Source organism: Winogradskyella sp. (genome assembly GCF_013213975.1).
Taxonomy (GTDB): Bacteria; Bacteroidota; Bacteroidia; order Flavobacteriales; family Flavobacteriaceae; genus Winogradskyella.
Map to the genome: position 1 here is coordinate 1 of NZ_JABSST010000018.1, position 40943 is coordinate 40943.

Annotated in this window: 44 protein-coding genes; 12 read left to right on the forward strand and 32 right to left on the reverse strand. The window is 33.5% G+C overall.

Annotated elements, in window-relative coordinates:
• A partial coding sequence (locus tag HRU49_RS03810; RefSeq protein ID WP_296354332.1) for a hypothetical protein occupies positions 1 to 307 on the reverse strand: 307 nt, incomplete at its 3' end.
• A gap of 506 nt (positions 308 to 813) precedes the next feature.
• Positions 814 to 1356, reverse strand: a complete 543-nt coding sequence (locus HRU49_RS03815; protein ID WP_296354334.1) for a pyridoxamine 5'-phosphate oxidase family protein — start codon at positions 1354 to 1356, stop codon at positions 814 to 816.
• A gap of 99 nt (positions 1357 to 1455) precedes the next feature.
• On the opposite strand from HRU49_RS03815, the gene HRU49_RS03820 reads away from it, so the two are divergent.
• On the forward strand, positions 1456 to 1821 hold the full coding sequence (locus HRU49_RS03820; protein WP_296354336.1) for a DUF2237 domain-containing protein: 366 nt from the start codon (positions 1456 to 1458) through the stop codon (positions 1819 to 1821).
• Positions 1822 to 1982: 161 nt separating this feature from the next.
• Here the strand turns inward: HRU49_RS03820 and nagB are convergent, their stop codons facing one another.
• From nagB to HRU49_RS03835, 3 genes are all read right to left on the reverse strand, one after another.
• Positions 1983 to 2777, reverse strand: coding sequence for a glucosamine-6-phosphate deaminase (gene nagB, locus HRU49_RS03825; protein WP_296354338.1), 795 nt, complete (start codon positions 2775 to 2777; stop codon positions 1983 to 1985).
• 381 nt (positions 2778 to 3158) lie between these two features.
• Complete coding sequence (locus HRU49_RS03830) at positions 3159 to 6443, reverse strand: M1 family aminopeptidase (RefSeq protein WP_296354340.1); 3285 nt, start codon at positions 6441 to 6443, stop codon at positions 3159 to 3161.
• Between the two features lie 2 nt (positions 6444 to 6445).
• Positions 6446 to 7333 (reverse strand): ABC transporter ATP-binding protein, encoded by an 888-nt coding sequence (locus HRU49_RS03835; RefSeq protein WP_296354342.1) that lies wholly within the window; start codon positions 7331 to 7333, stop codon positions 6446 to 6448.
• Positions 7334 to 7542: 209 nt separating this feature from the next.
• Between HRU49_RS03835 and HRU49_RS03840 the strand changes: the two genes are divergently transcribed.
• Together HRU49_RS03840 and HRU49_RS03845 are read left to right on the forward strand one after the other, a co-directional pair.
• Complete coding sequence (locus HRU49_RS03840) at positions 7543 to 8334, forward strand: histidine kinase (RefSeq protein ID WP_296354344.1); 792 nt, start codon at positions 7543 to 7545, stop codon at positions 8332 to 8334.
• The gene (locus HRU49_RS03845) at positions 8331 to 9032 is read left to right on the forward strand and encodes a response regulator transcription factor (RefSeq protein WP_296354346.1); all 702 of its coding nucleotides are present in this window, start codon (positions 8331 to 8333) and stop codon (positions 9030 to 9032) included. Before HRU49_RS03840 ends, HRU49_RS03845 begins: the two co-directional genes overlap by 4 nt.
• 324 nt (positions 9033 to 9356) lie before the next feature.
• Here HRU49_RS03845 and HRU49_RS03850 read toward each other — a convergent pair whose 3' ends face one another.
• From HRU49_RS03850 to HRU49_RS03860, 3 genes are all read right to left on the reverse strand, one after another.
• Positions 9357 to 10013: a hypothetical protein gene (locus HRU49_RS03850; RefSeq protein WP_296354347.1), complete on the reverse strand. Its 657-nt coding sequence runs from the start codon at positions 10011 to 10013 to the stop codon at positions 9357 to 9359.
• 106 nt (positions 10014 to 10119) lie between these two features.
• Entirely contained in the window at positions 10120 to 10569 is a 450-nt protein-coding gene (locus HRU49_RS03855) for a DUF2452 domain-containing protein (RefSeq protein WP_296354348.1), read from the reverse strand.
• A gap of 218 nt (positions 10570 to 10787) precedes the next feature.
• A complete protein-coding gene (locus HRU49_RS03860; protein ID WP_296354351.1) occupies positions 10788 to 12341 on the reverse strand; it encodes a DEAD/DEAH box helicase family protein in 1554 nt (517 codons plus the stop codon).
• A gap of 120 nt (positions 12342 to 12461) precedes the next feature.
• Here HRU49_RS03860 and HRU49_RS03865 point away from each other — a divergent pair, with 120 nt between their 5' ends.
• Complete coding sequence (locus tag HRU49_RS03865) at positions 12462 to 13394, forward strand: peptidoglycan DD-metalloendopeptidase family protein (protein WP_296354353.1); 933 nt, start codon at positions 12462 to 12464, stop codon at positions 13392 to 13394.
• On the opposite strand, the gene HRU49_RS03870 is transcribed toward HRU49_RS03865, so the two are convergent.
• The 4 genes from HRU49_RS03870 to HRU49_RS03885 form a co-directional block, all read right to left on the reverse strand.
• Positions 13389 to 13568 (reverse strand): GyrI-like domain-containing protein, encoded by a 180-nt coding sequence (locus HRU49_RS03870; RefSeq protein WP_296354413.1) that lies wholly within the window; start codon positions 13566 to 13568, stop codon positions 13389 to 13391. The two genes, HRU49_RS03865 and HRU49_RS03870, sit on opposite strands and share 6 nt — an antisense overlap.
• Positions 13569 to 13909: 341 nt before the next feature.
• A complete protein-coding gene (locus HRU49_RS03875; protein WP_296354414.1) occupies positions 13910 to 14347 on the reverse strand; it encodes a cold shock domain-containing protein in 438 nt (145 codons plus the stop codon).
• Positions 14348 to 14642: 295 nt separating this feature from the next.
• Positions 14643 to 15923 (reverse strand): FAD-dependent oxidoreductase, encoded by a 1281-nt coding sequence (locus tag HRU49_RS03880; protein ID WP_296354355.1) that lies wholly within the window; start codon positions 15921 to 15923, stop codon positions 14643 to 14645.
• Between the two features lie 187 nt (positions 15924 to 16110).
• Entirely contained in the window at positions 16111 to 16569 is a 459-nt protein-coding gene (locus HRU49_RS03885) for a hypothetical protein (protein WP_296354357.1), read from the reverse strand.
• Between the two features lie 150 nt (positions 16570 to 16719).
• Between HRU49_RS03885 and HRU49_RS03890 the strand changes: the two genes are divergently transcribed.
• Positions 16720 to 17004 (forward strand): DUF3817 domain-containing protein, encoded by a 285-nt coding sequence (locus tag HRU49_RS03890; protein WP_296354415.1) that lies wholly within the window; start codon positions 16720 to 16722, stop codon positions 17002 to 17004.
• Complete coding sequence (locus tag HRU49_RS03895; RefSeq protein WP_296354358.1) at positions 16997 to 18235, forward strand: mechanosensitive ion channel domain-containing protein; 1239 nt, start codon at positions 16997 to 16999, stop codon at positions 18233 to 18235. The genes HRU49_RS03890 and HRU49_RS03895 overlap by 8 nt, the downstream gene beginning before the upstream one ends.
• Here HRU49_RS03895 and HRU49_RS03900 read toward each other — a convergent pair.
• On the reverse strand, positions 18232 to 18627 hold the full coding sequence (locus tag HRU49_RS03900; protein ID WP_296354361.1) for a hotdog domain-containing protein: 396 nt from the start codon (positions 18625 to 18627) through the stop codon (positions 18232 to 18234). The two genes, HRU49_RS03895 and HRU49_RS03900, sit on opposite strands and share 4 nt — an antisense overlap.
• Positions 18628 to 18807: 180 nt before the next feature.
• Here HRU49_RS03900 and HRU49_RS03905 point away from each other — a divergent pair, with 180 nt between their 5' ends.
• Both HRU49_RS03905 and HRU49_RS03910 read left to right on the forward strand, forming a co-directional pair.
• Positions 18808 to 19224 carry a glyoxalase gene (locus tag HRU49_RS03905; protein WP_296354363.1) on the forward strand — a complete coding sequence of 139 codons (417 nt, stop codon included), beginning with the start codon at positions 18808 to 18810 and terminating at the stop codon, positions 19222 to 19224.
• A gap of 590 nt (positions 19225 to 19814) precedes the next feature.
• Positions 19815 to 19946, forward strand: coding sequence for a hypothetical protein (locus HRU49_RS03910; RefSeq protein ID WP_296354365.1), 132 nt, complete (start codon positions 19815 to 19817; stop codon positions 19944 to 19946).
• 196 nt (positions 19947 to 20142) lie between these two features.
• On the opposite strand, the gene HRU49_RS03915 is transcribed toward HRU49_RS03910, so the two are convergent.
• Positions 20143 to 20811, reverse strand: coding sequence for a DUF2461 domain-containing protein (locus HRU49_RS03915; protein WP_296354367.1), 669 nt, complete (start codon positions 20809 to 20811; stop codon positions 20143 to 20145).
• Positions 20812 to 20986: 175 nt separating this feature from the next.
• Between HRU49_RS03915 and HRU49_RS03920 the strand changes: the two genes are divergently transcribed.
• Together HRU49_RS03920 and HRU49_RS03925 are read left to right on the forward strand one after the other, a co-directional pair.
• Positions 20987 to 21208 (forward strand): hypothetical protein, encoded by a 222-nt coding sequence (locus tag HRU49_RS03920; RefSeq protein ID WP_296354369.1) that lies wholly within the window; start codon positions 20987 to 20989, stop codon positions 21206 to 21208.
• A gap of 164 nt (positions 21209 to 21372) precedes the next feature.
• Positions 21373 to 21807 carry a hypothetical protein gene (locus HRU49_RS03925; protein WP_296354371.1) on the forward strand — a complete coding sequence of 145 codons (435 nt, stop codon included), beginning with the start codon at positions 21373 to 21375 and terminating at the stop codon, positions 21805 to 21807.
• A gap of 54 nt (positions 21808 to 21861) precedes the next feature.
• Here the strand turns inward: HRU49_RS03925 and truA are convergent, their stop codons facing one another.
• A complete protein-coding gene (gene truA / locus HRU49_RS03930; protein ID WP_296354373.1) occupies positions 21862 to 22647 on the reverse strand; it encodes a tRNA pseudouridine(38-40) synthase TruA in 786 nt (261 codons plus the stop codon).
• Between the two features lie 72 nt (positions 22648 to 22719).
• Between truA and HRU49_RS03935 the strand changes: the two genes are divergently transcribed.
• Entirely contained in the window at positions 22720 to 23517 is a 798-nt protein-coding gene (locus HRU49_RS03935) for a LytTR family DNA-binding domain-containing protein (protein ID WP_296354375.1), read from the forward strand.
• A 95-nt stretch (positions 23518 to 23612) separates the two neighbouring features.
• Complete coding sequence (locus HRU49_RS03940; RefSeq protein WP_296354377.1) at positions 23613 to 24842, forward strand: S41 family peptidase; 1230 nt, start codon at positions 23613 to 23615, stop codon at positions 24840 to 24842.
• 99 nt (positions 24843 to 24941) lie between these two features.
• Here the strand turns inward: HRU49_RS03940 and hisIE are convergent, their stop codons facing one another.
• The 17 genes from hisIE to HRU49_RS04025 all read right to left on the reverse strand — a co-directional run.
• A complete protein-coding gene (gene hisIE / locus HRU49_RS03945; protein WP_296354379.1) occupies positions 24942 to 25544 on the reverse strand; it encodes a bifunctional phosphoribosyl-AMP cyclohydrolase/phosphoribosyl-ATP diphosphatase HisIE in 603 nt (200 codons plus the stop codon).
• Positions 25541 to 26296 carry an imidazole glycerol phosphate synthase subunit HisF gene (gene hisF, locus HRU49_RS03950; protein WP_296354381.1) on the reverse strand — a complete coding sequence of 252 codons (756 nt, stop codon included), beginning with the start codon at positions 26294 to 26296 and terminating at the stop codon, positions 25541 to 25543. The genes hisIE and hisF overlap by 4 nt, the downstream gene beginning before the upstream one ends.
• A 2-nt stretch (positions 26297 to 26298) precedes the next feature.
• Entirely contained in the window at positions 26299 to 27024 is a 726-nt protein-coding gene (hisA, locus tag HRU49_RS03955) for a 1-(5-phosphoribosyl)-5-[(5-phosphoribosylamino)methylideneamino]imidazole-4-carboxamide isomerase (protein WP_296354382.1), read from the reverse strand.
• Between the two features lies 1 nt (position 27025).
• Positions 27026 to 27607 (reverse strand): imidazole glycerol phosphate synthase subunit HisH, encoded by a 582-nt coding sequence (hisH, locus tag HRU49_RS03960; protein ID WP_296354383.1) that lies wholly within the window; start codon positions 27605 to 27607, stop codon positions 27026 to 27028.
• Positions 27607 to 28740 carry a bifunctional histidinol-phosphatase/imidazoleglycerol-phosphate dehydratase HisB gene (gene hisB, locus HRU49_RS03965; RefSeq protein ID WP_296354385.1) on the reverse strand — a complete coding sequence of 378 codons (1134 nt, stop codon included), beginning with the start codon at positions 28738 to 28740 and terminating at the stop codon, positions 27607 to 27609. The genes hisH and hisB overlap by 1 nt, the downstream gene beginning before the upstream one ends.
• Positions 28737 to 29774, reverse strand: coding sequence for a histidinol-phosphate transaminase (hisC, locus tag HRU49_RS03970; protein ID WP_296354387.1), 1038 nt, complete (start codon positions 29772 to 29774; stop codon positions 28737 to 28739). Before hisC ends, hisB begins: the two co-directional genes overlap by 4 nt.
• Positions 29771 to 31057, reverse strand: coding sequence for a histidinol dehydrogenase (gene hisD, locus HRU49_RS03975; protein WP_296354389.1), 1287 nt, complete (start codon positions 31055 to 31057; stop codon positions 29771 to 29773). The genes hisC and hisD overlap by 4 nt, the downstream gene beginning before the upstream one ends.
• 1 nt (position 31058) lies before the next feature.
• Entirely contained in the window at positions 31059 to 31916 is an 858-nt protein-coding gene (hisG, locus tag HRU49_RS03980) for an ATP phosphoribosyltransferase (protein ID WP_296354391.1), read from the reverse strand.
• 220 nt (positions 31917 to 32136) lie between these two features.
• Positions 32137 to 32952, reverse strand: a complete 816-nt coding sequence (locus HRU49_RS03985) for a prohibitin family protein (protein WP_296354393.1) — start codon at positions 32950 to 32952, stop codon at positions 32137 to 32139.
• Between the two features lie 10 nt (positions 32953 to 32962).
• Positions 32963 to 34996: a VWA domain-containing protein gene (locus HRU49_RS03990; protein ID WP_296354395.1), complete on the reverse strand. Its 2034-nt coding sequence runs from the start codon at positions 34994 to 34996 to the stop codon at positions 32963 to 32965.
• Positions 34997 to 35004: 8 nt separating this feature from the next.
• Entirely contained in the window at positions 35005 to 35751 is a 747-nt protein-coding gene (gene fabG, locus HRU49_RS03995) for a 3-oxoacyl-[acyl-carrier-protein] reductase (RefSeq protein WP_296354397.1), read from the reverse strand.
• A gap of 133 nt (positions 35752 to 35884) precedes the next feature.
• Positions 35885 to 36757 (reverse strand): succinate--CoA ligase subunit alpha, encoded by an 873-nt coding sequence (gene sucD / locus HRU49_RS04000; RefSeq protein WP_296354399.1) that lies wholly within the window; start codon positions 36755 to 36757, stop codon positions 35885 to 35887.
• 92 nt (positions 36758 to 36849) lie between these two features.
• Positions 36850 to 37248: a nuclear transport factor 2 family protein gene (locus tag HRU49_RS04005; protein ID WP_296354402.1), complete on the reverse strand. Its 399-nt coding sequence runs from the start codon at positions 37246 to 37248 to the stop codon at positions 36850 to 36852.
• Positions 37249 to 38184: a UDP-3-O-(3-hydroxymyristoyl)glucosamine N-acyltransferase gene (locus tag HRU49_RS04010; protein WP_296354405.1), complete on the reverse strand. Its 936-nt coding sequence runs from the start codon at positions 38182 to 38184 to the stop codon at positions 37249 to 37251.
• Positions 38185 to 38751, reverse strand: coding sequence for an elongation factor P (gene efp, locus HRU49_RS04015; RefSeq protein ID WP_296354407.1), 567 nt, complete (start codon positions 38749 to 38751; stop codon positions 38185 to 38187). It lies immediately after the preceding gene.
• 18 nt (positions 38752 to 38769) lie between these two features.
• Positions 38770 to 39555: an acyl-ACP--UDP-N-acetylglucosamine O-acyltransferase gene (gene lpxA, locus HRU49_RS04020; RefSeq protein ID WP_296354409.1), complete on the reverse strand. Its 786-nt coding sequence runs from the start codon at positions 39553 to 39555 to the stop codon at positions 38770 to 38772.
• A 2-nt stretch (positions 39556 to 39557) separates the two neighbouring features.
• Positions 39558 to 40943 (reverse strand): bifunctional UDP-3-O-[3-hydroxymyristoyl] N-acetylglucosamine deacetylase/3-hydroxyacyl-ACP dehydratase (locus HRU49_RS04025; RefSeq protein WP_296354411.1); only part of this gene is annotated, 1386 nt, incomplete at its 5' end.

A 40943-nucleotide genomic window follows, 5' to 3' on the forward strand; every position in this document is an offset into this window, starting at 1 on the left:
CTGGCGCTTCTAATCTATCTTGAAAATCAAAATATAATTTAGCTAATTCCAGTTTTTCATTTGAAGCCTTAACTAATTGTGGCCAGTTAACGAAACCTACCATTTTTGCAATCATGTGTTGTGAATTTCCTAATTTAAAGTTAGTTTCATCTACATTAAATACATCAAAAACCATTGATACTTTAAAGTACTTTTCACGTTCTATTTCGTACTCTAGTTCCCCTCGGTTTTCGAAGAAAGTTTGATTCTCCTTAAAATCTTTCAATAAATTTTTTGCTTGTAATTTGAAATATTTGATAATATCCATAATATATTCTTTTGCTCAAAAATTATTATTCTGAAGAAAGCGTTCGTAATCTATTAGTGAATAATAATTCTTGAAAGTTATATTATAATTATCAAATTGGTAGATGAAATCTTTGCACGAACGAACAGGCTTACCAATTAAGTACCTAATCCAAAAATATATAATATAGTTGTTAATTCAAAGACAATTCTCTAATTTAGATAAACCATGTTCCATTCAAAATGCCGATTTAAGCATTAAATGCGGTTATCAAAACCATTCCACACACATTATGCTTCCCTCCTGCGTCGTCGCATAAAAAGTGTTCCATTAACATTGTAAAGAAACTTTTGAAAAAAAAATTTTTTGAAGAAACTTTAGTAAGAACTTTTCGCTTTTATCCAAAGCTCAAGTTACATAACGCAAGTACATTATAGGACAGTTGTATCATAAAGACAATCTAAGCGTATTAGCGCTGAAAGTGATATTTGACATAATCTTAGCCATAAGTTAAAACCATTAATTTCTCAAGGCACCAAAAATTCACCCTTCCAACCGTCTGCGTTGTACTCAAATTTTATCCGTAAATGGTTTGGACGCTTTAGTTGTAGGTATTCTAAAGTTTTTGGAATAATACGTATGGCCGTAAAATAGCTGTTTTCAAGATCGTAATGTACTTGATCTGAATTGCTAATAGTAGTACCTGGACTATCAACTGTAATGTAATCTTTTCTTGAATTTTCAGGAATATTCTGCCAATAACGTTTTAACTGATCAGCATCTGTAATAATTTCTGCTTTGGCATCAATACGTATTTGTAATAATTGCTTTGGATGATAAAACAACGCGTTAACGTTTGGGTTATTAGCTATATCAGCAACCTTTTGCGAGCGTTCATCTGTATACACCAAAAGTACAAAATCATCTACAATTTTGCGTAATACGACAGTCCGCTGCCTTGGTTTACCATCTTCTATCGTAGCTAATGTAAAATACCGAAACGGATGACGCTTTTTAACATAGCCATTAATAAGTTCGCGTCTCGCTTTCTCTAAAAATTCTAATTCCAAGATTTTTTTTAATCAATATAATCATTCAATCTAAGTATAATTCTTAAGGATTTTGTAAATTTCACTTAGCGTAATAAACACTATTTTAAAAACATATAAATGGCCAATAATGTCTATGGCAAACCTTTAATCGCTTGTTGTACAAATCCTATGACTGGCTATTTTAGAGACGGATTTTGTAGAACGATGCCGCAAGATTATGGCACGCACGTGGTTTGCGCAGAAGTCACTAAGGAATTTTTAGAGTTCAGTAAACGTCGTGGTAATGATTTAACAAGACCAATACCACAATGGCAATTTCCGGGTTTACAACATGGTGATAAATGGTGTTTGTGCATATCACGTTGGTTAGAAGCTTATAAAGCGGGTGTAGCACCTAAAATTGATCTAAATGCCACCCATGAAAAAGCACTAGAATTTACTACACTGGATGTCTTAGAGGAATTTTCGATAAAAATCTCATAGTTATAAATGCTTTAAAGCAACGTATCTAAGCGCTCAACAAGCGAATGAGGTTTGCTCCAAAAATTGATCGTTCCAAGCATATGGATTGTCCATACATTATTCCTGAGCGGGCTTGATCTCATTTACATGCTATCGCATCTCAAATAATGAATCTAATTATATCAAATTTCCTGTACGCTGTTTAGTTCTTCTAATTCTTTAAAATAGCGTACGGTACCAACTCGTAATTCGTGAGTTGCATCATCGTCACAAACAATTATGGCTTTCTTATGAAGTTGTAAGGCACTGCCTGTCCACATATGGTTGATCGGTTCCTCAATAATATGCCGTAATGCTAGGGCCTTAGAATGGCCACTAACTAACAACAGTACCTCGTTAGCATCCAAAATGGTCCCAACACCAACAGTTAAGGCAACCGTTGGCACTTGAGAGGTATCCTCATCAAAAAAACGTGCATTATCCATCACGGTCTTATTATTTAAAGTTTTAAGGCGTGTACGCGATGATAATGACGACCCTGGCTCGTTAAACGCAATATGCCCATCAGAACCTATACCACCAAGAAAAAGGTCAATACCACCATACGCATTGATTTTATGTTCATAATCCTCACATTCTTTTACCAGATCTGGTGCATTACCATCTAGAATATTAACGTTTTCAGGCTCAATATCTATTTTACTAAATAGATTATCCCACATAAACGTATGATAGCTTTGTGAATGGTTCTTAGGTATACCAACATACTCATCCATATTAAATGTAATGACATTATTAAATGACACATTGCCAGAATTACAATACCTTATTAGCGCTTTATAAGTGCCTAATGGTGTACTTCCTGTTGGTAATCCAAGAACAAAGGGTTTATCGGTTTCTGCCTTATGATTGTTTATCTTCTGAACAACATAATGAGCAACCCATTCTGACATTCCAGAATAATCTGTTTTAATCATTAATCTCATTTGTGATAAAATTTAGATGAGACTTAAAATTACTAAATTTTTAGCTAGTTAATTCTTAGATATTTGAGAATCTTATCTACTAGGTTTAGGCGCGTTAAGCTTTCCGCATGTGCCATTTCAAAAAAATAAATTACTGGCATTACACTTACATTAAAAATAAGTGCTTGTGAATTCTTAGAATGGATTTGGCTTACCCCCTAATCTCATTCCTCGATTTTATTAATAGTGTATAAAGACAATTGTCACTAATAAAATATAGAAAACAAAGTATTAAACTTTCGCTTTCGTCCCAAAGCACAAAATATTTAAAGCAGTTCATTATCACTATAAGACACTTTTAATATGTAATTATATCATACAAAATTTTATTTGTTACATTTTTACAGGAATAACTTTTTCAAACAAATCAGAAATTACATATTGAAGTGAATCTGAGGTGACCTCTCTAAAATAACCTAATAAATCTTGCGTTGTTGCATATCTATCTGTTGCCATTTTTAGTTTACCATTTTTGGTATTCCAATCTTGGAGAAAGCGCCTCAACGCCTTATTAACGTTCTCCTCTCCTATTGCTTTTTGAAACTCATACATGTTAATCGCTCCTTTAGCATAATAAATGTGGTCTTGATCTTCTACCAATGCCAATGATGGTTCTTTAACATCTTCTCTATCTTTTCCCTTTATGTAATCCTCTTTTTGAGTTTCTAAAAATTGCAATACTTTTTCTTCGGAATAATATTTTTTCAATACCATAATTGCTGCATATTGCGACAAGGTTTCTAATATGGTTAGTCGTCCTTTAACATTTGCTGCTTCTACTTGCATGCCAAACCATTGATGTGCAATTTCGTGTGCAGTGACGTAAAATACCATATCAACATCTTTTTGATCATCGATATCTAAAACAAAGCCAATAGCCTCTGAAAATGGAATGGTTCCTGGAAATGATTGTGCAAATTTTGCATAACGCGGAAACTCCATAATGCGTAATTGTTCGTTTTGATAAGGGCTAAAATTATTACTGAAATACTCTAACGACGCTTTCATAGATGTCATCATTCTATCTATATTGTAATGATGTGCTTTATGATAGTAAATTTCAAGATCAATAGGTTTTGCTGTAGAATCCTTACGCGCTATCCATACATCTTTTTTTATTTCATATTCGGCTGAAGTGATGGCATAAAAATTAATCATTGATTGCTTCATTTTATAATGAAAATAGTTACGGCCATTTTCTGTCCATTCTCTCATTAAATTCCCAGGTGCTAAAGCAATTTGATCTTTTGAAGTTCCAATTATCATTTCAAAGGTAATACCATCAGAATCACCACCATTTCTTGCATTGTTAAGCTCATTTAGATTATTTCTATTTGCCATACGAATTCTTTTCGGTAAGCCATATTTTTCGCGTTCATGAGCATCATTTAGTTCATATTTTTTGTTATAGCCCATTGTTGGTAAATCCGTATTATTAAAAAATGTTCCGTTAGAATTTATTTTAACATTAGAATTTCCAGATTCAAATCCTTTCGTGGTGAAACTTTGTTTGAAATACATTTTTACGGTATCTCGTGGCTTCAAAGCCTTTTTTAGATTAAAAATGGAATAATCAAACTTTTTATATTGTTTATCGATTGTAAACTCGCCTTCAAAAACAACTGAATCCAACCTAACATTATCTTCAAGAAGCTTTTGAATGTGAATAGATTTAATATCTTCTGTAGTGGTGTTTTTAAGTATGTAATACCCTTCTATGGTATAATCTCTTGTTTTAGGATACAGTTCTACACGCAAGTTAACATCTACTATTTTAGGTTGTGGTATATATTCATATACTTTGAGTTCTTTTTCATAAGTAACTCTAAATTCTGTTGCTTCAGAATTTGTCCAATAGGTATTTAAAATATTAGTGCTATAAAAGATAAAACTCCCGGTAGTTATAAATAATATACACACCGTAATTGCTAGGGTAAAAAGTGGCTTACTTAATCTATACTTAATGGCCTTTACTCGCTTCCACATATTGGTCTCAGCACCTCTTACGTTTACTAAAGAACTCATAATTAGCAATAACAACCCGAAAAGAGACCAGTACAATTTTATAATGAGATATGGTTTTAAAAAATGACCGTAACCACTCATATCTGAATAGGCGCCTAAAGCACTGCCTCCAAAAAAATATAAATCGTGGTCGAAACCAAATAAGCCTAAAGCGATATTGGCAATAAAGAATATAATCACCAACATAATACCTAAAAACTTGTGATTTACAATAGACTGAATAAAAAATGCAATGCATGTATATAAAGCTAAAAATGGTAAAATCTCTAAAAAGAAACCAGATAAATACACCTGATATTCATATTTATAATAGCCATTTAAGGTTTGAAATATAATTCCTGAGCCAATTAAAGCTAACATTAAAACGACATAAATTAGATTCAATCCAATATACTTACCCAATAGTTTTAAGAAACTAGACATTGGTGTTGCGTCGTAGATTAAATCTAGTTTTCCACCTCGTTCTTTCCAAACTAATTCTCCTGAATAAAACACCAAAAGGATAATAAAGAAATACATTGACGTTTCTTTAAGTTCTTCTACAATAAAATAGGTTGCGGGATAACTATCCACCCCATATACAGTTCCCAGATTTACAGAATTAATAAGGATGATAATCATACCACAAATAACGATACCCCAAAATGAGGATTGTTTAAAAATGCCTGTAAAATAAAATCTTGTAAACTGTTTTAGTTGCGCCCATTTAGATAATAAACCGTACTGCTTTTGGGTATGTGGAATTATTACATCTTCAATTGTAGAGGTTTTTTTAATAGTTAATGATTGATTGCTTTTAGAGCGCTTATCTTTAACTACGTTAAAATTGAATTTCTTATAACCATAAATCAACGAAATTGCCCCAAGAGTAACCCAAAACAGCTTGTTGTAGAAAATGACACCAAAAAATGGAATATTATGAGTACTTTTTTCTAAAGCAGACCAAGATTTTGTAACAAAGGTGGTGGTAGTTAGTGAAAATGGATCTAAAATGGCTTGCCAAAACGCATTAGTGATAGCTTTGGTTAACATAAATATCACAAATACAATAATACCTTGTGTATAAACAACCACTAAATTTCTACTTAAAGCTCCTGTAACAAAAAATAATGATGCTCCAAAAAATAAGCTTGGTAAGGTTATCATAAAAAAGGTTTTTACATACACAAATGCATTAAAAACTAATAGATTCTCTGGCTTATGCCATGGCATAAGCTCACCTACCATCATACCAAATACAATTCCTGTAAAAGCAAAGAGTAATACCGTAAACGATCCTAAAAATCTGCCAAACAAATAATCTTTTTTACTGATAGGTGCGGTAAAAACTAAGGATTCTATGTGGTATTCAAAATCTCTTAATACCGAAACTCCCATAATCATAGAAGCTAAAATCATAAATATTCCAGTGATGGCTCCCATTGTTTTTGCAATTACTACAGGTGAGTTTTTTTTCATTAGCCCCATATCAGATCCTTGAAAAATAAAGTCTACACCAAAAATTGAAAATAAAAAGAGAAACAAAAAGAACACGTAAGTATCAAAACGTTTGATTCTATATTGTATTTCGAACTTAAAAATATTGTACCACATAATTATAGAGATTTAACGTTCCTAGTATTAAATATTTCGGAGAAATACACATCTTCTAATTCGGCATTAATAAGTAAAAAGCCATTTCCAGGATTCACATTGCTTAAAATATGAATGGTCGGTTTTCCTAAAAAGAGCTTTTCACTAATGACTTTATAATTTTGCTTATACGCTTTTAATTCTGACTTTTGGATTGTTTTTTTATAGACTCTGCCCTTAAGGTTTTCCAGTATTTGTAATGGATTTCCCTTTAAACACACTTGGCCTTGATTAATAATTGCCATATGGGTACAAAGTTCTTTAACATCATCAACAATATGAGTAGATAAAATGACGACTGTGCGTTCTCCTAATTCGCTTAGCACATTATAAAATCGATTACGTTCTACAGGATCTAATCCTGCCGTTGGTTCATCAACAATAAGTAATTTAGGATCATTAAGTAAGGCTTGTGCTATACCAAAGCGTTGCTTCATTCCTCCTGAATAGCCTTTAAGATTTTGTTTTCTTACGTCGTATAAATTGGTTTTATGCAAAAGCGCTTCTACTAAGTCTTTACGCTCACCTTTTTGCGTAATTCCTTTGAGAACCGCAAAATGATTTAGTAAAACTTCCGCAGATATTTTAGGGTATAAACCAAACTGTTGTGGCAAGTATCCTAAAACTTGTCTCAATTCGTTCTTTTGTTTTAACACATCAACGTCCCCAAGTGTAATAGAACCATTGTCTGCGTCTTGTAATGTTGCAATGATTCGCATTAATGTTGATTTACCTGCTCCGTTTGGTCCTAGTAAACCAAACATTCCTGTTGGGATTTCTAAAGAGATGTTTTGTAATGCCTTAACACCATTAGAGTAAGTTTTAGATAAATTGTCAATAATGAGTTCCATAAGTGTTCGTTTTTTGATTGATTGAAACAAACATATATGTGATTTTTGCTTGTGTAAAATATTTGTGACACAAGTATAGGTTTGAATGGCAAACAGATTATGCTATGTTATAAAGGTCTTTTAAAACAACTTTAAAATCGTTTACCACTGATTAAAGGCCGTTTGTCAACTAATTTGTTTGAGCTGTTTTATTTAATTAATATTGATTTATGAAGTTGACTATATCTGAAAGAAAAAAGAATATTGTAACACGATTTTATAAAATAGCGCTTGTTATTATAGGCTTAGTCATTGTAATATTTAATGACACTTTTGGTAAACTAGAAGGGTTTGTAGAATTTATGGCATTCTACTTTATACTGGTTTTGATCACCATTGCATATTGGGCTTTTAAACAAATCAAATCGATCATTAGATTAAAGAATGAAAAAGCAAAAACAGAACTGTTGCATTTAAAAAGTCAAGTAAACCCTCATTTCTTTTTTAATATGCTCAACAACCTGTATGGGTTAGTTGATAAAGATTCAAAGAAAGCCCAAGTGCTCATCCTTAAACTTTCTGACATGATGCGTTATAGTATTTATGAAGGTGATAAAGACACGGTTTTATTGTCCGATGAAATTACGTATTTGAAAAACTACATCGAACTTCATAAAATGCGTTATCACAAGACTATTGATATACAGTTTAATATTGAAATAAACGACACTAATTATGAAATAATGCCGCTTCTTTTAATTATTCTTCTAGAAAATGCATTTAAACATGGAGTTGAAAATTTAAGGGAAAATGCTTTTGTACATATTAATTTAAAAGCTCAAAACAATAAAATAGAATTCGAAATTGAAAATAATTGTGATGCATCACAGAGCAATCATAAAGTTGGTATTGGTTTAACTAATTTAAGACGACGATTAGCACTAGCATATCCAAAAAAGCATTATTTTGAAGTCTCTGAAATCGATGCTATTTACAAGGCTAAATTGAATATAACATTATGATTACGTACATAATAGTAGATGACGAGCATATTGCTCACGACATTATTAAAAACTACTGCGATATGCTACCAAATTTAGAATTCAAAGCCGATTGTTATGATGCTTTAGAGGCTATTGATTATTTGAGTAAACATAAAGTGGATCTGATTTTTTTAGATTTAAACTTGCCCAAATTAAAAGGGTTTGAATTTTTGAAAACCTTATCATCACCTCCACAAGTTATTGTAACTACAGCATACAGTGAGTTTGCGATTGAAGGCTATGAATTGAATGTGGTTGATTATTTATTAAAACCATTTAGTTTTGAACGTTTTTTGAGTGCTGTTAATAAAGTAACAACATTTAACACAAATACGGTAAAAAAGGAACATAAGATAAATTCAAAATCTAAAGAAAAACACATCTTCCTGAAGCAAAACAACAGTTATATTCAAGTCGATTTAGATAGTATTCTATTTATTGAGGCCTCCGGAAATTACACTAAAGTCTTTACCACTAACACTACAATAACGATCCGCGAAAAAATATCTGATACGATACAATTACTTTCAAATGAAGATTTTCTTCAAGTACATAAATCGTTTGCAATTGCAAAAAAGCACATCAGTAGCATAGAAGGAAATAGAATTTATATATCAGACCATATTGTGCCAATTGGAAAACTTTACAAAGTAAATATCAAACAACTTATTAAATAGACTTGTATTAATTCTAACTATTTCATCTCACATACCTTGTGCTTCCCACCCATGTGCTTGCTTCAGACGTATTTAATAACTATGGGCTTATGAATCAAAATGGATATGGCCTAACTCTAATCTCACTCCTAGATTTTATTAACATTGTATAAAGACCTTTGTCAACAATAAGATATAAAAAAGAAGTATTAAACTTTTGCTTTTGTACTAAAGTTGAAATCACATAACCCTGTATATTAAAATGAATTAGAACTAGTATGATGTTAAAGGCCAACTTGAAATAAAGTTGGCCTTTTTTATATTACACGCAATAAAAACAGTGTTTTATATTTTTCTTACTAATAAAATTGCATTAGAGTTAAAACAAGAGCCCAGAAATGTCTCGCCTCCAAAATTAGAATCAAAACTCATGACGTAAGGTTGATAGCCTGCCTTTGATGATGTCCAATAAAACAATGTTTCGTCAAAATTCCCAATATCTTGAAGGTGAAGATTATTAAAAATTGCTTCTATAGATTGGCGACTTGGTATAAACCAATCGTCATAGGCATTATAGTTTAAATCATAAGCAATCTTAAAGGCATAGTCGTCACTTCCATATTCTAAACCATTTGGCACATTACTATTATCGGCCAAATTTCCATTAACAATTTGCTCTGTATTGAATTCCCCATCGCCAAAAGCCTCACCATTGGTTAAATCAAAATGGTCACCCCAAGATTTAGTTCCGATTTGAGAATAATTAGTTGCAACCATTAAAGTACCATCGATCTCATCAACATGATAAATATAACCACCACCATATTCTAAACCATATAAAACCTCTGCACCTAAGGTATTTGTAATATCTAGAACTGGGACGCCATTTTCTAAATTTTCTATTATTGAAAGATTTTCGTTAAAAATTGTTGGATCTACGGTGTCGTCTTCTGAACAGTTGAAAACTAATAAGGCTAAAAGAACTAAAAGACATTTTTTCATAATTAATTGAATTTAAAATTTTATTGTGTTTATGTATAAAACAACACAAGTTTTAAAACTCCTGAATAAATTTAATTAATTAGAAAGCGTTATTATTTACTGCAACTTAAACTTTCACTAAATCCTTATTTGATTTTTCTTCTACAATTTCCCATAGATAATCTGAGGTTAAACGGAAACTTCCCAAGTGTTGAAAATCGCAGCTATCTGGCTCTATAATGGATAAAAAGGGTTGTTCCTTAGTATTATTGTACAAATGATACACCTCACCTATCAGTGGTTCAAATGTAAATTTAGACGCTGTCACCAACTCGTTGTACTCCAAAATTTTAAGTAAGGCATCGTATTCTGCTTTTAAGGCCTCATACTTGGCTTTTAGATGCTTATTAGCTTTATAAATTTGGGAATTTTTCCAGCTGCCATTATTGGGCAACTTTATTTGTGGTGCACCAACATTAGTTGCATACGGTCTAAAGGCCGCATCGTAGCGCTGCTTGTCCTCATCAAACACCACTAAATCAGGTCGTTTGACTTTTTGTTCTCCTTTTTTTTCCATAACATTTTGTATGACAAAGATACGGATTTCGCAGTTAAGCCGCTATTTAATTGCTTTTCTAATTCGGTAATCTACTTTTTGCAGATTTAGGGAGCTGACAAATAGCATAACCTTTTAAAGTACATTAGGTAAAATAACTTGGGAAGATTATTAGTCAATATCGTAGAGAGATCATATTAAATCTGCGTACCATTTTTCTTAAAATCTTATACTAAAATTTATTCTTCGGGCGGATACCCATGAATTTCTTCGAACTTCTCATCGAAATTAGCTCGTAAGTAGGAGTTCAATTTCTTTTTGTAATCGTCTTTTAACCATTTTAAAAAATTCCCTGTACTCTTACTGATTAATTTGGCATAAATTTCTATCCGCTGACTAATATCATCTTTTAACAATTTAGCCAACCCAAGTGCATCATAGACATCCTCACTATTTTCAATGCATATCTTAGCATGTTGCTCAATAGAACGTTCAAGAACAACTTTTGAGGATTCTCCTGCATCTACAGCATTTTTATACGTTTGCCTTATATCAAAGTAGGTGTCTGCTGACTTTGAGAATTCATCTTTAATTTCATCAGCAAGTTCGTGCTTAAAATTGGCTTCAATAGATTCGTCACTCTTAATGCGGTCAGCAAACCAATTCGGTGATCTAAAAATCAATTGCCAGTCTAAATCGGCTCCCCAAGGCCCAAAACGGTATAAGTTATTCCCCAAATCAATAACCGTAAATTTTGACTTATTGTTAAGAATACGAGACCCACGACCAATCATCTGGTAGTATAAGGTTAGTGATTTTGTTGCTCTGTTTAGAATAATCGTATCAATAGTTGGCTCATCAAAACCAGTGGTTAAAATACTTACTGAGGTTAAGATAGCATTGGGTGTTTCATGAAACCAATCTAATATCTGTTTACGCTGCTTTTTAGTGGCTGTGTTATCTAAATGCATAATTGGTAAACCTGCTTGTCTGAAAGCATAATAAACACTTATTGACGTGTTAATACCATTATTAAATATTAGGGTCTTTTTGTTTAATGCGTGCTTTTTATAAGCATCAACAGTCTTTTGAAGCATTGCTGGACTGGTGTATAAATCCTCAGATGATTTTACCGTATAATCACCATTAGACCCAACTTCTAAGGACGTTAATCCCATATCATATGCATATGTTTCACAACGTGCTAAAAATTCGTTTTCAATAAGGTTTTCAATAGTTTCGCCAGTGATTAATTCACTATAATTACCCTTCATAGGTAGCTCCTTATTAGAACTTAACGGTGTGGCAGTCACGCCCAGAATAAAAGATTTTTCAAAAAACTTAAATAGCTTGGTAAACGAATTGTAATGTGCTTCATCAATAATTACTAAACCAACATCTGAAATGTCTAGTTTATGATCATTAAGCCTGTTGTTTAAAGTTTCAACCATAGCTACAAAGCAAGAATAATCAGCCTGATCATCTAGATTAGCCTTACTATCTACCACTTTATTCGTTACGCCGAAACTAGTCAGCATTTCTGAGGTCTGTCTGCATAACTCGATACGATGCGTCATAACCAAGACCTTCTTATTATGGTTTTTAAGATATTGACGCACCATTTCAGAGAAAATTACGGTTTTACCACCACCTGTTGGTAATTGGTAGAGCAAATGGTAGTCTTCTGGTGCATTATCAAACTTTTCGAATATCTGATTTATAGCGCCTTGCTGATATTCGTATAATTCTTTATCGGTCTTTTTATCTTGAATCACTGAATTGGGTTGAGACATATATGTTGATTTGAAAGTTGTAAAATTAAGGCTTTTTACGCGATGATTACCTTATTTGAGGTTAACAATATTTTATAGTAATTTAGCGTTTCTTAAAACGATTGATTTTTTTAAACATTAATGAAGACCCCTTTATTTACTTTCGTTTTTTTATTGGCAGTGACAACAGTTTTTGCCCAGAATGACAGCCTATTACAATCTATAAAAATTAAAATTCCAACACCTGCAGGAAAAACACTACTGATGGAAGAAGTTGAAATTCCAATGGTTAGTTCTGGAGATAAAGCAATTCAAAAGCAAGCGGATATTAAAAGCGAATTCTGGGAAACTACAGTATACAATCCTTATCGTTACACCCCTATAGACTTTCCATTTCAAATAACGTTTGATGATTCTACCTATGCTTCTCCAGTTAAGCATGAAAAAGTGATCACCTCACGGTATGGCTGGAGACGTGGTCGGCCCCATAAAGGTATTGATATCGACTTGGTAACAGGAGACTCTGTTGTAAGTATGTTTGATGGTATTGTGCGCTTTGCTAAATATAGTAGCGGCCATGGAAGAACCGTTGTAGTGCGCCATTACAATGGACTAGAAACCACATACGCGCACCTATCAAAAATTGCTGTTAAAGCCAATGACTCTGTTTCAAAGGGGCAGTTTATAGGAAAAGGGGGAAATACAGGAAAATCAACAGGAAGCCACTTGCATTTATCAACAACCTATAAAGGTGCGTTTATTCACCCCGAATACCTGTTTAATTTTGACGATTCTAATTCTATACGATCAAAAAACCTATGGGTTACCCGAAAATGGACGAGAGCAAGTTACCACAGCTCTAGACGCATGTCAAAATTAGCCTTGTATGAAACTAAAGAAGATGCTCTAGCAAGTTTAGAGAAACAGCGTAAAATATATGTTGTAAAAAAGGGTGATACATTATCTCGCATTTCGAGACGAAATAATACAAGTATCGCTTCAATTTGCCGGACCAATAAGATTAAAAAATCGTCCACACTTAGAATTGGTCAAAAGTTAATTCTTGAGCTATAATTTTTCTATAGGAACGTAGACATCCTCTTCTGAATCTTGACACCCATTATTGTACTTCTCACCCATCACTTGAAAATGTGGTCTATTAGCAATTTTATAACCAGATGTTGGTAACCATTCTGTGATTATCTTTTGATAGGTTGCACCAGCATCCATACCTTTATGTAAGACAATGGCATATTGACCTTATGGAATTTTCATGAACCACATCCCTTCTGGCAAAAAACTACTATTTGATGCTTCTACACAAGCCCAAAATTCAAAGTTGTCTGTACTATTTCCAAAATCAGAATAGTTTTGAAGTGCTATGAATTCTTGAGTTAAGCGATTTTTAATTTGTGTCTACCGAGGCATAAATTGCTTCCATAAAGCTACAATATTCTGATATTGAAGCTGTTGCATTTTGCTTTTCATGCCAACCACCAGCTTTTCTCGTAAATATCCTACACGCAGGTCCAAAACAGGACTTAATTATGTATGGAAAATTAAATAATTATTTAAGTCAAAAATTATTTTTAGAGCATTTTCACCTTAACAGCATTCATGCCGCGTAGCCCTTTTTCTAATACAAAAGAAACTTTGTCATTCTCACAAACCTTATCTATCATTCCGCTAATATGAAAGAAATGTTTTTCATTGGTTACAGTGTCGACAATAAATCCATAGCCTTTAGAACCGTCAAAATAAGAGACCTTTCCGTTTCTTAATGGATCCGATTCAAGCTCGCTATCATCTTTCTTTGGTATGCTTATTTCAATGTTTTTGGCTTTAACCTTAACTTTCATAGAAGGATCAGGAGGAATATCTGTTAGGTTGCCATTATGATCTACATAAGCTAAGGGAATCCCAGCAGACCCGTTTTCTTCTCTAGCTAGTTTTCGTGCTTCCATTTTTTTGCGTTTTTCTTCGCGCTTTTTTAATCGTTTTTTCTCTTTTTCTATTTTACTAAAAATCTATTGCGATCTACCCATTAAGGGTATTTAAGTTAAAAATATATGCCTAAGAAAATAGCAAAGCAAACACTTTCAAAAACTAAACAATACCGAATATTAAATCAGAAAAGAATGAAAGAAAAACCTAGTAAACTCGTTTGAAGTATTTTCTATAACACGAAGTGAATACACGACTTTAAAACTTCTATTATTTCATCTTGAAAATAGTTTTACCAAAACTACCTATAACCGCACAATAAATTAATAATTCATCTTAATGTGCTTGCGAATCAATAAACTCACTTACTGTCTTAAATTAAATATATTCTGATGCTATTTCTTCAACCTTCAAACCATCTTCTAATGCCATAATAACTCCTTGAGCTGCCCGCTCACCCGAAGTCATAGCAGCATTTAGAGAACCATTAAGAAGATGATCACCCGCTAAAAATATTGTAGGCTTCAATTGAGTTTCAGTTGGTGAAATATCATTTTCTAAATGTTTTAAATTTGGTAGAGCTTGTCTTATGTGATAACACTTAATACATTTTTCTGCGCTTATATTACAGAAGCCTTTTAATTCATTTTGCACCCTATCAATCAATTCCGCTTCACTTAATTGATGCTTTTTAACAACAGTTACTGATAATAATTCCTGAGATCCTTTAGAAGATGTTGCCATACTATTATGAAAAAAAATGTTATTAATTAATGCATCATCTTCTGCAACAAGTCCAATAATGGGCTCTTTTATACTGCGCTTTTCAACTTCAAAGTAGAGTGTGTAACACGATTTCCATGACGTTTTTTGAGCTTTCAAATTAGGAATTAAAACGCTAGCATCAGTTGCTATTATAGTAAAATGCGTGCCAATTTTAGTGCCGTTACTCGTTAATATATGATCATCATTTACAACACCGACTTTATTATTAAAAATAAATTCTGTGTGATGGAGTTGCGCTTGTAATTGTTTTGGTATAGCCCCTATTCCATTCTTTGGTAAAACAGCATAGCCTTGACCAAACATTTTATAGACAAACTTAAACATTCTACTGCTTGTATTTAAACTAGGCTCCAAAAAAATACCCGTAAAAAAGGGCTTAAAAAAATTAGCTATTATCGCATCTGAAAACCCAAAATCTTTTAAATAATTTAAAGTACTGGTTCCTGAAGATTGAAAGATAGCATCAATTGATTTCTTTTTTAATATTTTTTCAAGTTTTAATATTTTGATTTTGTCCGCTACAGAACCCACCGAGGATAATAATGTGGGTAATAATAAACCGAGATGTCTTGATGGATCACCGATACGTTGCGCCTTACCGTTATTGTAGATCACTGCTCCTGGTAAGAATCGTTGCAATTGCAAATTGCTATAATCTAAGTGCGCTTTTGCCATAGGATAGGCATCAAGTAACACCTGAAAGCCATGATCTAATTGATAGCCTTCAACTAGATCTGTTTTAACGCGGCCACCAACACGATCAGTAGCTTCTATAATTGTTGGTCTATAACCGTTCTTTTCGAGTGTTTTTGCAGCAACTAATCCACTAATACCAGCCCCTATAATATGTATTTTATAATCCTCTCTATTCACAATTATAGCTTTTTTATTATTGATTAATTTGTGATCAACGATTAATGTTTAGCCTATTTGTTTAGGTTATTCTATAATGTAAAATTACATCATATTCTTCAATTCATTTTCAGTGTAGAATTAAAAGATTTTAATAAAAAAGCCAATATCTATAGACATTGGCTTGTGATTATGTATTGTACTTGTTTTATAAACGTTCTACACTTCCTATTTGATTAATTGTATCATCACCAGACTTAATAGCCAAAAAAGTATAACCATTAGCTTTAATATCTATATAAAAATTGCGTTGTGCACATAGAAATGATATTGAAATAGCCTGCTTTTCGTCATTATAATCAACTTTATAATCACTAATTTGACCATTTAATACGATACTTTTATCGTTTATTTCTAACGTTGATGTTTGTCCCGAAAGCTCATTTCCATTAATAAATATTGTGTTTAATGCAGTGTCTAGGGCCTTGCGCTGTGAACTATCATACACGAAATTACCAATAAACTTGAACGAATTACCTTGCACCGTTGCCTTTAATTTCTCGTAAGTGGCTTGGAACGTTTCATTTTTCATAACCCTTGATTGTGCAGAACTTGAAGATGTTGCACAAAGGGTAAATACCAAGACCATTAAGATCACATATCTCATAGACTTTATTTTGGCTCTAAGATAGTATTAATTCTTCCAACTTTATAATGAATATCTGAAATAGACATTTTATTAATTCCTTTTAAAATTCTATGGCAATTATTCAATTGTAAAGTATTTTTGCAACATGTTTTTAATTCATTAAGTATGTTGTTGTCTACCTTTAGAATTATTGCATTATTAGAAGGCACATCTTATATTTTGCTTTTATTTATTGCAACACCCATAAAGTACTTAGCAGATGATCCTCAATATGTAAAATTATTAGGTATGCCTCATGGATTATTTTTTATAATTTATGTGGTTCTAGCTGTAATAATAAGTAAAGACATGAATTGGACAAATAAAACCTTTTGGATAGTTTTAATTGCGTCTATTATTCCGTTTGGTACCTTTTATATTGACAAAAAGTATTTGAGAACAAAACATGCTTAAAATTAAACATTACATATACGATTTACTCATTGAACGCGGGCTTTCAGAAACTTCAGCCAAGTACTTAAATATGTTGGCTTTATTAGTGGCCTTACTTATTGCTGCATTCATTATCGACTTTATTACAAAACGAGTTTTATGGAGGTTTTCTACAGGAATAGCAAAATCAACTAAGACAAATTTTGATGATATACTTCTTAGCAATAAACTACCTCGAAACATTGCACATATCATTCCGCTTGTAATACTTATTGAGTTTGTGCCTCAAGTATTTTCTGATTTTGATTATACTGAAAATATAATTGAAAAAACACTAAAGGTAATAGCCATATTTCTTACTCTGAGAATCATCAAGAGTTTCTTCTATTCACTCAGGGATTACTTGAAGACTTTACCGAGATATAAAGACAAGCCTGTTTATAGCTACATCCAAGTGGTTATGATTTTTCTTTGGATATTGGCTGTATTTTCGATATTCGCTATTGTTACAGGGATTTCATTCATTCAGTTTTTTGCTGGTATTGGTACGGCATCTGCAATTATTGTTTTAGTGTTTAGAGATACCATTCTTGGTTTTGTTGCCAGTATCCAAGTGACCGTAAATGACATGGTTAGAATAGGTGATTGGATTACGTTTGAAAAATATGGAGCCGATGGTGATGTTATAGAAATTACCTTAGCTACCGTTAAAGTACAGAATTGGGATAAAACCATAACTACTATTCCAACTTATGCCTTAATATCTGACTCTTTTAAGAATTGGAGAGGTATGATGGCTTCTGGGGGACGACGCATAAAACGTTCTGTTATTATAAAAACCTCAAGCATTAAGTTTCTGTCTGATCAAGATATTGAACGCTTTAAAAAGATTGAATTGGTTACCAACTATCTCAATAAACAATCCGAAGAGATTAGAAAACACAATACTGAAAAGGGAGTTGATAAATCTGTGCTTATAAATGGTAGAAATCTGACAAATTTCGGAGTATTTAGAAAATACCTAATAACGTATATGGAAAATCATGCCGCTATAAATAAAGATATGACCTTAATGGTTCGTCAATTAGAGCCTACATCTCAAGGTATTCCCATGGAGATTTATGCCTTTAGTAGTGATATTCGTTGGCAAAACTACGAATATATAATGGCAGATATTTTTGACCACGTATTGGCTTCAGTGAACTATTTCGATCTTGAAATTTATGAGTTAGTCGTTGCTAATGTAGATTAGTCATTACCCTCTAGCCTATTCTTTACAAATTCTACTTCTGTTTTACCGTGCGGAGCAGGTTTACCCTCTGGTCCAAGATTAACCATCGTCATATTTTCAACGGTAAGTATGGTTTCTCGGGTCATTTTATTACGCGCTTCACATTTCATGGTTATTGAAGTACGTCCAAACTTGGTAACCTCAATGCCTATTTCTACAATATCACCTTTTTTAGCTGAAGCCATAAAATTAATTTCGGACATGTACTTAGTCACAATTTTAGAGTTTTCTAGTTGTATAATTGTATATAAAGCGGCTTCTTCATCAATCCAGGCCAATAACTGACCACCGAATAATGTACCATTAGGATTTAAATCTTCGGGTTTAACCCATTTACGCGTGTGAAATCTCATACTTTTTATTTTTATCAAAGATACAGTTTAGTATCACCATTAAGTCGTATTTTAAAAGGCTTTTATCCATGCAAAAATTGGCAATGTTAATAAGACCGTTAACAAGAATAAGTCTATGAATTAGGGAACACTTGATTAATAGTTAACTTTAAATCAACATTAATTCTTATTCACTTAACCATGACTACGCGATCTGAGCAATTATTAGCGATTCGTCCAGAAATTCCAAGTGCTAAAATTTTTGATGCTATGAGTGCTGATGAATTGTTTCAAAATAAAACATTACGTCCTATCATTAAAATGCAGCACGACTTATTTATAGCTGTTTTTAATAATTATATAAGAAAACGTAAAAATGTGTTTTATGATCTCAACATTGAGAAGCAGTTAGCATATGTAGATAATGCTATTCATAAAGACATGAAATTTAGAAACTCTGTAAAAGGAATGATTATTGGTCAATTTACTACAGAAGAATATGAACTCTATATTACAAACTCATCAGCATTGAATAAACGAATGATGAATATCGTAAAAGAACGCATAATCAGTAGTCTACAATTATTTACAAAACCAGAAGTTTTAAAAGCCGTTTAAGTATTTAGTATTGTTTTAGCATTTAACAACAGATGTTGATAAAATTTAAAACAATCATTTCAAATAAAATGCTAAGAGTATAGCTATTCATTAGAAAAGAGGTCTTAGATAAAGTGATTGTAGTATAATAAAAATAGGCCTTATTACTTGGGCACATGGCGATTTAGGTTTCGCTGAGGTATAATTATGTTTTAAAGAAGGAACTAAAGTAGTTTTATCTGGACGATGGCAAAAGATCTTAGATAATGTCGCTAATGAATTTACTGGCGATTTAACAACAATCTTTACTGACGTCTCTAAACATGAAGACAAAAACACCTAATCGAACAATCCTTTGCTAAGTATGCTAAGATAGATATCCTGTTTTTAAATGCAGTAGTAACCTTTCCTTCTCCTGAAACAGATATTAGTGAATTGCACTACGATATAACACTTAACATTTATAATACAAAAGACCCGTTTTGGCTACCAAGAAAATACTAACACATATAAATGATGGTGGTAGCATTTTATTCACAAATTCTATAGTACGCTACAAAGGATTTGAAGACATGTCTGTGTGCTCTTAGCTTATAAGCGTCCTTAAGTACATGTATAAGAGTCTAACCACTGCAGTAAAAGATTGTGGTATTAGAGTTAATTCAATTGCTCCGGAGCCAATTGCCACTCCGATTTATATAAAAATGGATTTACTACAAGAGATTGCAGAGACAAATGGGTAAAGGCTTTGCATTTCGGTTGCTACTGCCTCGCTTCGTAACGTCTGAAGAAATTGCAAATGCAGCGCTTTTCTTTGCGACTCATGATGCGTCCTACATTAATGGCATTGCGTTAGAAGTTCATGGTATAATAAACCAAATTTAATTCGTTAAAAGACTAAACAAACAAAAACACCAAGTAATCTAGCTTGTTGTGTTTTTATAATAATGATTCACCATTGAGATTTGTAGTGAGCACATCACTCATGTAATCAAAAAATGGCCTAATAGTGATAAAAGCTTCGTTAACATTTTCCAAGAAGCCGTCTTCTAATACGTCTTTATCTGTGTATGATTTTATGAAAATAAATTGCTTCCTTCTAATAAGATCAATGGCAGGGTGTTCTTTATTAAAACCCTTAGGTGCGGTTTTTAATTCATCACCTACAAAACCTCCCCAAGTGGCACTAAATTTTTTGTCATTTAAAATATCGCGCATTTCACTGTCATCCATTTCAAACTCCTTACGAATTCTAAATAAGTCTTCTTTATTTGGCTCCCAAAAACCAGTTGCAATAAAAGATTCGTTGTTTGGCTGTATATGTAAATAATAGCCACCTCTTAATTCCGGTTTTTTTCTGGTAAAAGAACCACCAAAATGAGTTTTATAAGGTAATTTATTTTTGGAAAATCGTACATCTCTATATATTCTAAATATTTTGATCTTTTCAATTTGATCATGAGCAGTCATCATTTCTCCTAATGTATTATACGCCAACTTAACCTTAGCTTCAATAGCTTTAAATTCTGGTTTATGCGCATTAAACCAGTCTCTGTTATTATTTTTGGTCAATTTTTTAAAAAAAGGAAAGGTTTCTTTTGGGATCATGAACTTAAAATTTAGACTAGAATTTCTTAAAAATAACCAAAATGATTGACTAAATTTCACAAAAGCCATTTATAATACACTTGTTAAAAACTCCGTTTAGAATTGTTTTAAATAAACTTGTTTGTTGCAAGAATTTTCAGTATAATGCACTACTTTTAAAACATTCACAATTTTTATGGGTAGACCAGCAACAAGACCAACAAAACTCAAAGACGGTTACTATATCGAGATTAGAAACAAAGGTTCAAAATCGGGAGTAAAACTATATAGTGGCACTAAATTACAGATGCATCGTGCAATAAAAATGTACGAGCGTTCTAAAGAAGTTTTAATTTTAGGCGAATCTGTTAATGGGAAGTTTGTTGATAAGGAACCTAAATTACATGTAGTAGAATAACTATATATATAATGGTATTGAAAAGGGGTAGAATTAAAAATTCTACCCCTTTTTTGTGGGTAGTAATCAACCTAAAGAATGTATTTATGTTATATTTCATAAATTACTAGTCCATTCGGTTTACTTTAAAACCCAATAACTAACTAAACTAAATCATCATTATTATGACAAATTCAACAAAAAGACCACCAATATGGTTTTGGATTGTAAGTGTTATTGCCCTTATCTGGAATGGACTTGGTGTTCATGGTTATTTAAGTCAAGCATACAATACAAGTGCCTATACTGATGCATATACATCTGAACAACTTGAAGTAATGAATAATTTACCTGCTTGGTATACTGGCTTGTTTGCAATAGCAGTCTTTGCTGGTGCTTTGGGAAGCTTGATGATTATCTTAAGAAAAAAAACAGCGAAGTTTCTCTTTATTATGTCTTTTTTCGCGGCAACAGCTCAAATGACTTACTTTTTATTTCTGGCTGATTTAAAGGATGTTGACTTTAGTGTTAACAAAATTACAGCATACATCATTATTATTTTTGCTGCTTTCTTGGTATGGTTTACAAAAAATGCTCTTTCAAAACATTGGATCAACTAGATATTACCCAACCAATCTTAAAAAGGGATGCGTATTTAATATTCGTCCCTTTTTTTATTCAAAGTCAAGTTTATGCAAAATTAATCCCGAAGCTGGTGCGATATAATCCATGACTTCAGTGCTTGTTTCTAGGAGCGTAGAATCTATATAATCTAAAGTAATTTCGCCTCTACCCAATTTAATGAGGCAGCCAACCATAAGTCTAATTTGATTACGCATAAAGCCCTTTCCTCTTACTTTTAACACATAAGATTTTTTTGGAAAAAAGCTTGCAGTATAAAGGGTATTGTCAACAATTTCACATTGGTTTATGGTGCGTATATATTCGCCTTTATCAGTGGCTTTATAACAGTAGGTTTTAAAATTATGCGTGCCTTCAAAGTGTTTTGCTCCTTGCTTCATCAAATCCACATCCAAAGTTTCCAATATTGTTGTTAATATAGGTGCGCAAAATGGATGGTTTTTCTGCCCTTGAGAAAAAATATAATGGTACTCCTTAATCTTTGAGTCCTGAATAATATTAAAGTCCTTATTAACTTGCTTAATAGATAGTGCTCTAATATCCTGAGGAAGATTAAGATTAAAGAGATCTAAAAAGCAATCAAAATCCGTTATAGGATTATTATAAATAAAAAGCTCTAAAGCCGCCTCATTCGCTGAAACCATTGCATCCGTTCTACCTGCTCCTAAGGTTTTAAATTTAGTATCCTCGAGGATATATTTTAAGGTTCTGTCTATCATAAGGTGAATCGTTTTAACATCAGGTTGTTTTTGCCAACCATGAAAACGATATCCTAAATATTGAAACTTAATCAGGTAATAATAACGCTTATCAAACATTGTAGCAAGAACGTTATTTTATTGAAGATTCCAAAAGCAATATGTATTTTTATACTCATAAAATAGTAGCGTTTGAACCGAAAATATCCATTCGACCCATTATTAAAGCATCACCTTGTAATTGCTTTATTATTAGTAGTTTGGATATTCGTATTTTTATATTTTACAGAGCCCTTAGATGTCAATGAATTTGGTGATAATGAAAAACTAATTTATCTCCCAATTTATGGTTTATTAGGAGCACTTCTTTATGTGATACATCTACCGTTTCAGAATTGGCTTTATAAAAGAGAGCAAAATTCATGGACTATGAGCTCTGAACTTATTTGGCTTCTGCTCTTTATTACTGTATCATCGCTTGTCTTAAGACTCTACTATTTACAAGTTATTGTTGAGTGGAATCCAAACGCCTATAAGTTATGGTATCATTTAAGAGCTATAATTTTTCCTGCGATACTCACCATTTTACCTATTATATTAATCGGTCGATTCGCATTGGGAAAATATCATGAAAAACTATTAGAAGACAAAAAGATTGAATTAAAAGGAGAAGGCAACTATGAAGGTTTAAGACTTCAACTCAACGATATTATAAGTATTCAATCTTCAGACAACTACATTGAAGTGTTTTACTTATCAGGAACTAATCTTAAAAAGACTTTGATTAGAGCTAAATTATCTGCAATAGATGATGAATTTGACTTCTTACTAAGAACACATCGTTCGCATCTCATAAATCCTTTTCATTTTCAGCAATGGAAAACTGAAAATGGCAAACATTTTCTTATCCTTAATTATGATATTATTGTTCCAGTTTCAAAAACTTATTTAGAGCACATTAAATCTTTCATTAATTCTACCACAAACTAAGGGTGTTTGGCCCCAAACCCTTATCATTATTGTCATAGGTTATATTTTCAAACTTAGATTTGCTTCATAAAGTTTAATCAAAAATCTATTAAATCATGAAAAAGCTGGTCTTAATTATTGGAATTTCACTCTTCTCAAGTTCTTTTACTAACGCACAAATTGAAACTTGTGATTGTAAAATGGATCTCGATTTTATAATTGAGAAAATACGAAAAATGCCCTCGTACAAAAAGCAAATAAAAGGTCAAAATGCTGAAGAATTTGAAAAACTATATTCAGACCTAAGCTCTAAAATGAACATACCGATTAGCATCGAATCTTGTTACAAAATGCTACTTCAACCTATGGCCTTGATAAATGACATTCATGCCTCTATAAAAGTAAATACCGAGTTTTTATCAAATGCTATAAGAAAGGATAAAGAAAAGTCTCAAACCTTTAAAACTTCAAAACGTTTTAAATCACATCCAAAATTTAATAAAGACTTATCGCTTCTAAAGGCAGAACTTAAAAAGAAGTTAGCTACAGAAAAAGAAGGTATTTATCTTCTGGGTAAGCATGAAAAAATTGGCATTTACTATGACACCAATAAAAAGGACTTTATAGGAGTACTATTAGAATCTAACCTAATACACTGGGAGCTGGGAGAAATTAGATTTTACCTAAAACACACCAACGGTAATAAATACAACATGTATTTCTACGATATTGATACAAGAACACCAAGATTAGTGAAAAGTTTATCCTTTGAGAATGGTAGGATATGGAATTATAAAAAGCAAGGCAATCCGTTTAATAACGAATTATTATCTGAAAATATTGAGGTTGCCACCTTTAAACAGATTAACGAAAACACCCAATATCTCTATTTCGCAACATTCAGCAATAACAAGCGTAGAGAATTAAAAGCCTTTATTGAAGACACTAAGACCAAATTAACTGCAGATAATATCATTATAGACTTGCGCAGTAATAACGGCGGGAATAGTAAATACTCAGACCCATTCCTAAAACTATTGAAGGATAAAAATGTCTACGTTATTACCAATTGTTTTACTGGTAGCAACGGGGAGCAGTTTACCTTAAAACTCTTAAGAAATAAAAAGGCTATACATTTAGGTCAAACCACAAGAGGTATAATAGCATATGGGATGAACTACGGCTATAGCTACGCTACACCCTCTGGTCATTTTGAAATAACACCAACAGATATGAATTTTCATAAATACATTGCTTACGAAGGAAAAGGTATTATTCCGGAAGTTCAATTAGATTTTGAGACTGATTGGATAGAACAAACTTTAGATATTATAAATAGTTACTAAGCGCTTATGATGCTCTATGAAGCAACGTTTTTTACCTAAATTTATAAAAAAAAGGCTGCTATTTTCTAATGATAATAGCAGCCTAATTTTACATATTATTTAGTTGTTATGCCTACTCTCTAAGATATTAATCACATGTTCAAGCCTAAATCCTTTTGCTTGCAATAAGATCAAATAATGAAATAGTAAATCGGCACTTTCTTCTAAGAAAAGATCGTCATTATTATCCTTTGCTTCAATAACAACTTCTACCGCCTCTTCACCAACTTTTTGCGCAACCTTATTAATACCCTTTGCAAACAGTGAAGCTACATAAGATTTCTGTCCTTCTGCATTTTCAACTCGAGAGGTAATTACGTCTTCTAAAGTACTCAGAAATCCATAAGACTGAACATTCTGCTCATGCCAGCAGGTATCGGTTCCTGTATGACATGTGGGGCCCTTAGGATGAACACTTACTAATAGCGTATCATTATCACAATCTATTTTAATATCAACCAAGCTGAGGACATTACCACTCTCCTCACCTTTAGTCCACAGTCTTGACTTAGAACGACTATAGAAAGTTACTAGTCCTATTTCATTTGTTTTATCGTAGGCCTCTTGGTTCATATAACCTAGCATCAATACATTTTTAGTTTTAGCGTCTTGTATTATTGCAGGCACAAGGCCATCACTACTTTTATTGAAGTCTATTTTCATAATCTCACTTCTATTCCGTTTCTTTTTAATTCTTGTTTTAATTCTAAAATTGGAATCTCACCAAAATGAAAAACACTTGCGGCTAGTGCAGCATCAGCCTTGCCAAACATAAAGGTATCTACAAAATGTTGTTTTGTCCCAGCGCCACCAGAGGCAATAATTGGGATATTAACAAGATCTGAAAGCTTTCCTATAGCTTCATTGGCAAAACCACCTTTAGTACCATCATGATTCATTGACGTGAACAGTATTTCACCCGCACCACGTTCTTCAACTTCCTTTGCCCATTTAAATAGTCCAATATCTGTAGGGATTGTACCTCCTGCTAAATGAACCATCCACTCCTCTCCTATTTTTTTTGCATCTACAGCAACAACGACACATTGGCTACCGAATTTTTTTGATAGCTCATTGATTAATTCTGGACGTTTTACTGCTGCAGAATTTATAGAAACCTTATCGGCTCCGCAATGCAATAAATCATCCACATCCTCAACAGAAGAAATTCCACCTCCAACAGTAAATGGAATGTTGACCTGTTCTGCAACTTTTAAGACCATATCATGCATGGTCCTTCGTTTTTCCTGCGTTGCAGAAATATCTAAAAACACGAGTTCATCTGCACCTAATTCCGCATATTGCTTCGCCAATATCACAGGATCACCAGCATCTTTTAAGTCGACAAAGTTGACACCTTTTACTGTGCGACCATCTTTTATATCTAAACAAGGAACAATTCGTTTTGTGAGCATGGCTAATTATTTAAAATAAATTGTTCTAATTCCTTTAATGAAATTCTATTTTCATAAATCGCTTTACCTACAATGACACCTTCACATCCCATTTCTTCTAATCGAGGTAATTCGTCAAACTGTGAAATACCACCAGAGGCTATAAGCCTTACGGCTGTAGTCTCTTGTAGGATCCGCTCATACAATTGAAAAGATGGTCCCTTTAACATCCCATCTTTGGAAATATCTGTACAAATCACATACTGAATGCCTTTTGATTGATAGTTATGTATAAATGGTATCACTTTTAAATCCGATTCTTCTTGCCAGCCAGAAATGGCAATATTTTCATCCTTACAATCTGCCCCAAGTATAATTTTATCAGCACCGTATGTTGTAATCCAACCTTGAAATACCTCTGGGTTTTTGACAGCAATACTTCCTCCTGTTATTTGATTGGCGCCAGACTCAAAGGCAATTCTCAAATCCTCATCAGATTTTAATCCACCACCAAAGTCGATTTTGAGGTTTGTTTTTGATGCGATAGTTTCTAGCACTTTATAGTTTACAATATGGCTCGCTTTCGCACCATCTAAATCGACCACGTGTAAGAATTGAATTCCTGAGTCCTCAAAAGCTTTGGCCACTTCTAAAGGATTTTCATTGTAGACTTTTTTAGTGTCATAATCGCCTTTTGTAAGACGTACACATTGTCCATTAATAATATCTATTGCTGGTATTATTCGCATCTTATAATTCTAAAAAGTTCATTAATAGCTGTTCGCCCACCTTTCCTGATTTCTCTGGATGAAATTGTACACCAAAGAAATTATCATTTTCTAAAGCAGAGGCATACTCCAACTCATAATCGGTCGTTGCAATATTCTGATTGCAATTTTCAGCATAATAGCTATGTACTAAGTACATATAAGCCCCTTCCGCAATTGACTTAAATAAATTAGAGTTTAGGTTAGTTACCGTGTTCCATCCCATTTGAGGCACTTTCACCTCATTTGAAAAACGTTTTACATCGGTATCAAATATGCCTAAACCTTTTGTATCACCTTCCTCAGTAGACTTGCACATTAGTTGCATCCCCAAACATATACCTAAAACTGGCTGTTTGAGTTCTGGAATTAAAGTATCTAGTCCGCTTTCCTTCAATTTGCGCATGGCAGAACTCGCTTCACCCACACCTGGAAAAATAACTTTGTCAGCTCTCAATATAGCTTCTGGATCAGCAGTTAAAACTGCATCATACCCTAAACGTTGAAAAGCAAACTGAATACTTTTAATATTACCGGCTCCGTAATTGACTATTTTCAAATCCATTAGAGCATACCCTTTGTAGATGGTAGAATCATCTTATTCACATCACGCTTCACAGCCATTTTTATAGCCTTTGCAAAGGCTTTGAAAATAGCTTCAATTTTATGGTGCTCGTTGGTTCCTTCTACTTTTATATTCAGATTACATTTAGCACCATCAGTAAAGGATTTAAAAAAATGATAAAACATTTCCGTTGGCATTTTACCGATCATTTCACGCTTGAATTCAGCATCCCAAACTAACCAATTTCTACCTCCAAAATCTATGGCAACCTGCGCTAAGCAGTCGTCCATCGGTAAACAAAAGCCATAACGTTCAATACCTAGTTTATTACCTAGTGTTGTAGCAAACACCTCACCTAGTGCAATTGCTGTATCCTCGATAGTATGGTGCTCATCAACTTCTAAATCACCATCAACTTTAATATTTAGATCTATTTGACCGTGTCTTGCAATTTGATCTAGCATATGATCGAAAAAGGCAATTCCTGTGTCAATATTACTTTCCCCTTTACCGTCTAAATTTAAATCAATTTTAATTTGAGTCTCATTAGTATTACGCTCAATGCTACCTTTCCGTTCTGTAGTTTTCAGAAACTCATATATTTCTTTCCAATCATTGGATTCAAGAGCTATAAATTTATCCAGTTCAGAGTCACTAACGGTCACTTCATCAGTTCCCAGATTTGTATTGTCGTTAATAAAAATACCTTTCGCTCCTAAATTCTTGGCTAACTCAACATCTGTAAGACGATCACCAATAACAAATGAATTTGCTAAATCATAGTCATCGGAAAAATATTTGGTTAAAAGACCAGTATTCGGTTTGCGTGTAGGTGCATTATCTTTTGCAAATGTTCGATCAATAAATTGCTCCTCAAATACAACACCTTCCTGTTCGAATGATTTAATTACAAAATTATGCACAGGCCAAAACGTGTTTTCAGGATACACCTCAGTACCCAAACCATCTTGGTTAGTAATCATCACGATTTCAAAATTCAATTCATTAGCTATTTTACTTAAGTACTGAAATACCTTAGGGTAAAACTCTAACTTCTCAAATGAATCAATTTGTTCATCTGCTGGTTCGCGTATAAGTGTACCGTCTCTGTCTATAAACAAAACTGGTTTCATGAAAGCTGATTTAATATCTTAATTAATATGTTGTTCTCTTCTGCTGTACCAACTGTAAAACGTAGGCAGTTTTCGCAAAGTACTTGTGTTGTTCTATTTCGTACCACAATACCTTTTTCAATAAGCTGGTGATATCGCAAATTGGCATCATCTACCTTTGCCAAAATAAAGTTTGCATCCGATGGATAAATCTGTTTTATAAATGTTATTGGAGCTAATGCATTTCTAAGAATATTGCGTTGCTCCAAAATATTTTGAACCTCATTTTTTACATCTGAAAGGGCTTCAAGTCTCTCTAAGGCTTTTATCTGCGTTAATTGATTAATATTGTACGGTGGTTTAATTTTATTAAGCACTCTAATTATAAATTCTGATGCATAACAAATCCCTAATCGAATTCCTGCTAAGCCATAAGCCTTAGAAAGGGTTTGTGTTACAATAAGATTAGGAAATTCACTCAGTCGACTTACCCAACTCTTTTGAGTTGAAAAATCGATGTATGCCTCATCAACGACAACGATTCCTTTAAATCCTTTGATTAATCTTTCTACTTTATCGGCATTGAAACTATTTGCTGTTGGGTTATTTGGTGAACACAAGAACAACAGCTTTGAGTTACTATTTTGAATTTTTAGTATCTCATCCACTTTAGGTTCAAAATCAGATTCTAGCACGACAGAAAGGATGTCTATGGCATTTAAATCTGCTAACACCTTATACATACCATAGGTTGGTGGTAAAGTAATAACATTATCTGTTTTGGGTTCACAAAATGCCCTGAAGATTAAATCTAAAACTTCATCACTACCATTACCTAAAAGTATTTGTGATTTCTCAACGCCTTTTAATACTGACAATCTTTGCTTTAAAGCAGTTTGTTGTGGATCTGGATAACGATTAACAGTTGACTCAAATGGATTCTCATTAGCATCAATAAAAACCATGTCTGCAGAAGCATCTTTATATTCGTCTCTTGCTGATGAATAGGCCTTAATGCTTTTTATATTATCACGAAGTAGACGTTCTATATTCATGATTCTAAATCTTTTAAACGTAATGTGACGGCGTTTTTGTGTGCCTGTAGTCCTTCCGCTTCTGCCATCAACTCTATAGCAGGTCCAATATTTCTTATCCCTTTTTGAGATATTCTCTGGAAGGTCATACTCTTTTGAAAACTATCTAAGTTAACACCTGAATAAGCCTTCGAAAAGCCATTTGTTGGTAATGTATGATTTGTTCCAGAGGCATAATCACCAGCGCTTTCTGGTGTATAATCACCAATAAAGACAGAACCTGCGTTACCAATGTTTTCTACAAAGTAATCGTTGTCATTTGTAGAAACTATAAAATGTTCTGGACCATAAGCATCAATCAACTCGAGTGCTAATGTATTATTATCTACTACGATTGATTTAGAATTATTAATAGCATCAGAAGCCATAGCCTTTCTTGGTAAGACCTCTAGTTGTGATTTAACTTCTAAATTGACTTTTTCGGCAAAACTCTTAGACGTTGTTACTAGAATAACCTGACTATCAGACCCATGTTCGGCTTGACTTAATAAATCTGATGCAACATAGGCTGGATTTGCTGACTCATCTGCCATTACCAATAATTCACTTGGCCCTGCAGGCATATCAATGGCTACCCCATACTTTGTTGCTAATTGCTTTGCCACAGTTACATATTGATTCCCAGGACCGAAGATTTTGTAGACCTGAGGAATGGATGCTGTACCAAATGTTAATCCAGCAATCGCCTGAATGCCTCCAACCTTGACTATTGTTGTTACACCACATAGTTTTGCGGCATATAAGATCTCATCTGCAATCTTACCCTCTTTATTTGGTGGTGAGCATAATACAATGTCTTTACAACCTGCAATTTTAGCCGGTATAGCCAACATTAATACTGTTGAGAATAAAGGAGCGGTTCCACCAGGAATATACAAGCCAACTTTCTGAATAGGTCGCTTTTCTTGCCAACAAGTCACACCCTTCATTGTTTTAAGAACTACCTTATCTGTTTTTTGCGCTTTATGAAACGCCTTAATATTACTCTTGGCTAATTTCATGGCTTTTTTAAGCTTCTTAGAGGTACGCTTTCTTGCTTCCTCTATTTCTACATCAGAAACTACTAAACTACCAAGGTCTACCTTGTCAAATTTAGAGGTGTATGATTGTATAGCCTCGTCACCCTTAGCTTTTACCTCACTAAAAATGTCATTGACGATAGCTTCGATATCATTAACAGTTTTGGTGGGTCTCTCTAAGAGTTTTGTCCAGTCCTTTGGATTTGGATTTTCAAAAATCTTCATATTACAACACCATATTTTCAATTGGACAAACTAAAATTCCCTCAGCACCATTAGCCTTAAGCTCATCAATGACATTCCAAAAATCATTCTTATTAATTACGGAGTGTAATGAACTCCAACCTTTTTTAGCTAAAGGTAAAATGGTTGGACTGTTCATTCCAGGTAAAATATTTACAATCTTGTTCAACTTATCATTTGGTGCGTTTAATAAGACGTATTTATTTTGCCGGCCTCTTAAAACAGATTTTAATCGAAACTGAATTTTATCAATAATGACTTGATTCTCAGGTGAAATTTTTGGTGAAGTAGCTAAAACAGCTTCAGATTTTAGTAAAACTTCAATTTCCTTTAAACCGTTTTTAAACAAGGTGCTGCCACTTGAAACGATATCGCAAATACCGTCCGCTAAACCAATATTTGGCGCAATTTCCACAGAACCATTAATAATGTGCAAGTTGGCGTTCACGTCATTTTTAGCTAAAAATTGGTTAACTGTGTTAGGATAAGATGTAGCAATTTTTTTCCCCTCTAAATCTTTAAGACTTTTAGCCTCAGATGATTTTGGTACTGCTATAGAAACTCGGCATTTTGAAAATCCTAATTTTTCTACAACAGTGATGTCCTCTCCTTTTTCTACAAGCACATTTTCACCAATTATAGCAGCATCCACAACTCCGTCTCTTAGATATTGTGGTATGTCGCCATTTCTTAAATAAAATACTTCAAGTGGAAAATTTCTGGCAGATGCCTTGAGCTGATCCTTACCATTATCAATAGAAATACCAATTTCCTTAAGAATCTTTAATGAATCTTCATTTAACCTTCCTGATTTCTGAACTGCAATTTTTAGTGTACTCATTTTGTCTTTATTGATTTGAACCTATCAATTGAGTCAATAAAAAAACCCATTTGATATTTTCAAACGGGTTTACTTTTTATGTTGAAATTAATCAATACATTTTCACCTCGCTTGAGCGATTACCTGAAAATGATGATGTAATTGATTGTTTAACATGATTTGTTTGTTGAAACAAAGTTTGTAAAAATAATTTTAGAATTCCAAGTGTTTTTTAAAAAAATTATTGGTTGCCTAATATAATAGGCATTCCGCTCTCTCCAGAGCCGATAACAACTACCTTACTGTTAGGCGATTCTGCCAATTTGTTGGTGGCTTCAATTCCTTTATCCTGTAAAATCTTATCAGTCAAAGAGGCGCTTAAAATTCTGTTAGCATCAGCCTTTCCTTGAGCTTCAATTCTTTGACGTTCTGCTTCTTTTTGAGCAGTAACCAACCTGAACTCATATTCTAAAGATTCTTGCTCTTGTTTTAGTTTTCGTTCAATGGCCTCTTTAATTGTCGGCGGTAACGTTACATCACGCACCAAAATTTCATCCAAAACGATATATTGCTCGTCTACAATTTTCTTTGTTTCTTCAAAAATTTCTTTTTGTATCGCATCACGCTTACTCGAATAAAGCTGTTCTGGTGTATAGCGACCAACAACACTACGCGCTGCAGAACGAATGGTTGGTAAAATAATTCTATTTAAATAATTGTCACCGATCTCTTGATGTAGCTTTCCAAGGTTTTTTTCGTCTGGCTTATACCATGCAGATGCATCCAATTGAATATCTAATCCGTTAGACGATAATACTTTCATTTTTTCGAAGATCTCTTGACGTCTTACTTCATAAATGTAAACCTTGTTCCAAGGTGCTACAATATGAAAGCCTTCACCTAAGGGTGGTTCATCAGTAACTACACCACCACCAAATGTCTTATAAAGTACCCCTGCTTCACCAGATCCTATTGTAACAGCTGATTTAGCAATGATTACAATAGTAAGTATGATTCCTAATAAAATTGGCAAGCCAACTTTTGGTAATTTCTCCATGTTTTTGTTTTTAAATTAATCCGTTATACTTTCTTATAAACCACTCAGAAAAAAGACACAATGCTATAATTCCAAGTAAATATTTCCAGCGTATCAAAGGTACGATATTTTTAGTGCTTTTTTGAATGATTTGATAGCGCGAATCATTTAATAAATCATTGACCAAGCTATCAAATTGATCCGAAAAATAACCATTTCCTTCACTTGAACGTGCTAAGGACATTAACTTATTTATATCTGCATTTAAGAATTGCTGTTCCACATTATATTCTAAAACTTCAAAGCTACCCGAAGTCGAAACTGATTCTGTGTTATGTTTTAATGTAAACTTATAAATACCTGAGTCAACTCCGCTTAAATCGACACGATAATTACCTTCATTTAATAACAAAGGAAACTCACGAACAGTATTGTTTTCTTCATTCCTTAAAACTAACGTTAATGCTGCGGAATTGTCAAACTCAAAATTCTTATTGAAGTACTGTGCTGAAATTATAATGTCATCATTACCATTGTAAAATGATTTATAATCAATATTAATTCTATTTCGTTGTTTATTTGAACTTAAATACTGTACTATTTTTCCTATAAAATTATCAAAGTCATTGAAGCTCTCGGTATCCAAATATGACTGAGCACGCCATCTCCATAAACCTTCCCCATTTAATAAGGCAAATTTACATCCATCTGCTTCAAAGGTTGAAAACATGGACTGTCCCGTATCAACCCTATTAACTGTTTTAGTCAAAACAATATCATTTGGAATACTGAAACTAATATTACCAAATTCCGATTGTAAAGGTGGATAGTCTTCGAAATTAAGTTTATCAATTATAAACGTACTATAATTTCGATTCAAGGTAGGTTGAAAATCTTCGGATTGGTTCGTGATGGTTTGCTTAAAATATGACTGAGCGTTATTTAGTAAATTCCAATTGGTGGTATTACCTGTAATAATCATGGTATTGCGTCTTTCACTAAAAATTTCCTCTAAGACATTAATGAAGGTATTAGTTGGCTGATAAACTACAACCAACTGAAAATCATTAACGTTGTTAATATACTCGATAGGTTCTAAAATAGAAACACTGCGTTGTTCGTTACTTTCTATGGCTTTCTTTAAAGCACCAATGTCGGGATGTAAACGCTCGGTAACAATAGCAATATTTGTTTTTTGATCGATAACCTCCACACCAAAACTCTTAACGTTATTAACTGTATTTTTCTCATGGTCATGTGGTGATAATTCCACTCTATATGTTTTTGCACCAACCCTATTAGCTAATAATGTTGTTGAAATAATTTCAGAGGTTTTATCTGGATTAAAATATAATGTTTTTCGAAATACTACAGAATTTCCGGACCAGATTTTGAGTTCAGTAGTAACTTCTATTTCTCCTTTATAATTAGCAATAATTTCAACTGGAAATCGATTCTTTAGATACACATAGCGGTTTACATTTAGCTGCTTGATATTTAAATCAGAATATACTGTTGAATCCCCAAGTATAACGGGATAAATAGGCTGATTGATAGAATTTGATATGAAACTATAATCACTGCCATAAGTCTGGTTTCCATCGCTGACCAAAATGATAGGTGCTACTTGATTTGCATAGACTTCCCCAAACTGTTTTAGAGCTTGTGAAATATTTGATTGTGGCTCATTATAACTAAACGTGTCTACCTCACTCACATTCTTTCCAAGACTAAAGGTCTCAATGTTAAAACGCTGATTTAAAGCTTCATTCCCTTTCAGACCACTATATATTGCGTTAGCATTAGCGTCTTGTTCTAAGTAGGAAACAGACTCAGAATTATCTACTGCAATAACTAGTGATGGTTTCTCATCATAATACGACTTAGACTCAAATTTTGGATTAATTAATAACAGTAGAATTCCAAAAATGGAAAGCGTGCGCAATGCCAAGAGGCTATACTTGAGTTTAGTATTTAATTTCGATTTATATATATACTGAAACAGCGCTAATAAAAGCGCCGCTATCCCAGCAAATATGATATAGAAAATCGATTCTGTTTGCATTAACCTTTTTAAGTTAGCATACCACCATCAACATTAAGAACTTGTCCTGTAACATAAGCACTTAAATCGCTCGCTAAATAAACACATGTATTTGCTATATCTTCTGGTGTACCTCCACGTTTTAATGGAATTGCAGCCCGCCAGCCTTTTACCGTTTCTTCATCTAACTTCGCAGTCATTTCAGTTTCAATAAAACCTGGTGCAATAACATTACTGCGAATATTACGCGATCCTAATTCTAAAGCTACAGATTTAGAGAATCCTATGATTCCCGCCTTTGACGCAGCATAATTGGTTTGCCCAGCATTACCCTTAACACCCACCACTGAAGACATATTAATTATAGATCCTTTTCTTTGTTTTAGCATGGTGCGTTGTACTGCCTTAGTCATATTAAATACTGACTTTAGATTGACTTCGATAACCTTATCAAAATCCTCTTCTCCCATGCGCATTAATAAATTATCCTTGGTGATACCAGCATTATTTACAAGAATGTCAATAGAACCAAACTCAGCGAGCACATCTTCTGCTAACTTCTGCGCGTCATCAAAACTCGCCGCATTACTCTGATATCCGACCGCTTTAATACCTTGAGAATTTAAATCTTCTTCTAATGCTTTCGCTGCATCTTTAGATGAACTGTATGTAAATGCGACATTAGCACCGTGTTGTGCAAAAACTTCCGCAATACCCTTACCAATTCCTCGACTTGCACCAGTAATAATTGCTGTTTTTCCTTCTAGTAATTTCATGTTGTTATTTTTCGATTAGTTGGTTTATACAAATAGGATAATACCATATTCAAATATACCAATTACAATTTACGACGACATAAAAAAACCTCACAAGATTTTGTAAGGTTTTTAACAGTTTTAGAGAAAATCATTAGCCTAATACTTCAGCCACTTTCTTTCCTATTTCGGCAGGTGAATCTACAACGTGAATTCCGCATGCTCTCATGATTTTCTTTTTTGCTTGTGCTGTATCGTCACTACCTCCAACAATAGCACCAGCATGTCCCATTGTTCGTCCTGCAGGTGCTGTTTCACCAGCAATAAATCCTACAATTGGTTTTGAGCTCCCACTCTCTTTATACCAATGAGCTGCATCAGCTTCTAACTGACCACCTATTTCGCCAATCATTACAACGGCTTCAGTTTCAGGATCGTTAATTAATAACTCAACAGCTTCTTTCGTTGTTGTACCAATGATTGGATCTCCACCAATACCAATAGCTGTAGTTATTCCTAAACCTTGTTTTACCACCTGATCAGCAGCTTCATAAGTTAACGTACCCGATTTTGATACAATACCAACTTTACCTGACTTAAAAACAAAACCTGGCATAATACCCACTTTAGCCTCACCTGGAGTAATTACACCTGGACAATTAGGGCCAACAAGTCTGCAGGCTTTATCTTTTATATAATCTGCAGCTTTAATCATATCAGCTACAGGAATACCTTCTGTAATTGTGATAATAACTCTAATACCAGCATCTGCGGCCTCCATAATTGCGTCTGCTGCAAATGCAGGTGGAACAAAGATAATTGTGGTGTCTGCACCAACTTCTTCAACGGCCTCTGCAACCGTATTAAATACTGGTTTGTCTAAATGTGTTTGACCACCTTTTCCTGGTGTAACACCACCAACAACATTTGTTCCGTAATCAATCATTTGACCAGCATGGAAAGTACCCTCACTACCAGTAAAACCTTGAACTATAATTTTAGAATTTTTATTAACTAAAACGCTCATTAGATATTTGTGTTTTTAAATTTATTGTTCTTTTTTGTTGTGCAAAAATAAGAGTTTTGCGATGTATAAACGAGCGCTTTTAAAATTTTTATTTAGGAATATGATGCCATGCTTTGGGCATTACTTTCATCAGCTTGTTGGCTGATTTCATAACCTCTGTACAACTTACCATCTTTAACTTCCCAAATGGTTGAAAAGTGCCCTAAAGCAGATTCATTGGAAGCATCTTCTATAATAGAACCATACAAGGTATGTCTCGTTATAATTGTAGTGCCTGCTGCGATAAAATGAGTGAATTCAAATCTGAGATTATCATAGGCCTTTCTTGTCTGCTCAAAAAACACAAAAAGGTCATTGTAATTTAATATTTGAAACCCTTGACTACTCGTCCAATGTAATTGGCATTCTTTATGAAAGAATTTTGAGATAACATCTGGATCATTCGCCAAATCTGAATCATAAAAGCCCTTGACTATATCTTTAGCTGACATCTATTTATCTTTTAATTTTTCTAGTATCTCAGGAATTTTTCGAATCGAAGCAATTTCCTTGTATTTAGATCTAAAATCATCCGCTGGAATACCAAAATAATGTTTACCACCTTCCAAAGATTTACTCACACCAGCTTTAGCCGAAATAATGGCTTTTTTTCCAATAGTAACACCACTTGTTATACCAACTTGTCCCCAAATTGTAACTTCATCTTCAATTATTGTGCAACCGGCAATTCCAACTTGAGAAGCTATTAAACACTTTTTACCAATAATTGTATCATGACCAATCTGAACTTGGTTGTCTATTTTAGCACCTTCCTTAATTGTTGTATCTGCGGTTACTCCTCTATCAATTGTACAAGCCGCACCAATATCAACATTATCCTCAATAACAACGCGTCCACCAGATTTAAGCTGATCATATCCTTCTGGTCTATTTTTATAATAAAAGGCACTGGCACCAAGTATTGTGCCTGCATGAATTATGACGTTATCACCAATCACAGCATCATCATAAATACTGACATTTGAGTGAATGACACAATTTTTGCCAATAACTACATTATTTCCAATAAAACAATTGGGTTGAATTACTGTACCTTCACCAATAATAGCATTTGCAGCAATTGCCGCATTACTTGCTTTGAACGGCCTAAAATGATTGGTTAGTGTATTGAAATCACGGAAAGGATCGTCAGAAACTAAAAGAGCCTTTCCTTCAGGGCAATCGACCGCTTTATTAATTAACACAATGGTCGCAGCAGATTCTAATGCTTTGTCGTAATACTTAGGATGATCTACAAAAACAATATCCCCAGGTTCAACGACATGAATTTCATTCATTCCCAAAACAGGAAAGTCATCATCACCTACATAGGACGTACCAATGAGATCGGCTATTTCTTTTAACGTATGGGGTTTTGGAAATTTCATTTACTCCTTTATACGCTCTTTATACGTTCCTTTTTCAGTTTCTACTTTGATTTTATCACCTTCGTTAATAAATAAAGGAACATTCACTGTAGCCCCAGTTTCCACAGTCGCAGGCTTTGTCGCATTTGTTGCTGTATTTCCTTTAACACCTGGCTCCGTATGTGTTACTTCTAATATAACACTGGCTGGCATATCTACAGATAATGGCATATTATCTTCAGAATTAATCTGAATTGTAACTACTTCCCCTTCCTTCATTAAATCTGGTCGATCTAGAGCACCTTCCATTAATTGAATCTGAGTATAATCTGCTTCATTCATAAAATGATAATACTCACCATCATTATACAAATACTGAAATTTATGAGTTTCAACTCTGACATCCTCAATCTTGTGACCAGCAGAAAATGTATTATCAATAACTTTACCCGTCGTTACACTTTTAAGTTTAGTTCTTACAAAAGCAGGACCCTTACCTGGTTTTACATGTAAAAACTCAATAATTTTATAAATATCATGATTATACCTAATGCATAATCCATTTCTTATGTCTGATGTACTTGCCATTATTAGTTTGGTTCTTTGTTAATTTGATTTGAAATAGCCTTTCATAATTCCTCGATGCGAATTCTTTATAAATTGTAAGATTTCGTCACGCTCAGGTGTGGCTTGCATTTCAGCTTCAATAATTTCTGAAGCCTGAGTATTATTATAATTTTTTTGATAAAGTATTCTGTAAATGTCTTGAACCTCTCTAATTTTTTCAGTGGTGAATCCTCGTCGTCTTAATCCAACAGAATTAATCCCCACATAAGATAATGGTTCACGAGCAGCCTTAACATAAGGCGGAACGTCTTTTCTAACTAAAGAACCACCAGTTACAAAGGCATGCTTTCCAACAGATGCGAACTGATGCACTGCTACCATACCGGCTAATACCACGTTATCACCAATAGTTACATGTCCCGCTAAGGTTGTATTATTTGAAAAAATACAGTAATTACCAACGATACAATCATGTGCAATATGGCTGTAAGCCATGATTAAGCAGTTATTACCAATAACCGTTTTCATTTTATCTGAAGTACCTCTGTTAATAGTAACGCACTCTCTTATGGTAACATTATCACCAATTTCAACAGTAGTGTCTTCATCATTATATTTTAAATCTTGTGGAATTGCAGAAATTACGGACCCTGGAAAAATATTACAGTTTTTTCCAATACGAGCTCCTTCCATAATGGTTACATTACTTCCAATCCATGTGCCTTCACCAATTTTCACATTATTATGAATAGTTGTAAAGGGCTCTATTACTACATTCTTTGCAATTTTTGCTCCAGGATGTACGTATGCTAAAGGTTGGTTCATTATTATTTAACTTTTGAGATTTGAGCCATCAGCTCTGCTTCTGCACAAAGCTTACCATTGGTGTAAGCGTAGCCTTGCATATGGCAAATTCCTCTTCTAATTGGTGTAATTAACTCACATTTGAAAATTAAGGTATCGCCAGGCACCACTTTTTGTTTGAATTTTACATTATCCATTTTCATGAAAAATGTTAAGTAATTTTCTGGATCTGGAACAGTGCTTAAGACCAAAATACCGCCTGTTTGAGCCATGGCTTCAACAATTAAAACGCCTGGCATAACAGGCTGACCTGGAAAATGCCCTTTAAAGAACTCTTCGTTCATTGTGACATTTTTCATACCGATGACATAATTCGCCGTGAGCTCATAAACCTTATCTAGTAATAAGAATGGTTGTCTGTGCGGTAACATATTCATGATCTGATTCACATCCATTAATGGTGCAGAATTCAAATCAACTGTTGGTACATTGTTTCGGCGCTCATTCTTAATCATTTTAGACATTTTCTTTGCGAATTGTGTATTTACAAAGTGTCCTGGTTTATTTGCAATGACCTTGCCTCTAATTCGTGTTCCAATTAAAGCTAAGTCACCAACAACATCTAACAACTTATGTCTGGCTGCCTCATTGGGATGGTGCAGTGTTAAATTATCTAATATACCGTTAGGCTTTACAGCGATATTATCTTTATTAAAGGCTATCCTAAGCTTATCCATGGTAGCTAGGGATAATTCCTTATCGACGTAAACAATAGCATTATTTAAGTCTCCACCTTTAATTAAACCGTTTTCAAGAAGCATTTCAATTTCGTGCAAAAAACTAAATGTTCTGGCATCTGCAATTTCAGTTTTAAATTCTGAAATGGAATTCATGGTGGCATTCTGTGTTCCTAAAACCTTAGTTCCAAAATCAACCATTGTTGTTATTTTATAGGAATCTGAAGGCATTAAGATAATTTCACTTCCAGTAGATTCATCAGCATAAGACACCACTTCCTTAACTGCATATTCTTCTCTAAATGCATCTTGCTCTACAATTATTGCTTTTTCAAGGGCTTCCACGAAGAATTTAGAAGACCCATCCATAATTGGTGGTTCCGAAGCATTAAGTTCAATGACCGCGTTATCAACATCAAGTCCTACGAGAGCTGCAAGTACGTGTTCACATGTCTGAATGGTAACACCATTTTTTTCTAAACAAGTGCCGCGTTGGGTGTTTGTAACATAGTTGGCGTCTGCTTCAATTTTAGGATTACCTTCTAAATCAACACGCTCAAATAAAAATCCAGAATTTTCGACACCTGGTTTAAACACTAAGGTAACATTTGCACCTGTATGTAACCCTACTCCTTTTAAGGTTACTTCGTTTTCAATGGTCTTTTGTTTTAC

Bases quoted from the DNA above. Each gene is read 5' to 3' on its own strand.
- HRU49_RS03820 (WP_296354336.1), top strand. From the start codon at position 1,456: ATGGCCAATAATGTCTATGGCAAACCTTTAATCGCTTGTTGTACAAAT.
- nagB (WP_296354338.1), bottom strand. From the start codon at position 2,777: ATGATTAAAACAGATTATTCTGGAATGTCAGAATGGGTTGCTCATTAT.
- HRU49_RS03830 (WP_296354340.1), bottom strand. From the start codon at position 6,443: ATGTGGTACAATATTTTTAAGTTCGAAATACAATATAGAATCAAACGT.
- HRU49_RS03835 (WP_296354342.1), bottom strand. From the start codon at position 7,333: ATGGAACTCATTATTGACAATTTATCTAAAACTTACTCTAATGGTGTT.
- HRU49_RS03840 (WP_296354344.1), top strand. From the start codon at position 7,543: ATGAAGTTGACTATATCTGAAAGAAAAAAGAATATTGTAACACGATTT.
- HRU49_RS03845 (WP_296354346.1), top strand. From the start codon at position 8,331: ATGATTACGTACATAATAGTAGATGACGAGCATATTGCTCACGACATT.
- HRU49_RS03850 (WP_296354347.1), bottom strand. From the start codon at position 10,013: ATGAAAAAATGTCTTTTAGTTCTTTTAGCCTTATTAGTTTTCAACTGT.
- HRU49_RS03855 (WP_296354348.1), bottom strand. From the start codon at position 10,569: ATGGAAAAAAAAGGAGAACAAAAAGTCAAACGACCTGATTTAGTGGTG.
- HRU49_RS03860 (WP_296354351.1), bottom strand. From the start codon at position 12,341: ATGTCTCAACCCAATTCAGTGATTCAAGATAAAAAGACCGATAAAGAA.
- HRU49_RS03865 (WP_296354353.1), top strand. From the start codon at position 12,462: ATGAAGACCCCTTTATTTACTTTCGTTTTTTTATTGGCAGTGACAACA.
- HRU49_RS03885 (WP_296354357.1), bottom strand. From the start codon at position 16,569: ATGAGATATGTGATCTTAATGGTCTTGGTATTTACCCTTTGTGCAACA.
- HRU49_RS03895 (WP_296354358.1), top strand. From the start codon at position 16,997: ATGCTTAAAATTAAACATTACATATACGATTTACTCATTGAACGCGGG.
- HRU49_RS03900 (WP_296354361.1), bottom strand. From the start codon at position 18,627: ATGAGATTTCACACGCGTAAATGGGTTAAACCCGAAGATTTAAATCCT.
- HRU49_RS03905 (WP_296354363.1), top strand. From the start codon at position 18,808: ATGACTACGCGATCTGAGCAATTATTAGCGATTCGTCCAGAAATTCCA.
- HRU49_RS03910 (WP_296354365.1), top strand. From the start codon at position 19,815: ATGTATAAGAGTCTAACCACTGCAGTAAAAGATTGTGGTATTAGAGTT.
- HRU49_RS03915 (WP_296354367.1), bottom strand. From the start codon at position 20,811: ATGATCCCAAAAGAAACCTTTCCTTTTTTTAAAAAATTGACCAAAAAT.
- HRU49_RS03920 (WP_296354369.1), top strand. From the start codon at position 20,987: ATGGGTAGACCAGCAACAAGACCAACAAAACTCAAAGACGGTTACTAT.
- HRU49_RS03925 (WP_296354371.1), top strand. From the start codon at position 21,373: ATGACAAATTCAACAAAAAGACCACCAATATGGTTTTGGATTGTAAGT.
- truA (WP_296354373.1), bottom strand. From the start codon at position 22,647: ATGTTTGATAAGCGTTATTATTACCTGATTAAGTTTCAATATTTAGGA.
- HRU49_RS03940 (WP_296354377.1), top strand. From the start codon at position 23,613: ATGAAAAAGCTGGTCTTAATTATTGGAATTTCACTCTTCTCAAGTTCT.
- hisIE (WP_296354379.1), bottom strand. From the start codon at position 25,544: ATGAAAATAGACTTCAATAAAAGTAGTGATGGCCTTGTGCCTGCAATA.
- hisF (WP_296354381.1), bottom strand. From the start codon at position 26,296: ATGCTCACAAAACGAATTGTTCCTTGTTTAGATATAAAAGATGGTCGC.
- hisA (WP_296354382.1), bottom strand. From the start codon at position 27,024: ATGCGAATAATACCAGCAATAGATATTATTAATGGACAATGTGTACGT.
- hisH (WP_296354383.1), bottom strand. From the start codon at position 27,607: ATGGATTTGAAAATAGTCAATTACGGAGCCGGTAATATTAAAAGTATT.
- hisB (WP_296354385.1), bottom strand. From the start codon at position 28,740: ATGAAACCAGTTTTGTTTATAGACAGAGACGGTACACTTATACGCGAA.
- hisC (WP_296354387.1), bottom strand. From the start codon at position 29,774: ATGAATATAGAACGTCTACTTCGTGATAATATAAAAAGCATTAAGGCC.
- hisD (WP_296354389.1), bottom strand. From the start codon at position 31,057: ATGAAGATTTTTGAAAATCCAAATCCAAAGGACTGGACAAAACTCTTA.
- hisG (WP_296354391.1), bottom strand. From the start codon at position 31,916: ATGAGTACACTAAAAATTGCAGTTCAGAAATCAGGAAGGTTAAATGAA.
- HRU49_RS03985 (WP_296354393.1), bottom strand. From the start codon at position 32,952: ATGGAGAAATTACCAAAAGTTGGCTTGCCAATTTTATTAGGAATCATA.
- HRU49_RS03990 (WP_296354395.1), bottom strand. From the start codon at position 34,996: ATGCAAACAGAATCGATTTTCTATATCATATTTGCTGGGATAGCGGCG.
- fabG (WP_296354397.1), bottom strand. From the start codon at position 35,751: ATGAAATTACTAGAAGGAAAAACAGCAATTATTACTGGTGCAAGTCGA.
- sucD (WP_296354399.1), bottom strand. From the start codon at position 36,757: ATGAGCGTTTTAGTTAATAAAAATTCTAAAATTATAGTTCAAGGTTTT.
- HRU49_RS04005 (WP_296354402.1), bottom strand. From the start codon at position 37,248: ATGTCAGCTAAAGATATAGTCAAGGGCTTTTATGATTCAGATTTGGCG.
- HRU49_RS04010 (WP_296354405.1), bottom strand. From the start codon at position 38,184: ATGAAATTTCCAAAACCCCATACGTTAAAAGAAATAGCCGATCTCATT.
- efp (WP_296354407.1), bottom strand. From the start codon at position 38,751: ATGGCAAGTACATCAGACATAAGAAATGGATTATGCATTAGGTATAAT.
- lpxA (WP_296354409.1), bottom strand. From the start codon at position 39,555: ATGAACCAACCTTTAGCATACGTACATCCTGGAGCAAAAATTGCAAAG.